The sequence below is a fragment of the Cloacibacterium sp. DMC96 genome (assembly GCF_056313765.1).
The window spans coordinates 173,014-230,684 of sequence record NZ_JBQUZQ010000001.1; the positions used below are offsets into that span (position 1 = coordinate 173,014).

Genomic DNA, 57,671 nt, shown 5'->3' on the forward strand with positions numbered 1-57,671 from the left:
CCCAAAAAATCATAAAGTTCTATATTGGCAATAGGAGTTTCAGATTTCACAAAAAAAACATCTTTTGCAGGATTGGGATAGATGGAAATTTGGTTTTCCATTTTAGAAGATTCTGATGTGGCTAGAGTTCCATTGAATAAACTGTTAACTTGTGCATCTGTTAGTGCCACGTCAAAAATTTGTAAATCATCAATCGCTGCATTAAGAGTACCTCCAGAAGATGTACTTGGAGTAGCACCTATTTTAAATAAATTATTGATTGTGTTAGATGTGTTGATTGCTAAATTTTGTGTTTTGATGAGTGTGCCATTCATATAGATTTTAATTTTAGAGCCATCATAAGTCGTTACTAAATGATACCATTGTCCGTTATTAAAAAAGACATTAGAATTTTCATTTATGGTGATTGTTACACTATAACCGGCACCCCAATTGTATTGTTCTAAACCATTATTGTAGTTCATGGTAAGGCCAAAAGCTTGTCCGTTTACAGCATTTCCATAACTAAATATGTAACTTCCACCGGTTGCATTATATTGGTTGAATTTTATCCAAGTTGCAACAGTTCTAGGGTTATTTCCTAATGGTAAATTATTGATAATTGCTTTTAAACCTCCAGCATTGGGAATATTCACTGCTTGTCCACCATTTCTACCGGTAACAAATGAAGTCGGAAAAGTGGCATTCAGTTGTCCAAGTTGTATAGTAGAATTGCTATTAGAATATGTATTATTAAATGTAAAGTGATGAATTGGTGTTTGTGCAAAAGCCAAAACAGAAATAAGCAAAGTGAAAATGAGTAGAGATTTTATTTTCATCATTTTTTGTTTTTAATGGTTAAAAAATAATTTTGAAATTCGTTTTCTATGTCTGTTATATCTATTTGTTTTGCACTTTTTTTCGGCATGTAAAAAATAATATCCCAAGAAAGTTCTTTAATGTTGAATTTCTTAAATCGGCCATTTTCTAAGAATCTTACTTGATTCGAACTATTGATTTTAATGGTTTTGATGTTTTTCTTTTTTAAGAAAATTTTGGCCTGATCTAAATAATATAAGCCATCTTCTACAATCATAGAAAACTCATCTTCACTCGCCGATTCTTTTTTCAGTTGGTTAATTTTATCGTTAGAAGGCATTACAATCACTACTGTTTTTTCTTTAATATTCAATGTTTTTTGAGCCGGTAATGCATTGAATGTGAAAAGAAGTAGAAGAGCAAAAAGGTTTAATTTGAATTTCATCATTTTTAGAAAATTTAAAGAAATTACCACGGAACTTATAGAAAAGTCCCGCAGTAATCATATGAAGAAGGTTACTTGTTTGCGTTTGCTTTAGCACAATCTATCGGGTCCATTCCAGAGTTGGCATAATCTGTAGGTGGAGTGATATAGTTTTCGGCTAAACTTCCTGGTGCAGAATAAGAATTTTGCTGTTCTATTTGCATATTCATAAATCCACAAGTTCCGTCTGGTTTTTTGAAAACCGCTACAATAGCCATAATTCTAGAAGTTAAAGTTTTCACATAAATTCCCTGATTGTTCCTTAAATCTTGATATTGTGGAGCCCATTCACTTGTTGGGTAACAATAGATTGGCGTTTCTTTCCATCCATAATCTGCTACACGTTTTTTTACTGCTGCCATCATTGCTTGTTGAGAAGGTGCTTTTGCTGGAGTTGCTTTTTTAGGAAGATTCATATTTGCAGAATAAGCTTCTTCTTTTTTCTTGTCCATATCTTTAAAGATTTGAGCAATTTTTGCAGGAGTATAATTTTTAATTTTGTCTTCCATTCCTGCTTTATAGAAGAATAAATATTGTTGTCCTTCAAATAAATTATGTCCATAAGGATCACCACCCGAAGCTGCGTAAGGTTCGTCTGAAGCGTAAAATAAACCTGGTTCTAGTTGTAGCAAACCTTTTAGTTCTCCTTTTTTTACACCTTTTGCGGGATCTTTGTCTAAATACTGTACATATGCAATATCTGGCATATAACAGTCTCTGTAATGTAAAATTCCTTTGGATTTCATTTGTTGCAATAGCATGGCTTTGTATTTTGCATTTACACCAGAGCTAATCCAAGTGGTATATTGAGCATCAATAATTGGATTTCCTTCGCTGTTTTTTTGGAAATGATATCTTGAATAAAGATTGACTTTGAAATTAGCATCATCAAATTCTAAATACACTTTTTTAAGGGCTAAAACCTTACCATTAGTAATATTTTTAATTCCTAAAGGAACTGATGCGTAATAGATTCCACTTGGTCCGTCTTTTTTAAAATTTTGTTTTTCTAAAAAAGGATCTGCAGCATCTTCTTCTAGTGCCTTTAAGTCCTTTTTGTCTGGAGTAATCGCTTTTTTGGCATCTCCTTCTGGTGTTCCTAATGTTTTTTCGGCTACTTTAGTGAGGAGTTTTCCGAATTGAGCATTTGCTTGTAGAGTAAAGCAAGTAAGAAGGAGAATAGAAATAGTTTTTCTCATAATGTTTTTATATATTAAATTATGTTTTCATCAATAAACCAATAGCGATATAATTTTTGTAAGAATTGGCTAAAGTGTTTCTTCATGTTTTTTTTGCAAAATTATTTCTAGTGATGCTTTGTTCTGGAGCATATTTAACCAAATCTGATTTTGGATTAACGTAACTAACTTTTAGATTTTCGTTAATTCAAAATGGTTTTTAGTAAACTCTGAAACGGAGTGAGAAGAATTATTGTTAATTTTGTTGATAATGATTAAGAAAGTCTTATTTTTTCTCGCGGTTTTAATAAATTTTGTAATTTCTGCGCAAAATAGTATTCCCTATTATTACCATCTCAGTAAGCAAAACGGAATGCCTACAGAAGTGGTTTATGATGTATACCAAGATAGAAAAGGCTTTATTTGGATTTCTACAGAACAAGGTCTATTCAGATATGATGGTAAAAATTATCAGAATTATGCGTTAGATGAACAGACTTCTAAATCAGGTTCTTGTATCAGCGAAGATAAATATGGAAGAATTTGGTATAGCAATTTTGATGGATATCTTTATTTTATAGAAAAAGGGCAACTGAAATTGTTCAAACCTCACATTCCTATTGGTTATCTTAAATTTGGAGTCATTAATAATTCGCTTTTTACGGTAGAAGAAGAAGGAGTAATCGTTTATGATTTGAAGACGGGAAAGAAAAATAAATCTTATCCTATATATCAAAAAAAATTGAATTTTACACATAGCGACGGAAAGAATTTTTATGTTTTCGCAGATGAATTGCTCATCATCAATGAAAAAGGAAAAACCGCAGTTCAACTTCCAGAAGCACTTAAAAATTTCAGAGCGGGAATTATGCAAAACACCAAAAATGGTTTGCTTTTTACTTCTAAGCATGAGAGTTTTGGGTATTATTTTAAAAACAATACATTTTCTAAAGTTAATCTTCCTAAAGAAATTACTTTCGTGCAAAACACGTCTTTTGATGGAAAAGAAAACTGGCTTTGTACTACTGATGGCGCTTTTAGCACGAATTTAGCACAACCTTTTTTCAAAGGATATAACATTTCTACAGTTTATAAAGATAGAAATCAGAATTATTGGTTTGCTACCATTAATAATGGAATTTTCTTAGTTCCCAATCTTCATGTGCAGTTTTTTGAAAGTAAAAATATTATCACTTCACTTTCTGCGTATAAAAACCAACTGCTCATCGGGACACAAAATGAAGAGTTATTTCTGAAAAATATTGAAAATCAAAACGAAAAGTTAATTTTTAAGGGAGAAAATAAACACGAGATTTATTTGTTGAAATCTTTCAATAATTCTCCGAATATTTTTACTTCTTCTTATGGTTTTAGAATTCTAGACCAAAATGGAAAATTAGTTTACCAAGACGAAGCAGCCATCAAAGATATTGTTCCACTAGACGAGAAAAACTTTGCTTTTGCAGCGAGCGGAACTTGCGGTTTTCTCAGTTTTGGAAATACAAAAACGGATTGGCAAAAAATCTTTCCTCCTCAGATTACTTTAGGAGCTCAGAATACTTTAATCAATAAAGTGAGAGGGAAATCTGTGGTTTTCGATGCGGAAAATTTAAGACTATATTTTGCAACCAATAAAGGTCTTTTTGTGGTTTCAAAAAATAAAGCTCAAGAAATTTTATATCGAGAAAAATCTGTGTATATCAGTAGATTGGTTCAATATGGCTCGCAGATTTTTGCACTTACTCAGAATAATAAATTGTTGCAAGTAAAAGACTTTAAAATCATTCAACCAAGTATTTTTCAGTCGCTTTCTCAGAATAAAATTCTCAATATCAGAATGATTAATGAGAGATTGTACTTGAACTCTGACAATGGAATTTTTGTCTACGATTTTAAAACTCGAAAAGAATACAAAAAACTTTCTTATAACCAAGATTTTGAATTCAGTCAAATTACAGAAATAGGCGATAAGGTTTTTATTGGTGTAAATAGGGGGATTTTATCCTTGCCGCTTTCTTATCAAGAACATCAGAATTTTCCGAGATTAATTTTAGATGAGGTGAAAGTAAATGGTAAAATCACGTCTTTTTCTGCTCAAAAATCATTTGAAAATGATGAAAACAATTTGGAATTAAAATATGCTTTGCTCAATTTTACTCCAGGAGAAAAATACAAGGTTTTTTATAAAATAAATAATGGAAATTGGCATCTCGCAGACGAAAATTCTAGAAAATTAGACTTCCCGTCACTTTCAGCAGGCGATTATCAAATCACATTGAAAACCGAAGATAAAAATGCAGCGCCTATTGTATTGAATTTTACCATAAAACAAGTTTTTTGGAAATCTTGGATTTTTATACTTTTTGTAGGAGGTTTGTTGATTTTTTTAATCATTTTTTATTATCGATATCAAATCAGAAAAATAAATTATACCAAACAGCTAGAAATTGACACCATTCGTTTAGAAAAAGAGAGCAATAGTTCGAAACTCAAAGCTTTTAAATCGCAAATGAATCCGCATTTTTTCTATAATGCACTCAATACTTTGCAGTCGTATATTCTAACCAATGAAAAAAAGCCAGCGCTTACTTATTTGTCTCAATTTTCTGGATTAACGCGCAAAATTTTAGAATTTACAGAACAAGATTACATCTCTTTAGAAGAAGAAATAGAAACCCTGAAACTGTATTTGGAATTAGAAAAAGCAAGATTTAATGGAGATTTACACTATGAAATTTCTACTAAAAATATGGACCATCTTTCTAAAATTCATATTCCTGTTTTGCTTCTGCAACCTTATGTAGAAAATGCTATTAAACATGGGCTTCTGCATTCTAGAAAAGAAAAAATATTGAACATTTCCTTTGAACAGAAAAAAGATTTTCTCTGTATTAGGATAGAAGATAATGGAATTGGTATCGAAAAAAGTAAAATTATTAATGCTCAAAAAGGCAACCAAAAACCAGCTTCTTTTGCAACTTCAGCACAAGAGAAAAGAGTAGAAATCCTTAATAAAATGTATAAAAATTCTGTTTCTATCATCATAGAAAATAAGGAAAACGAAAATGGAGTTTCTACAGGAACTTTGGTGAAAATTCAACTAAAACCCATGAATGTATTATGAAAGCACTGATTGTAGATGACGAAGAAAGAGCTAGAGTTTCTCTTAGATATTTAATTGCAGAATTTTTGCCACATTTAGAAATTGTGGCAGAATGTGATGGGATTCCTAATGCTGTAAAATCTATTCATAAACATAAGCCAGATTTGGTGTTTTTAGATATCGAAATGCCTGGACATTCTGGATTAGAAATTCTAGATTTTTTTGACGAAAAAGATTTAAATTTTGGAATAATTTTCACCACAGCTTATCAAGAATATGCCATTAAAGCGTTTAAACTTTCGGCGGTAGATTATTTGTTAAAACCCATTAATCCTACAGAATTGCTAGAAGCGGTAAATAGATTTCAGAAATTAACAAGTCAGAAAATAAAAGTGCTTCACGAAAACTTAGGAAAAGATTTTTCTGAAACCAAAAAAATAGGAATTTCTCATAGCAACGGAATAGAACTTATTTTGCCAGATGAAATTATTTATATCAAAGGAGAAGGAGCGTATTCAGAAATACATTTGACCGATGGTAAGAAGATTCTAGCAAGTAAAAACCTGAAAATGTTCGAAGGAAATTTAGCCGAAAATCCACAATTTATAAGAGTTCACAAATCTTATATCGTGAATTTTAATCATCTCATTTCTATTAATAAATCAAACGGAGGAACCATTGTTATGACTAATCAGATGGAAATTCCGTTTAATTCTGATAGTTATGAACTGATTTTAGAAAAAATAAATTTGATAAAAAAATAAAAAAAACCTTGCCCAATTTCTCAACCTTTACCTTTACCTCAATCTATCATTACACTCGTCATACTTAGACTTCCACCGATGAGTTCGTCGTTAAAAAGTGATATGTTGTCGCTTTTTTCTTTCAAACCAAGCGTATAAATCAGTGGTAAATAATGATCAGGAGTAGGAATGGCGTTTTGTAGCGCAGTTCCTTGTTTTTCAAAATGAATTAAATTCTGAAAATTTCCATCAAGAATCCATTCATTCGTTTTGGCTCTCGCTTCTATTGCCCAATCCCAACCAGCACCAACCGTATTGATGTTTTTCCAGTCAATCATTCTTAGGTTATGAACTACGTTTCCGCTTCCGATAATCAGAATGCCTTTTTCTCTTAATTTTTGTAATTTTTTAGCCAAATCAAAATGGTATTGAGCAGACTGAGTATAATCTATACTCATTTGGATCACTGGAATATTCGCAGAAGGATATAAATGTTTAATCACACTCCACGCTCCATGATCTAGTCCCCAACTATCGGTTTCTATAACTGAAGTGGGCGCCAAAAGTTCTGCTGTTTCTTTCGCCAATTCAGGATTTCCTTTGGCGGGATATTCTACCTCGAAAAGTTCTTGCGGGAATCCATAAAAATCATGAATTGTTTTCTGCATTTCTCCCGAAGTTACATAAGTTCCTTTGGTATACCAATGTGCAGAAATACACAAAATAGCATTGGGAGTAGGAATTTTTTTAGAAATTTCTCTAAATCCTCTCACAAATTGGTTTTCTTCTATTGCATTCATCGGCGAACCATGTCCTAAAAATAGAACCGGCATTTTTTCGCTTTTGGGCAATTGTTCAGAAATGTATTCTAATACGTTGATGTTCATTTTAATTAAAAATTGATGCAGAATGCTCTAAAGCATTCTGCATCTTTCATCGTTTGTGTTTGCTTTTATCCTTTTACGAATTGTAATTCTCCAGCGATTTTTACTTCATCGCTTACTAAAACACCGCCAGTTTCCAAGGCTGCATTCCAGTTTAGACCGAAATCACTTCTTTTAATTTTTCCTTCAAAAGTAAATCCAGCTTTAGTATTTCCCCAAGGATCTTGGTTGATTCCACCGAATTCAACTTCTAATTGTACTGGTTTAGTAACTCCGTTAATAGTCAAATGTCCTGTTACATTATCAGCTAAAGAAGCACTTTCAAAAGTAATCGTTGGGTTTTGTTCTGCATTGAAAAAATCTGCACTTTTCAAGTGAGTATCTCTATCTGCGTTATTTGTGTCAATAGAATCTGTTTGGATGGTCGCGCTTACTTTTGCGTTTTTGAAAGTATCATCTTCTGCTTCTACTTCTGCAGTAAAAGTGTTGAAAGCTCCTTTTACGTTAGAAATCATCATGTGTCTTACTTTGAAAGTGATTTCACTGTGCGTAGTGTCTAAGTTCCATTTTGTTGCCATAATATTTTGTATTTTAGTTATTTATTATGGTGCAAATGTACGGTGTGCAGAATCCTAGATGCATTGATGTAAGATAAGAAATGATTTTTTTAGAAGCAAGACGTTTTTACTATCTTTTGAACTTTCAGTCCGGCTTTCCATTGCAATTTTTTTCTTGCTGACTTTGCTACGCTCTGTCAAAAAGAAAAAAGATTTTCATTTCAATCCGGGCTAGGTTCTGGTTTTGGGTTTCTTTTCACTTTTTAGAAATTTAGAAGAAAAATTAGCATAATTAGCAAAATTAGCGATAGAATTATAGTTTTCATAGCTTCCTGAAAAAGTGGCGCTCCTCTGGAGCGCACCATATTGTAGTAGCAATTTTTCTACAAACCTATTGCTCCTCTGGAGCAAAAATCTCAAAAATTTTACCTTTATCTCAAGCTTTAACTTTACCTCTACCTCAAACTAAAATTTCTCCGTCAGATATTTCCAATAGCGTTTCGGAACCCACTGAATATGGAGTTTCATGTTTTTTCGTTCAGGAATTCCTGTTTTTACAAAGTAACGTTGCCAAAGTGTTTGGTATTTTTTCTCTTCCTCGTGATGGAACTGTTCAGAATTTCTGAAATTTTGCAATTGAGAAGAATCAGGCGTGAAAAAATGAACTTCTTTTAAATCATAAAAAATTCCGTAATGCCTTTTCAAATCGAAAATCATCCATTTTTGGTCAGCGTATCTTTCTTTAAAATGTTTTCTAATAAGTGGTAAAACATTAAAATCTGGTTCTATTTTGGCAAAATACACTTCATCTTGTAATAATTCAAAACGTACAAAAGCCAACATTCGGTGTCTTTCTCTGCTCACACTTCTGCAAATTTTAGAAATTTCTAGAATATCATCATTCCCGAAATCTTGTAAAATATTTTGTTTCGGATGTTTTATAGAATGCCGAACTGCGCTCAGAATTAATCTTTCTAAGTCTTTTCTCTCCGAGAAATAAACCATCATGAGTTGAGAAATGCCTTGCTTTCCTAGGTTTTCTTCCAATTTTTTCAGAACTCGGTCAGATTTGGTAAAATCAGTAATGACTTCGTGTGTTTCTGCGAAGAAATTCTCTTGACTGTAATTTTGTTGAGCCACAATTTCCACCACGTCATATTTGTATTCGAAAACTTCGAATATGGCCGTCATTAATCCTTCAAAACTTCCATCGTAGAGTAGAGTTGTCATGAATTAAAATAAAGAAAGTTGTACAGAAAACGGATTTTGCCATTTAGATTTCATGCCGTTTACAATAATTTGTCTGAAATTTTGCTCGTCAATCAGTCGGTTGAAAATATTTTGACTTTCAAATTCTATAAAATATTTGGCTCTATTGGTTGCAACTCCCATTTTTTTAAGATGTTCTAAGTTCAGTTTCTGAAATTTTCTCGCCATCAGAATTTTATTTACAGAAGTTACGCCCATTCCAGGAATTCTTAACAGCATTTCTTTCGGAGCGGTATTGATATTTACTGGGAATTTTTCTCTATTTCTCAATGCCCAAGCTAATTTTGGGTCTACTTCTAAATCTAAAAACGGATGGTTTTTGTCTAAAATTTCATTGGCGTCAAAACCGTAAAAACGCATCAACCAATCTGCTTGATACAGTCGGTTTTCTCTTTGCATCGGAACTTGCGCATGAATGGAAGGTAAATTTTTATCTTCTAAAACTGGAACGTAACCAGAATAGTATACCCGTTTCATGTTGTAGTTTTGATAAAAATGTTTGGCTACATGAATGATTTTCAGGTCAGTTTCGTTGGTTGCGCCCACAATCATTTGGGTAGATTGACCAGCTGGAGCGAATTTGGGAACTTTTCTAAAAATTTTTCTTTCTTCTTGATAAACCGTTAAAGCATTTTTAATAAAACCCATCGGTTTTATCATGTCTTGATGTGATTTTTCGGGAGCGAGAAGTTTTAAACCAGATTCTGTAGGAATTTCCAGATTGATGGAAAGCCTGTCTGCATATAAACCAGCTTCTCTAATCAGTTCATCACTTGCGCCGGGAATGGTTTTTAAGTGAATGTAGCCATTGAAGTTATGCTCTTCTCTCAATTTTTTGGCAATTCTCACCAATCGTTCCATAGTGAAATCTGCATTTTTAAAAATTCCAGAGCTTAAAAATAAGCCTTCAATATAATTTCTGCGGTAAAAATTCATCGTGAGATCTACCACTTCTTCTACCGTGAAAGCTGCCCGTTTTATGTCGTTTGATTTTCTGGAAACGCAATATAAACAATCGTAAATGCAATGATTGGTCAAGAGAATTTTGAGCAAAGAAATACATCTGCCATCTTCTGTAAAGGAGTGACAAATTCCCGCAGCATGACTGTTGCCTAATCCGCCTTTGTTTTTACGATTTCCGCCACTCGAAGAGCAGGAAACGTCGTATTTAGCAGCGTCTGCAAGGATTTCTAATTTTTCTTTTATTCTGTCGAAATTCATAATCTTCTCTGGTCAAAGATAGTACCAACAAAATAAAATTTCAATAGATTTTGTCTAAAGTTATCCGCAAAAAATGTTAAAAATTAAAGCACTTCTTTTCTGATTTTAGCAATCGCTTTTTTCATGCTTTCGTTGAAATGTTCTTTTTCTAATCGGGTTGGTGGTGCTTTTCTTACTTCGCAATCAGAGATGCTACAAGTTTCGCAGGTTACGCCTACATCTTCAGATTTAATGCTGTCGTTTTTTGCAAATTTTATTTTTTTCAAGGAATTAGAATTCAGTAAAATTCCCAAGCAATAACTTCTGTTGGTTCCGTCTGAAAATGGGTTTCTGTGTGAGGTAGAAATGACCAGATAGCTTAATCCAGAATCTTTGTAATGAGAAATTTGTGCAGAAGTTGCGGTTTCGTTTTCTTGAAGCTCTTTTAAATTTTTAATCGCAACCCAGCGTCTGCAATAATGTTCATTGGTAGCGTTTCCGTGCGGAGCTTGTTGCTGATTCAGGTGTAATTCTTTGAGGATTTGAACTTTATCTGTGTTTTTCTTTTTGACGAAACACAAATAAAATAAGTCTTTTATCCCGAATTCGGCTGAAAGTAAATTGGTTAATCGGTAATAAAAAGTCTCAGGAGAATTGGTGAAATGGGCAATTAATTCATCAAATTTTTGAGAATTAAAGTCTGGTTCGTCAAAAAATTCTTCTGTTTTCTCGATTAATTCATCTTTTGGTATCAGAATACAACCTGCAAAATATGAAGCGTAGAAATTGCTCAATAATTCTTCGAAACTTGTGAAATCTAACCAGGAATAAGTATTCGGTCTTGGGTTAAGTTCTAAAACTTGAAAGCCAATTTCTTTGGCGAGAATAAAGGTTTTTTGATTCTCGTCAAGTAAACGATTGAGGAGCAATAATTTTTTCTCAGGAACGTAAAGTGAACGAAGATGATTTAAGGTTCCATATTGTTCAAAATCTTCGGATTTTATTTCATAGTCGAAAACATCAATCAGGATTTTTTCTAAATGTTTGATGTCAATATTTTTCCCAAGCTTTAATTGATTTTCTTCGGCGAAATTTTTGGCTTTTTCTTCAATGTCTGGGAAATGATTGTCATATAATTCTTGAAAACTTCTCACCACGGCGAAGTAAAAACGCTCTTTTCCGAGATTATAGTTTTGTGAAATTTCAATCAAAGTGTTGATAAAAGCAGTTACTTTTTTTGGAGCTTCACTGATGATATTAATGAGTGTATTTTTATTGATTCCAAAAAGTTCTAATGGAATTTCTTTAAAAAAGTCGCTTTGTAAAATTTCACTAAAAGGAGCAAGGTTTTTATCCAATTTGGTAGAGACTAAATCGTCAAATTTGCAATTCAGCACATCAGCTAACTGAATGATCTTATCATGTTTAGGGTATTTTTTCCCGTTTTCTATTTCGTTAAGATACGATTTAGAAAGTTTGGTTTTGTCTGCCAAATCTTGCAGTGACCAATTTCTTTTTTGTCTCTGTTGTCTCAGTTTTAAACCAAAAACGGTTTTGATAAAATCACTTTCGCTGCTCATTATAAAATTTTTATTGAATCTAAATAAGTGGTAAAACCCTTTAAAATTCAAAGATAAGAAATATAAGCGATTTTTCGCATAATAAATTTTATTAAAAAATTAGCGAACGTTCGCTGTAAGTGAAAATATTTTCTATATTTGCAAAAGAACAAATTCAAAATCTATTCATTTCGTTTCAAATAAAACTAATAACCACATTTTTTTGAAACCCACAACAAAATATACTATGGAGTCTAATTTTAAAATAACAGCCACTCATCATTATCCAGAAATTTTCTCGGAAGAATTGGTGAAATTTTTGATTCAGTTGCATAAAAAATTTAATCAAGACAGATTAGAATTATTGTCTGCAAGAAAAATGGTGCAACAAAAAATAGATGAAGGGGTTTTTCCAAAATTTCCAGAAGAAACTGCAGGAATTAGAGAAGAAAATTGGGTGTGCAGCAGATTGCCAAAAGATTTACAAGACAGAAGAGTAGAAATTACAGGTCCTGTTGATAGAAAGATGATTATCAATGCTTTGAATTCTGGAGCGTCTACTTTTATGGCAGATTTCGAAGATTCTAATTCGCCAACTTGGGAAAATTGCATGGAAGGACAAATTAATCTTTCTGATGCGATTAATAGAACCATAGATTTCGTAAACGAAGAAGGAAAAGCCTACCAATTGGGCGAGAAATTGGCGGTGCTTTTGGTAAGACCTCGAGGTTTACATTTAGACGAAAAAAATATTACAATAAATGGAGAAAAAGCTTCTGGCTCTTTAATTGATTTCGGGATTTATTTTTTCAGAAATGCGAAAAAATTATTAGAAAACGGAAGCGGTCCTTATTTCTATTTACCAAAATTAGAGCACTATAAAGAAGCACGATGGTGGAATGAGATCTTCAATTTCTCACAAAATTATTTAGGTATTTCTCAAGGCACTATTAAGGCCACAGTTCTCATCGAAACCATTACTGCTTCTTTTCAGCTCGATGAAATTTTATACGAACTCAAAGAACATAGTTCTGGGCTCAATTGTGGAAGATGGGATTACATTTTCTCTTACATCAAAAAATTTAGAAATCACAAGGAATTTTTAGTTCCAGACAGAGATCAAGTGACCATGACTTCACCTTTTATGAGTGCCTATTCTAAACGAGTGATTCAGGTTTGTCATAAGCGTGGAGTTCATGCAATGGGAGGAATGGCAGCACAAATTCCCGTAAAAAATAATGAAGAAGAAAACGAATTAGCATACGCAAAAGTTAGAGCCGACAAAGAGCGTGAAGTGAAAAACGGTCACGATGGAACTTGGGTAGCACATCCTGGTTTGGTTCCTGTAGCGAAGCAAATTTTTGATGAATTTATGCCAACTCCAAATCAAATAGATAAAAAACACGAAGACTATCATATTTCAGAGGCAGATTTATTAGAAGTTCCAAAAGGTGAAATCACCGAAAAAGGCGTAAGAAAAAACATCAATGTAGGAATTCTTTATATAGAATCTTGGCTCATGGGAACTGGAGCAGCTGCATTGTATAATTTAATGGAAGATGCAGCCACTGCAGAAATTTCTAGAACTCAAGTTTGGCAATGGCTGAAAAATCAAGCGAAGTTGAATGATGGAAGAACATTGACCCAAGAAATAGTTCTGGAATTTGAGAAAGAAGAACTCGAAAATATCAAAAAATATGTAGGCGAAAATCGCTATAAAAAGGGAAAATTTGATTTGGCAACAAAGCTTTTTAATGAGTTGGTTTTCGATGAAAATTTCGAGGATTTCTTAACCTTAAAAGCATATCCGTTTATTTAAGAGCCAAGTAAAAAGTAAAAAGAGCCAAGAAAAAACTCTGTGTTAAAAAAAGAGGAAAAACCTTTGCGGACATTGCAAATCATCTTTGATGATTCTTTGTGAACTTAAAAATATTTTCAAGAAAAATAAAAAAATCTTTGCGCGCTTTGCGTTTAAAAAAATCAGTGTTCTCTGTGAAAAACTCTATGAACGCTGTGAATTGAAATAAACAAAACAAACCCAAAATATCATGAACAGACAAGAACAAATCCAAGCGCTCGAAAAGGAATGGAGAGAAAATCCAAGATGGAGCGGAATTACAAGGCCTTATTCGGCTGAAGAAGTTTTAAAACTCAGAGGAAAATACAAGTTAGATTATACCATCGCTACTCAAATGTCAGAGTTGCTTTGGAAAAAGCTAAACAATCAAGATTTTGTGGCGGGATTAGGAGCTTTAACAGGAAATCAAGCGGTTCAGGAAGTTGACGCAGGTTTAGAAGCGATTTATCTTTCTGGTTGGCAAGTTGCCGCAGACGCGAATCTTTCTGGAGAAATGTATCCTGACCAATCGCTTTATCCTGCGAATTCGGTTCCTGCTGTGGTGAAAAAAATCAATAATGCACTTTTGAGAGCAGACCAAATTCAGTCTGTAAATGGAGGTGGTGAAAAAGATTATTTGGTTCCAATCGTTGCCGATGCAGAAGCTGGTTTCGGAGGAAATCTGAACGCTTTTGAATTGATGAAACAAATGATAGAAGCTGGCGCAGCTGGTGTTCACTTCGAAGATCAATTGTCTTCTGCTAAAAAATGCGGTCACCTTGGTGGAAAAGTTTTGGTTCCTACTCAAGAAGCGATCAATAAATTGATTGCAGCAAGATTAGCAGCAGATGTTTGCGGAGTTCCTACCGTTTTAGTGGCAAGAACAGATGCAGATGCAGCAGATTTATTGACTTCTGATATTGATGATAGAGATAAAAAATTTGTAACTGGTGAAAGAACTTCTGAAGGTTTTTTCCAAGTGAATTGCGGAGTAGAACAAGGTATTGACAGAGGACTTTCTTACGCTCCTTATGCAGATTTAATTTGGATGGAAACTTCTAACCCAGATTTAGAATATGCGAGAAAATTTGCAGAAGGAATTCATGCAAAATTCCCTGGAAAAATGTTGGCGTACAATTGTTCTCCATCTTTCAACTGGGCAGCGAAATTAACGGTTCCTGAAATGGAAACATTCCGTGAAGAATTAGCAAAAATGGGATACAAATTCCAATTTATTACTTTGGCAGGTTTCCACGCATTGAATACAGCGATGTTCGAATTGGCATTAGCGTACAAAGAAAGAGGAATGGCTGGTTACAGCGAATTACAAGAAAGAGAATTTGCATTACAGGCTAAAGGTTTCCGTGCAGTGAAGCATCAAAGTTTCGTGGGAACAGGTTATTTTGATGCAGTTCAAACCGTAGTAACTGCAGGAAATTCTTCTACTACAGCTTTAGCTGGTTCTACTGAAGCAGAGCAATTCCATTAAACAAGAGCCAAGTAAAAGGTAAAAAGAGCCAAGTAAAAAGACTCAAGTAAAAAGTAAGAATAAAGTTTAAAAAGGATTCTGAAATTTTAGAAAATAAAAAATGATTTATTCATAATTCATTTCCATTTGTCACTCTTAACAAACAAAGAGTCCATAGTTTTTAATTTGTTGAAAAAATCGCCTCGCAATTTTGCGAGGCGATTTTGTATTATAAAGAATCTAACGTGATTTTTTTGTTCATAAAATAAAAATTCTCAATATCTGGAATTTCAACTTTGAAATTATTATTTCTTAAATCTTCTCTTAATTCCATTAATAATCTTCCCAGCGCATTAGTTCCTTCATAATATTCACCTTCTAATGTTGCGCCCCAAACTTTATCCTTTTCTGTAAATTCTACAATTGGTTTATCTCCAGTTTCCAAAAGAACTTTGGAGAAAGTTTCAAAGTTTTGAAATAATTTTAGCTGAATACAAAACTTCATTATTTTAAATCTCGTTATATTCCAGTCTTCCCGACTTTTATTTAAATAGTTTCTACTATATTTCTTTGCAAATAGTGGACTATTAAAGATTATTAATTTTTCTTGAATTTCAGGGTTGTTTGGAAATCTTAATGCTTGATATAAAATTTCTGAATTTGGAATTTCAATATTATTTATTTTCAATGGAAAACTTGGAGCCATATTAGATAATGCGCCATATTTACCTTTTGTGCTTTTAAAGGTAATACATTCATTAATGTGATATTTTCTAATACTTAATTTCATTTTAATGTTTTCTTGGAAATAAAGGAGTCCAACCATTAGTATCCCACCAAAAAACTAATGGACATGTATTTGAAATATTTCTCCATGTAAAAAAATGTGTGCCAGTTCCTAAAGTTTTATAAGAAGGATTTGTCATTCCTAATGGTCTTAAGCTATCAGCATGAATATTGTCAATTGAATCGATAATTTCTAAACCTTTTTTAAGAAGAATATTTTCATATCTAATTCTATTTTCAGGATTTGAAAAGAAAATTTCTTTTTTAGGATAATTCGGATTTCTAAAAGCAAAACTTCCTTTTGATAAAGGGTATTTTTTATTTTCTTCTAATTCAATTAAAAAATCATTTCCTGTTTTATTGTATAAAGGATAAATAAAATTAAATTTTGGATTGTTGTTAAACCAATTTATTCGAGGATTGTTTTCAATTTTAGCTATGCTATAAAATTTTAAAACCCTTTCACTTTCAATGCCCAAATCTTGGGATAATTTGAATTTCTTATTATCAACTCCCCATTGATGTATAATAAAAAATAAAGAAATTATAATAATGCTAGACTCTTTGAATTTTTCAATTCCATACTTTTTTATTTCATTCGAAATGTTATGTTCAAAAGTTCCTCCAGAAGCTAAAATATCATCTATATAGCACCAGAATTTAATTTCTTGAGTGCCACATTCCTTTATCTCAATATTATATTTTTGCTTGATTGTATCATTCATTAATTTAATTAATTCTTTTTGACTTTTACCATCATCTTGACAATCTAAAAATTTTGTAACTTTTAGAAAATCTTGTGCATTTTCAAAACCATAATGTTTAGATATTATATCAAAAGCAGAATCAAAAATTTTTAAGCAACGACTTTTGTGAAAAAAACTGTTTGGGAGCAAATGTAATAATTCTTGAATAATAAATTCTCGGTCTTCTTCATCAAATTGATTTACCCATTTCTCAATGTGTTTATAATCAATTTTTTCGAATAAATTGTCTACGTCTTCTGATCTATAGCTTTCAATAATTTGTACTATTTTATTAATATTTTCGTTCATTTTGTGGTTATAGTTTTTTTATAATTAAATGTGTTTAGACTTCTACGGAGTGACAAAATGTACTTTAATTTTCTACAACTTCACTTTCACTTTACTATCTTTCGCAGAATCCCAAACCAAATTTACTTTTATAGTTTTCTTGTCAGAATCATAAGTGTATTCTAATTTTTTACAACCTGATTTTACAGATTTTGGAGCTGTACAAACATGGTGAATAATGAGTTCTAAATTTTTAGATTTTGCTGAAAAATTTGCGCCCACTTCATTTTCTAACTCAAAAGTGATGGTTTTTCCGTTGGTTTTGGCTTCGAATTCCATCATTTCAAATTGTCCTTTTTCGTAGGCTTCGTTTTGTAAACCATCGTCATTATACAATTTCAGTTGGGTTTCTTTTATTTTTTCGTCAAAATAATAATGCAGAACCAACGTGTTTCCATCATATTCCTTAGTAGATTGCATCGGTTTTGTCATCGGAATAATACTTCCAGCTCTTACAAAAGTTGGGATTTTATCTTCTTCCGTTGCGACAGTTTGGGTAGTTCCACCAGAAATTTTTTCATCATTGTAAAAATTAAACCAATCAGAATTTTTAGGAAAATAAACACTTTGCGTTTTTTGTCCTTGCTTTAAAATCGGAGAAATTAAGAAATCTTTGCCCCAAAAATAAGCGTTATTATAGGTGTAAAGTTCTTGATTTTCTGGTTCTTCGAAAAATAAAGGTCTCATTAACGGCGTTCCGTTTTTATGATTTTCGAAAACCAAATTATAATTATAAGGAAGCAAAGCGTAGCGCAATTCAATTGCTTTTTTGGCTAAATTTTTTGCTTTTTCGCTTCTGTAAACAGGCTCGCTGGGTACATTTTCATCAGCGTGAGGTCTGTAAATTGGGTTGAAAACGCCATATTGCAACCAACGAGCGTACAATTCATCGTCTTCATTTTTTCCTGCAAAACCGCCCAAATCACTGTGCATAAAAGCTATTCCTTGCAATCCCATTTGTAAAGCAATGTCAGGCTGACTTTGCAATCCGCCCCAACTTCTAGAAACATCGCCACTCCAAGGAACGAGGCCATTTCTTTGAGCACCAGAATAACCAGCTCTCATCAAAATAAACGGACGAGCATTTGGTGAAGTTTCGGCAAAACTTTCTTTGACCAACTTCGCCCAATCCATTCCGTAAATATTATGAACTTGGTCGCCGTTTTTTCCGTTTCCATGAAGGATTGTAGAAGGATGAACTTCTGGTTCGCCCAAATCGCCCCAAATTCCTGTAACGCCTTGATTTAATAAGTCTTTGTAAATATTTTTGAACCAAGAATTTCCTTTTTGACTGTAAATATCAATCAAACCAGTGTGTCCGAAATAAAAATCGTACATAAATGCTTTTCCCTCGTTGTTTTTTGCCAAAATTTCTTTGTCAAGAGCTTCCTGATAACGCGAAGAAGTATTCACTACGAAAGGTTCAGTAATGAGAATGGTTTCTACTTGGTTTTTTCGCAAATAGTCAATCATTTGTTGAGGTTTTGGGAAATTGTCTTTGTCCCAAGCAAAATTTCCTAGCGTTCCTTGAATGGATTTTCCGAACCAATACAAATCTAAAATAATGGCGTCAACAGGAATCTTTTCGGCTCTGAATTTCTCAATCGTTTCCAAAGTTTGTTGCTGTGTATGATATCCAAATCTGCTCGAAAAATTTCCTAAACTCCATCTTGGAAGCATGGGTTGTTTTCCTGTTAAATCGGTATAATTTTTAACCAAATCTTCCCAAGAATTTCCAGAAATTACCTGATAAACTTTTCTTCCAGAAACCGTTTCGTAAGTCAATGAATTGTCTTTTTTGCTGTCTAGATCGAGGTAACCAATCGGTGCATTGTCAAAATGAATCAAATATTTTTTACTCGAAACTACGATGGGCATCGTGTAATTGAGCAATTCAGATTTGGTTTCGTAACCGTAATGAGCGCGATTATAAAGCATTAATCTGTTTCCACGACGGTTCATTCCAAGTGCTCTTGCTCCAGCTCCATATAAAACTTCGTCTGGAGAAAGATTGAAATTTAAGGTTTCAAAATTTTGCGGATGATTGTTGATTTCACCGTTTTCATAAGTTCCGTAACCGTTTTTTTCTGAAATCAAGAGTTCATCACCTTTATAATAAGAAACTTGAAAAGGGACTTTTTGAATTTTTACGGTAATTCCAGATGTTTCAATCCACGCAAAACCTCTGGTTTCTCTGAAATTGTATTTTATAGCTTTTGGAGAGAGAATTACGGAGTGAGAATCTTCTGTAAGCGTTTGATTTTTAGGGATAAAAGCCGTTTCTACCATTTCTGGAGTGTAGAATTTCACTTGATATAATCCATCATTGACAGAAATTTCGGCGGTGTTATTTTTAAATTCAATTTTTTGAAAAAATCTTTGATTGTTTTGTGCGAAAAGACTTGCTGCTAAGAAAAGCAACAAAAACTTGAAAACGTTTTTCATTTCCTAAAGCATTAAAATTTGTTAGCGTAAAGGTAAGGAAATTGAGATTTAAAAATTCATGAAATTTATCTTGAATTTTTCTCTCGCAGATTAAGCAAATTAGACTGATTTTAAATTCTAATCATCTGCTTAATTTGTAAAATCAGCGAGAGATTATATTGTAATTTCAAATTCAAAAATTCTCTATCTTTGCACCATGATACGCATTACTAAAATTTTCACCTTCGAGACGGCGCATGTTTTGTATAACTATGACGGCAAATGCAAAAATATGCACGGACATTCTTACAAACTTTTTGTGACCGTAAAAGGAACTCCAATTAATGACATCAATAACGTGAAAAACGGAATGGTGGTGGATTTTGGAGACATTAAAAAAATTGTAAAAGAGGAAATTGTAGATGTTTGGGATCATGCGGTTTTATTGAATGCATTGACGCCGCATAAAGAATTGGGCGAAGATTTGGCTCAAAAAGGACATAAAGTAATTGAGTGTAATTACCAGCCGACTTGCGAAAATATGCTCTACGAAATTGCCGAAAAAATTAAAAATAAATTGCCTTCTCATGTTCAATTGGCGTATCTGAAACTCCACGAAACCGAAAACTCTTACGGAGAATGGTTTGCGGAAGAAAACAGTTAATGTGCTAATTTGATGATGAGATAATGAGATAATTTTTTACTTTGAACCTTGAAACTCGAACCTTGAAACAAATAAAATTACAGCCTAATAAAAAAATCTACTTTGCTTCTGATCAGCATTTTGGTGCGCCAACTCCTGAGTTGAGTAAGCCAAGAGAAGCTAAATTTCTAGCTTGGTTAGATGAAATAAAACAAGATGCGCAAGTGCTTTTTTTGATGGGCGATTTATTTGATTTTTGGCACGAATGGAAATATGTAGTTCCGAAGGGTTATGTAAGAATTCTGGGAAAATTAGCAGAACTGAAAGACAGTGGAATAGATATTTATTTCTTCGTGGGTAACCATGATTTGTGGATGAAAGATTATCTGGAAGAGGAAATTGGGATTCCGGTTTTCTTTGAAAAACAATATTATGAAGTTTCTGGGAAAAATTTCCTTTTAGCTCATGGTGACGGACTTGGACCAGGTGATAAAGGTTATAAGAGAATGAAAAAACTTTTCACCAATCCTATTGCGCAATGGTTTTTTAAGTGGCTTCATCCTGATATTGCGATGAAAATTGCGATTTATTTTTCTACCAAAAATAAGATGATTAGTGGAGTAGAAGACATGAAGTTTTTGGGCGAGGACAAAGAGTTTCTTATCATTTATTCTAAAGAAAAATTGAAGTCTGAAAATTTAGATTACTTCGTTTATGGTCATCGTCATTTGCCTATGATTATAGATTTGAAAGTTGATGGAAAGGAAGCAAAACATGTGAATCTGGGTGATTGGATTTCGTATTTTACGTATGGTGTTTTTGATGGAGAGGAATTTGAAGTTCTAGAATATAAATAAGGAGTAAGTTTTGAAAAATATTTTCAATATAAAATCTGAAGCAGATTTCCAAGCGGCATGTTTGGAAACGTTTCTCTATCAGTACGAAAATGTAGAAGTTTACCAAAAATTTGTAGATTTTTTAGGTAAAAAACCTTCGGAAATTAAACAAATACTAGATATTCCGTTTTTGCCCATTGAAATGTTTAAAAATCATTTGGTATTAGACAAAGTCTTCGGCTCCGCTCAGACTGACAAACCTTTAAGTTATTTTCAAAGTTCGGGAACTACGCAAATTCAGACTCGTTCTAAACATTATATTGCAGATTTTAATCTTTACGAAGAAAGTATTTATAAGAGTTTTGAACAGTTTATTGGTAATCCAGAAGATTATATTTTCTTAGGATTATTGCCTAATTATTCAGAAAATCCGAATTCTTCATTGATTTATATGGTAGATTTTTTGATGAAAAAATCAGCAAAACCAGAAAACGGATATTTTCTCTATAATCACCAAGAATTGTTTGAACTTTTACAGAAATTAGGTCAAGAAAATAAAAAAGTAATTCTTTTCGGTGTTTCTTTTGCTTTGTTGGATTTTTTAGATTCTAAAAACGATTTTACGACTTTACAAATCAACGATTTTACAGTCATAGAAACGGGCGGAATGAAAGGTAGAAAAGAGGAAATGACCAAAGATGAACTTTTGAAAATTCTACAAAAAGGCTTCGGAACAGATAAAATTTTCTCTGAATATTCTATGACAGAATTGCTTTCTCAGGCATACTCTCTAGGAGAAAATATATACGAAACGCCCAACTGGATGCGTGTTCTCATCAGAAATACCGAAGATCCATTTTCTTATATGGAAGCAGGCAGAACTGGCGCTATCAATATTATAGACTTGGCGAATAGACATTCTTGCAGCTTTATTGCGACACAAGATTTGGGCAAAATTGTAAATGATTTTGAGGTTCTTCGCTATGCTCAGAATGACAAACATGCGTTTCAGGTTTTGGGAAGAATTGACCATTCTGATATTCGCGGTTGCAGTTTATTGGTTTCATAAAATACTGCTATGATTAAAGTAGAGGAACTTACTTTTGCCTATATTCAAAAATTTTGCGATTTTGAAAAAGATATTGTCTTGACCAATCATTTTCATACCGATTGGGAAGCTGATATTTTGGTGATTAATCAGGAAGGTTTTTCTCATGAAATTGAAATTAAGTTGTCGAAGAGCGATTTCAAAAATGATTTCAAAAAATTTTATCAAAATCAAAATAGCGGAGAAAAATTTCTGAAGCATGACAAAATTGTTTGTGGTGATTATGTCTGTAATCATTTCAGCTTTCTATTGCCAATGGGAATGATTGCATTGGGAGAAATTCCCCAGCATTGTGGCGTGATAGAATTTTATCACAATGAAGATACTTGGAAAACAGATTTCTATATCCGAAGATTGCCTCAAAAAATTCATGAAGATCTTTATTGGAATCTAGTAGACCAAAAAGATTTTTTAAGAAAATTATCTAGAAATTATTACTTCAAAAAACTAGAATTAAAAGGAAAAACTGAAGAATTTATTTTCAGAAATGAATTGGGAAATAAAAAATAATATTCCTTTTTTTAAGATTTGTGTTAAAAAAATGACATTTTTTTCTAGAAAAATTACAAAAGTCATAAAAAAATGCCTCTTAAAAAGATTTCTTTTATATATCTTTACTTTCTGAAATACGAACAAAATGAAACATAGATTTACTTTATTGCTGGTACTCTTATTATCTGTAATTTCCGTAAAAGGACAAGATTATTTAGATGATATTATGTTCCAGTCTTTTGGTTGGGATGAATACTCTCAGTCAAGACACACCAGTGAAGGTGGCTTTTACGAATATTATAACTCAAGAGCCGGAAATTTAAAGGCGATGGGTTTTGATATGATTTGGTTGCCACCACCAAGTGCTTCTACAGGAGGTGTGGGTTATTTTCCTACAGAATTGTATAATTTTTCTCAAACTTCTTGGGGTTCTGAAGCTCAATTAAAAAAAATGCTTGCTAATATGAATGCAAGAGGTCTTTATCCTATTGCAGATGTAGTGGCAAATCATAGAAGTGGAACTACTGGTTGGGTAGATTTTACAAATCCAGCATGGGGTTGTGAAACAATTTGTAGTAATGATGATGCAGCGAGTGCTTCTTATGTAGGTTGTAGACCTTCTGGTGCTCCAGACACAGGAATGCAATTTGACGGCTCAAGAGACATGGATCATACCAATTTAACCGTTCAGAATGGATACAAAGAATTTTTGACCAGATTAAAAGTTCTAGGTTTTAAAGGATGGAGATGGGATGTAGCAAAAGGTTTTTCAGCTTCATATTTTGGGAACTATATCAATGACAGTAAGCCATATTACTCTGTAGGTGAATTTTGGGATGGAGATGTAAATGCTCTTAAAACTTGGATTAACGGGACTTATTCTGGTGGTGCAACTATTTCTGGAGCTTTTGATTTCTCTTTATACTATGCAATGTCTGCAATTATGGTAACGAGTACTTCTCAAACCGCAACGAACAATTATAGCGGTTTGAACTGGTCAGGAAATATGGCAGGATTAGCTGGTCAATATGGATTTAGTGAAAAAGCGGTAACCTTTGTAGATAATCACGATACCTTTGTTCATGGTTCGGCTTTTTTAGGGTCAAACATTCCTAAAGCTTACGCTTATATTCTTACTCACCCTGGAATTCCATGTGTTTTTGCGCCACATTATTATGGAGGAACTTATGCTAAAGATGGCGTAACAAGAAATTATGGTGCAGGTTATGCTTCTGCAATTAATAAATTAATGGCCATAAGAAAAGCTACGGGAATTAATGCGTATAGCAATGTTACTATAGATAAATCAGAGTCTGGTTTATATGCTGCATATATTAAAAAAAATGCATCAGATACAGAACCAGTAGTTGCTGTTAAAATCGGACCTTATTCTTGGACACCTTCATTAGGAACAGGTTGGATTCTTTCTGCTTCTGGTACTGATTATGCGGTTTGGACTAAAACAGCAATAAATGTTGCTCCAATTATTACTATAACTCCTTCTAGTAGCAAAAATGTTTCTGGAACAAATGTTACAGTTACTATTTCTGCAAGTGATGATAGTGGAAACGCTCCTACTATTAGATATACCTTAGATGGTTCAGAGCCTACAGTTTCATCACCACTTTATAGTTCTTCTTTTACAGTAAATTCTAATACTACTGTAAAAGCGGTAGCTTTTGATAATTTAGGTTTAAGTTCAGGAGTTGTAGAAAGAGCTTATGCTTTTGAAACACCAAGAAATATTGTAGTAAGATTTAAACCACCTACAACTATTCCAAATTGGCCATTGCCAAAAATCCATTATTGGAATTATTCTCCAACTAATGCTCTCCCTGCTGCTAATTGGAATACTCCAATTGATATGACTGCAGATGTGGATAATCCAGGTTGGTTTAAGTACACTTTTCCAAGCATTATTCAAGTGAGTTTCTTGTTTAGAGATGGAAATGCTACTGGTACTTTAGGACAGACTAAAACTGGAGATATTATAAATGTAACTCAAGATACATGGTATGAATGGGACCCTACGAATTCTTTATTCGTAAAACAAGTGAGTTTGTCTACAGATGATCTAGCGGTGAATGCTAAAAAAGTAACCTTAGACATTTTACAAAATCCTGCTTTAAACGGAGTAATTCGTGTAAGATATTCTAATGCAAAAGGTGGTAATCTTTATCTTTATGATTTAAGTGGTAAAATGCTTAAAACTCAAAAAGTTTCTGCCAATTCTGGAGATGATACCATTTCTGTGAGCAATTTACAAAGTGGTAATTATTTACTGATGCTGAAATCAGATCAAGGAATGTCTGTATCAAAAGTAATTATCAAATAAGATTACAATATAAAATCAAATAAAAAGCCATTCGAAAGAATGGCTTTTCTATTTTTGAAAATAGAGCAAATGGTTTTTTTTATTTTCGAAAAATATGGACATGAAAAAACCTTCAGAAATATTCCGAAGGTTTTTATGTTTGATATTATTTCTTGCTAATTATAAAGAAGCAGAGTGTAATAATAAATCTGTTAACTTGTTAGAGTAACCAGTTTCGTTGTCATACCAAGAAACTAATTTTACGAAGTTTGGTGATAACATGATACCAGCATCTTTGTCAAAGATAGAAGTTCTCTTATCTCCTACGAAATCTTGAGAAACTACTAAATCTTCAGTGTAACCTAGGATTCCTTTTAATTCACCTTCAGAAGCAGCTTTCATAGCAGCGCAAATTTCTTCGTAAGAAGTAGCTTTTTCTAATCTTACCGTTAAATCTACTACAGAAACGTCAGCAGTTGGTACTCTGAAAGACATACCTGTTAATTTTCCGTTTAATGAAGGAATTACTTTACCTACCGCTTTAGCAGCACCAGTAGAAGAAGGGATAATGTTTAATAATGCACTTCTACCACCTCTCCAGTCTTTCATAGATGGACCATCTACGGTTCTTTGAGTAGCTGTAGTAGCGTGAACAGTTGTCATAAGACCTTCTACGATTCCGAAGTTTTCGTGAACTACTTTTGCTAAAGGAGCAAGACAGTTAGTAGTACAAGAAGCGTTAGAGAAAATTTGTAAATCAGCAGGTAATTCTTTGTGGTTTACTCCCATTACAAACATTGGAGTATCATCTTTAGATGGAGCAGAAAGAACTACTTTTTTAGCACCTGCATTAATGTGAGCAGAAGCTGTACCTTTATCTAAGAAAAGTCCTGTAGATTCTACGATGTAATCTGCACCTACTTCGTTCCATTTTAAATTATTAGGGTCTCTTTCAGAAGTGATTCTGATTGTTTTTCCGTTTACTACTAAATTATTTCCTTCTACTCTTACTTCGCCATTAAATTTGCCGTGAACAGAATCATACTTCATCATGTAAGCCATGTATTCTGCGTTGATAAGGTCATTAATCCCTACGATTTCAATGTTATCTCTTTCTAACATTGCATTGAAAACTAGACTTCCAATTCTACCGAATCCGTTGATTCCTACTTTAATTGTTGACATATTTTTTGTTTTTAGTTGTTTAAATTAATTTACATTGCCAAGATTTCTGCAATCTGGAGTAAATCTTGATTGATTTCATTATGCTTTTTAATCGCATCTTCTATTGGCGTAAAAACTAAATCGTTTGATCTAATTCCTGCCATTACATTCGTTAATCCTTTCATAAGTCCTACTACAGCTCCATATCCCATTCTACTTGCCAAAACTCTGTCTGCACAACTTGGTGCACCACCTCTTTGGATGTGTCCTAGAATGGAAACTCTAATATCATAATCTGGGAATCTTTCTTTAGTTTGTTCGGCTAACTCATAAGTAGAAGCTAATCTCTCGCCTTCAGCTACAATAACAATACTAGATGTTTTTCCTCTTTTTTGTGCTTTTTCGAAAGTTTCGAACAAATCTTCTAAGCTATCCTTCTTCTCAGGAATAAGAATAGCTAATGCTCCAGAAGCAATACCACTATTCAAAGCGATAAAACCAGCATCTCTTCCCATTACTTCGATGAAAAATACTCTATTATGAGAAGTAGCAGTATCTCTAATTTTGTCAATGGCTTCCATTGCAGTATTCAGTGCAGTATCATAACCGATAGTAAAGTCTGTACCGAAGATATCATTATCAATCGTTCCTGGAACACCAATTACTTTTACACCAAATTCTTCTGCGAAAATTTTAGCTCCTGTAAATGTACCATCTCCACCAATACATACTAAAGCGTCAATACCATTTTTCTGGCATTGCTCGAAAGCTTTTTGTCTACCTTCCTCGGTTCTGAATTCTTTAGAACGAGCCGAACGAAGGATAGTTCCTCCTAAATTGATGATATTGCTTACAGAACGAGGTCCCATTTTGGTAAAATTACCTTCGATAAGACCAGTGTAGCCTCCTCTTACTCCTACACATTCTATTTTATGGTAGTTAGCAGTTCTTACCACTGCTCTGATTGCTGCATTCATTCCCGGTGCGTCTCCACCCGAAGTAAGCACCGCGATTTTTTTCAAACTTGCGTTACCCATAGTGTTTTAATTTGACATGCAAATTTACAAAATAATACAAAACGGGATACCATGTTTTTGGTCATATTTGATTTTTTGGCTATTAATAAAATATTGCTATTTTTGCAGGAATGAACAAAAAATTACATTCAAACAGAAGATTTCTGGCATCACTTTTTGCAAGTGTATATCTGTTTGCTGTAGTATTTTCGGGCTTTTTCCATACGCATACCAATAATTTCAAAGAAGATTTACTGTCTTTTAGCAAGAAACCTGTTTCTGAAAAAATTGTAAATTTTGGTGGAGTAGATGATTGTTTCTCTTCACACTTTTTTAATGCTGGGATAGGAATTTTAGATACCGAGGCAAATTTTCTGTTCATTATTTCTAAAAAATTTTCGCTTAAAAATTTCCAATATTACTTTACTGTACCTACAGAAAAAGTAGTATTCATCTCATTACGGGCGCCACCAGTTTTCATTTAGATTTTTTACGACTTGCGATGCTATTTTTAGAAGTTCGCAAATTCCTTTATTATTTCAATTTTAACAAAATTAATCTAAATGTTAATCAAAAAAATATATTTTTTTGTTGCAATGTTTCTTGCAACACAATTGGTAATGGCTCAATATAAATTAAGTGGAAAAATCACTGATTTTGATACTCAAGAGCCTGTAAAAAATGCTTCGGTTTATCTGGTAGACCTTAAAAAAAGTACAGTTTCAGACCAAAATGGTAATTACACTTTCCAAAACTTAAAATCTGGAAAATATTTCGTAGAAATTACAGGTGACAACTATACTTCGTTATTGGTTTCCATAGAAGTGAATCAAGATGCGGTTTCTGATTTCACTCTTCAAAAATCCGCCAAAGAAATAGATGAGGTAGTGGTAACTGCAGTAACCAGAGCTTCGGAACTGAAAAAGATTCCAGTAGTCATTAAATCTGTAGATAAAAATATCATCAACCAAAATGCTTCCACCAACTTAATTGATGGATTGAAAAATATTCCGGGAGTGAACCAAATTACTTCTGGAGCTGCTATTTCTAAACCTGTAATCAGAGGTTTAGGTTACAATAGAGTAATCACTTTGGTAGATGGAATCAAGCAAGAAGGTCAACAATGGGGTGGCGAACACGGAATAGAAATCGATGAATTTTCTGTTGGGAAAGTAGAAATTGTAAAAGGTCCGGGAAGTTTAATGTACGGTTCAGACGGAATTGCGGGTGTACTGAATTTTATTTCTCCAAAAGTTGCAGCAAATGGTAAAATCGAAAATCAATTGATTACCAATTATCAAACGAATAACAACTTAATTGCGACTTCTTTTTCGAATAAAGGAAACAAAAACGGTTTCGTTTGGGAAGGAAGATTGACCAACAAGTTGGCTGGTAACTACGAAAATAAATATGACGGAAAAGTCTTGAACTCTGGTTTCAAAGAATTTGATGGCAACTTAATGTTAGGAATCAATAAAAACTGGGGACATTCTTATTTCAACGTGAGTTCTTATAACACCACTTTGAATATTGTGGAAGGAGAAAGAGATGCTGATGGAAAATTCACGTTCATCAATAGTAATGGAGACGACATTACTGCTACTGACGAAGATTACAAAGGCTATAAAGTAGGATTTCCACATCAGAAAATCAATCACTTGAGATTAACTTCAAATAATTATTTCTTATTGAAAAACGGAACGATCAATGCTGATTTTGCTTTTCAAAATAATAAAAGAAAAGAATTTGCAGACGCAACCAATCCTGATGAAAAAGAATTGTTCTTCGATTTAAATACTTTCAATTATAACGTAAGATATAACTTGAAAGAAACCAATAATTGGGAAACTTCTTTCGGAATTGGAGGTATGCAGCAATCGAATACCAATAAAGGAGTAGAAGCGCTTATTCCTGATTATCAATTTTTCGATGCGGGAGCGTTTGTTTTCACTCAAAAAACTTTTAATAAAAATCTGACTTTAGCGGGAGGATTGAGATTCGACAATAGAAATGTAGATGCTCAAGAAATGCTGGAAGATACCGATGTGAAATTTGCTAAATTTAATAAAAATTACAGCGGAATTTCTGGAAGTTTAGGTTTGTCTTATCAATTAGACAAGCAATCTACTTTAAAATTAAATCTTTCTAGAGGTTTCAGAGCACCGAATATTGCAGAACTTTCTTCTAACGGAATTCACGAAGGAACTTTCAGATACGAAATTGGTGATATTAACTTAAAATCTGAAATCAGTCACCAAATTGATGCGGCTTATTTCTTGAATTCAGACCATATTAGTTTTGAATTTACGCCATTTGTCAACTTTATATCTAATTATATTTATACCGAAAAAATGCAAGATGCAAACGGAAATGATGTAATTATTGACCCAAATGATCCAGTTCCTGCATTTAGATTTACTCAAGGAAACGCTCAGCTTTTCGGTGGAGAGATTTTCTTAGATTTTCATCCGCATCCATTTGATTGGTTGCATGTAGAAAATTCATTTTCTTATGTAAGAGCTACGCAGAATAATCGTCCAGAAAATGAAAAGTTTTTACCATTTATTCCTGCACCAAAATATCGTGGAGAGATTAAAACCAATTTCGAGAAAGTGAATAATACTTTTTCTGATTTTTATGCTAAATTTTCGGTAGACCATTATTTCAAACAAAATAATATTTATAGCGCTTTTGATACAGAAACAGCTACTCCTAGTTACACACTTTTGAGTGTAGGAATTGGCGCAGACATTAAGGCATTTGGTAAAAAAGACTTTTTCAATGTTTTCATTAGCGGAGAAAATTTAACAGATGTGGCGTATCAAAACCATTTGAGCAGATTAAAATATGCTCCAGAAAACCCAGCAACAGGTAGGATGGGCGTTTTTAACATGGGCAGAAATTTCAGTGTGAAACTGATGATGAATTTCTAAAAATCTAAGAAAATTACTTTCTAGAGATGATGAAATTCTCGGTAAAGCGAATGGACTTTTTATAAGGAAAATTTACCTATAAAAAATGCTTTCTGTTTTCATAAAAAAACACTATTTTTGCAACTCAAAATTTTTAACAAGATGAATGTTACAAGAACCAATCATGACGAAGTAAGTGCTTTGCTTACAGTAACTTTAAATAAATCTGATTACAAAGATAAAGTTGAAAAACAACTGATCAATTATGCTAAAAATGCTACTGTTCCTGGTTTTAGAAAAGGAAAAGTTCCATTGAGCATGGTGAGAAAACAATTTGAAGCGGGTATTGCTTTTGAAGAAATTAACAAACAAATTTCTGAAGCGTTGAACAACTATGTAAACGAAAACAATTTAAGATTAGTTGGTCAGCCAGTCCCAGTTCCTATGAACGAACTAGATTATAATGCAGAAGAAGTTTCTGTAGGTTTCGAAGTTGGTTTTGAGCCAGATTTTAATATTGATTTATCTTCTTACGAAGCTCCTCACTACAAAGTAGAAGCTACTGATAAAGAAATCAACCAAAGCATCGAAAACATGCAAAAAAGATTTGCGGATAAAGATGCTCAAGATAAAGCGACTAAAGATTCTTATGTAGCACTTTCTATTGCACAAGTAGTAGAATCTGATGCAGAAGGAGAGCACAATCATCCACCGAAAAATGTAGTAGTTTCTGCTGAGCAAAAAGAAGCTTTCGGTTTGGTAAAATCTCACAAAGTAGGTGATGTAGTGAAGTTAACTAAAACTCAGTTAACGGAAAACGAAACTTTGGCTAAAGATTTAAATTACAACGAGCATGAACTAGGTCACATTCATCATGAAGATTTAGAAGCTACTGTTACAGAAATCTATAAATTAAACTTAGCACCACTAGATCAAGAATTATTTGATAAAGTATATGGTGAAGGAAACATTAATTCTGAAGAAGAATTAAAAGCAAGAGTAAAAACTGAATTAGATGAATATTTCCAACAAAATGCTGATATTCACTTTGTGAATAAAGTATTAGAAAGCGTTTCTGAAAAAACTGAAGTTCAGTTACCAGAAGCATTCTTAGTAAAATGGTTACTATTCTCTAATCCAAACATCACTTCTGAAGATCAAGCTAAAGAAATTCTAGAAGCAGAAAAATCTATCATCAAAAATCAAATCATCGAAGGAAAATTATTCCAAGATTATGACGTAAAAGTAGATTATGCAGATGTTTTAGCTCAAGCTGAAGTTTTAGTAAACAACCAATTAGCAATGTACGGAATCCACAATCTTCCACAAGAAGAAGTGCAGAAATATGCGGTAGAAATGCTAAAACAAGAAGAGCAAGTAAGACAAATTTCTCAAGAAGTTGCAATGGGTAAACTAAAAGATGTTATCCTAGAAAAAGCAAGCAAAAAAGAAACTAAAATTACACACGAAGAATTTTTAGCAGAATTACAAAAATAATTTTCTAGAAATTTCTTAGAAATATAAATCCGTCTCGAATTTCGAGACGGATTTTTTTATTGTTTTTATCTTTAACTAGATTTTTTTTTAAGGCTAAAAACAAACTATTGTACCCACTCATTCGCTTCTGAATCCTCAAAAACATCATCAAGTCGTCTATATTTTTACAAAATTTTAGGACTAATTTCATTTCTATTTTTTTTGAGTCTCCCGTTTTCTATTTTAGAGATTTTATTATTTTTTATTTAATTCTAAACGAAATAGGAAGTAAAAATTTTTCTACAAATTTGTCTCAAGTTTTTGCAAAAACAAAAAAGAAACTAAAAAAAATATTAACTTTAAATTTCAAAGTCAAATAAAATAAATAGAAATTTCGTAAATGGAAAATTTGAATAGTACTAGCTGTAAAAGCCTAAGATTATTTGGTTGGGGGTATCATTGGGAAAGTGATGCTGGGGAAGGTGAGCCTATTTGGGTATCAACTGGATTAGATATTAATACAGGACAAGAAACAGGTATTGGCAGGAAAGTCCAAACACGTGTGGACAAGGTTGGTGTTAATACATATATTTTTTTTAGGTTGCATTAATTACAACCTTTTCAAATAATAATAAATCATGAAATTAATTTTAACATTTTTATTGACTGTTTTCTATACTTTTTTGACAGGCCAAGAAATAAAGATTCTAGATTCCAAATCACATAAGACGATAGATAGTGTAAGATTATATAATAAAAATAATTTTATAGGTTATGATATTAAAAATATAATTTTAAAAGATTCTGATACATTAGTTCTAATAAAACAAGGTTATGAGGATGTCTTTTTACCGGCTACCTTTTTTAATACAAAAAAAAACATATACCTTAGAAAAAATAACGTATATGAAATACCAGAGGTCGAAATAAAATATTTAAATCCTAAAAATATAGTTACACAAATAATTAATAATGCTAAAATTTCGAGTAGAAAAAATGATAAAAATTTTTATCACTTTTTTTATGAATTTAAAACTGATAATGCAACACTACAATATTTTAATGGAAGAGTTTGTGAACAAGGATTTAAGTATAGAGTAGAAAAACAATTAGACTTTTTCTCAAAAATAAAATATACTTCTGTAATGGATGAAAAAGGCAAAGAAGAATATTTTCTACAAAAAACAAATTATAGTCATTTTTTAGATCATCAGATGTATCCAATTTTATGGAGTGTTTTCCTTAAAAATAAAAAATTCGAAAATTATATTTTTAAATTTCAAGGAAAATCAAATAATATGTTAAAAATAACCTTTGCTCCTAAAATAAATAAAGGATGGGATTATAATGGTTATATAATTTTTGATATTAACGATTATGGAGTATATGAGTTTTCAGCAAACTTAATACAAAATCCCAATAACCAAATTGAAAATTTACTGCAAAATAAAATTAGCATTTTTATTAAAAATAATAAAGTGGAAGATAAATATTATGTATTAGAAAATGCAAATTTTAAAGATGAATTTATGATTTTTAAAGGAAAAGGAAAAGGAAAAGAATTTAAGGCAAATTCATACCAAGAAAAGACGTTAAAGTTTAATGATAATGAATTTGAGGATTTTGATTTCATAAAATTTCAATTGAAATGAAAAAAGATTAATAATCACAATCTTCCACAAGAAGAAGTGCAGAAATATGCGGTAGAAATGCTAAAACAAGAAGAGCAAGTAAGACAAATTTCTCAAGAAGTTGCAATGGGTAAACTAAAAGATGTTATCCTAGAAAAAGCAAGCAAAAAAGAAACTAAAATTACACACGAAGAATTTTTAGCAGAATTACAAAAATAATTTTCTAGAAATTTCTTAGAAATATAAATCCGTCTCGAATTTCGAGACGGATTTTTTCTGTCAGAATATACGAACTTTTTCGTATTTATCGGTAGAAGTTTAAACTCCAAATTTGTAAAAATCATTATTCATAAATTTTTATAAATTTAGACTTAGAAAAGTCTCTGCATGAAATCAATTTTATCTTTTGTATTCATTTTTACACTGAGTTTGACTTTTGGGCAAAAATCAAACCATAAAAAAATAGATTCTATTAATAATCTTCCGTTTGAAGTAAGGTTAAAAGATGCCGCTATTTTAGACAAAGTTTATCTGAAAAATGCAGAGGAATCTGCCAAAATCCATTACGACTTAGGTGAAGCTAAATCTTACAGCAATCTCAGTTTGGTCTATTATTATCAAGGAAAATATGAGAAAGATTTGGCGTATTCTCTGAAAGCGATTCATATTTTCGAGAAATTAAACGACTTAGAGAATCTTTCTTTAGAATGGGGAGAATTGGGGTATAGAATGAAGAAAAGAAATCTAGAGAAAGCGATTCAGTACATGCAGAAATCTAAACAAATTGCAGAAAAGAATAACCTTCAGAAACCCTTATTGAGCATTTATAACAATTATGGCGTGCTCAAAGAAATGAAAGTAGAATATGACAGCGCACTTTTCTACTACGAAAAAGGTCTCGCCTTGAAACAAAAAATTAATGACCAAGTCGGCATTCCGTATAGTTTGAATAATATTGCAGGGGTTTTTGTGCTCAGAAAACAATTTGACAAAGCGGAGGAAAACTATCAAAAAGCCCTTGAAATCAGAAAAAAAATAAATGATACGGTAGGAATTGCAGAAAATTACTCTTACCTAGGAGATTTGCATTTGATGCAAAAAGACTTCAAAAAAGCGATTGGTTTTTATCAAAAATCAACAGAAATTACAGATAAACACAAGTATTTAGGACTTTCGCAAGATTCTTATCGCAAGATTTCAGAATGTTATGAAAATTTAGGTGAACATCAAAAGGCTTTGCAGAATTTCAAGAAATTTTCGGCACTCAAAGACAGCCTCATCAATCAGGAAACCAATTCTAAAATTGCCGAATTAGAGGTGAAATTTGATACCAATGAAAAAGAAAAACAACTGCTTCAGAAACAAGCCGAAGTAGAAACTTCTAGAATCAAATTTTCGGTGGCGATTGTATTTGCGATTTTAGCGTCTATTATTGGTTTTCTTTTTTATCGTCAACAAAGATTGAAAAACAAGCAACAGCATCAGGAATTTGAATTGAAATCTGCAATGGCGCAAATCGAAAGTCAAAATAAATTGCAAGAACAACGCCTCTCTATTTCACGAGATTTGCATGATAATATTGGCGCACAATTAACCTTCATTATTTCGTCTTTAGAAAATACAAAATTTGGAATTCCAAATTTAGAAACTGCGGTAGAAAAGCGTTTAGACAAAATCAGTGATTTTACCAGAAATACCATTTTAGAACTTCGAGACACGATTTGGGCAATGAATAAAGCAGATTTTACGATGGAAGATTTGAGTTCTAGAATTTTCAATTTTATAGAACATGCACAATCTGCCAACCATAATATTCAGTTTAACTTTAGTATTGATGAAAAGCTCAAAAATAAGAAATTTTCGTCTGTAGTAGGTGTAAATTTATACAGAATGATTCAAGAATCTGTGAATAATGCGATGAAATATGCTAATGCCAGTCATATCGTCATCAATGCAGAAAAATTTCAGGAAGGTTTAAAAATTGAAATCAAGGACGATGGAAAAGGTTTTGACACCGAAAATGTAGATGTAGGGAACGGATTGCTCAATATGAAAAAACGAATGGAGGAAATCGGTGGGAACTTTGTAATTCATTCAGAAATAGGGAAAGGAACTAGTATAAATGTAGAATTAGAAAAACTGTAATCATGATAAAAGTAGCGATAGTAGACGATAATCTTTTTTTGCAAAAAACGGTTCAAGAGAAACTGTCTTTTTTTGAAGATATAGAAATCAAATCAAAATCTCTGAACGGAAAAGAATTGCTCCAAAAATTAGAAAAAAATTCTAACTTAGATTTGATTTTGATGGATATAGAAATGCCAGAAATGAACGGAGTAGAAGCTACTTCCGAAGTGAAAAAGCGCTATCCTCACATCAAAATTTTAATGCTTACGGTTTTTGATAATGATGAAAAAATTTTTAAATCCATTAAAGCTGGAGCTGATGGTTATTTACTGAAAGAAATTAATCCTCAAGAATTATACAATTCCATCAAGGAAACGCTTTCTGGTGGTGCTGCAATGACGCCATCTATTGCACTGAAAACACTGAAATTGCTCAGAGAACCACAAGTTTTCGAAACGGAAGAAGAAAAAGAAAAAATTACCCTTACCGCAAGAGAAATTCAGGTTTTGGAACAATTGAGCAAAGGATTAAAATATGATGCTATTGCAGAAAATCTTATCCTTTCTAAAGGAACTATTAGAAAACATGTTGAAAATATTTACGCTAAATTACAGGTTCATAATAAGTTAGAAGCAGTGCAGATTGCGAAAAAAAATAATTTAATTTAAAAGATACGATTTTATTCGTATTTACTGACGTGTTTCTTAAACATAATTTTACCACTATTAAAACATTAAATTATGAGAAGAAACATTTTATTGACCGCAGTTTTTACGATTCTGTTATCAGGATTTTCTACTTTTTCTTTTGCTCAAGGCAAAACTTCATTTAAATTTAATTTCGGGACTTCATTTTCTAAACCAGAAGATGAATTGGGTACAGTAGCTCGAAAAGGCAAATCTATGCAACCTACAGTAAGTGTAGAATTGGGCAGATTAATCAATTATGGTTCGTCTGATTACGGAATGAGAGCAGCAGCAGTAGGTGGATTAGATTACGCTAATTTTTTATCAAATGACGCTACTACTGTTCTCAAAACCAATATTACCAGCATTAAAGGTAGGGTTTATCCCATTTCTTATAAAGGTTCAATGGAAGATGCGATGGATAAAGCAAAATCTACGAATAGTTTTGTAGGAGATATGGTTTGGGGCTTGTTGATTTACTCTTTTGTAAACAGTTTTCATGTGGATTATGGAGTAGGTTTTGGGAAAATTACAGAAAGTTCTAATATAGATGATCCTAATTTTCCAGAGGAAACGGTGAAGAGAAACATGACCTATTTTGGATGGGGATTTCAGCCACAAATTTACACTTCAGATAGTGGAAAATGGAATGCCAATGCATTTTTTGATTTTGGAAAATTTAAATGGGAAAATGCTAATGGAAATACTTCTTCTATCAAAGCCAGTTCGCTTGGTTTCGGATTTCAATATAATTTTTAAAACGATTGAGCATGAAAAAACGTCTGTTTTCTTTGATTCTTGGATTGGTTTTTACGCTAAATTTTGCCCAAGAAAAAACATTGAATGATATTTTAGCAGGACCTTGGAAAGGTTTTTCGAGTGAACAAATTCCAAACATGGGAGAAGTGAATACTGGCGTTTACATGAAATTAGTTTTTAATGAAAAAATCGATGGCAGCAAAACCGAATATCCTTTTTATGGAACCAATCAGGTGGAATTTATTTATACGAATAATTTTGGAACCAAAACATATTTCGCAACAGTAAATGTGAGTGGAGTTTTTAATGTAAAAGACAAAACACTCTATGTGAATGATGACAGTTTTGCTTCTTATGATGCTTTACCAGACGGAATGAATTGGGAGTTGGGGAAATTTAAAGTCACGGTTTATAGAGACCAAGATCATACAGGATTTTTCTTGCTAAAAGGAGTGACCTTAGACAATCAAGGTTATGCAAAATCTGGTAGTAAAGTGTATTACACCACAGATATGAATTATAATCCTTGGAAACAAAAATATTAAAACACTTATACAATGAAAAAATCTCTATTCATCACGCTATTTCTCATTTGCATTACCCTTTTTTCTCAAGAAAAATACAAGGCGTCAGATTATTCACTTCCAAATAATGTAAAAACCTATAACACCTTTGTTTACAGATATGATATAGATTTAGGAAAATATTTTGTAGTAGAAAAACACATCAGAATTTTTGAAAAAGGATTACTTACCTATGATTATGTTTTAGAGAACTATTTAGATAGAGTTTCTCAATTAAAAAAATTTGAATATAATGCTAAAAATCAATTGGTTTCAATAAAGGAAGCCGAAGATTTTAATGATGCGCTCTATCCTTATCAAGAATTTTATTATGAAAACGGAAGATTAATCAAAGCAGAAGAAATTTCGGGTAATAAAAGAGTTTTTACAGATTATTCTTATGACAATTCTGGGAAAATCACAAAAACCAAAACTTATCAAGATGATAAAGTGGTTCTGAAAGAAGCAGAATATAAATATACTTCACCATCAGATTATACTATTTATACCAAAGGCTTTCGAGATGGAAAAGTGGTTTCTGAAATGAGAGAAAAATACCAAAAAAATCTTTTAGTAGAGAAATTCATCAATAACAGTTTAGGAGAAAATACTTATGAGTTTAAATATGACGAAAAAAACAATAGGATTCTTCTAGTTGATGGCAGTGATAATTTTGATACGAGTTATTTTTATGGCAAAACTGGAGCTATTCTTAAATCTAAAAAAACAGAATACGATGATTTTGTTTTTGATCTTGTCAATTATTTTGAATTTTCGGAAATTACCTACGAAGATGGTACGAAAGAAGGAAGCAGAACTTTTGATAAAGACTATGCTAAATCATTTAATATGAGTGTTTTATCTTATGATTTTGTAGATGATTTAAAGTAATTGTTTTATATTTGGAATAAACACATACCATGATGAAAAAAATAATTCAACTTTTAGTGCTATTGTTCGTGCAATTTTCTTTTGCCCAAAAAGATAATGTGATAAAATTTCTCTCCGAAAACTGGGGCGTCAATAAAGATGTAGCAAAAATAGAAGAAGTGAAGTATTCTCAAGGCTTTACTTCTGGGAAATTTGAACCAAGAGAAACCAAAATTTATACCTTCAAAAACGGAAAAGTAATTTCTATAGAAACACAATATTCTAAAGATAAAGTCATCGAAACTTTCGAATACAATGCGAAAGGAAAGCCTGTAAAATTTTCATATATTTCTACAGGAACAGACAAAGCCAGTGAAAACATTTCTACATTTAGCTATGACAAAAACGGAAAACTTACAGAAATTAAACCTTCTAATCCTAGATTTCATTGGCAATATAAATATCAATATAAATCTGATGGAACACCTTCTGTAATTGAGATTTTTGATAATGGGAAGCTTTCTAACAAAAACATCATTACTTCTTATCAAGACGAAAAAAATTACACTTATACCTACGAAAATTATTCTACAACTGATGGTAAAAAGGTTTTTGAACTAAAAGAAAGTTTAGTAAACGGACAAAGACCTATGAGAAAGGAAGCATGGTTAGAAGGAAAAGATCCAAACGGAAATGTTTTTAAAATTAGAGAAAACAACGCGGTTTTCGGGAAATATTATTTTTTTAGAAAATTGACTTATACTAACGGAGAAACCACTGGAAGTACAGAATATAATCCCTATTTCACAGAAGGGATTAATGGAGATATTTCTCAACTTCCAGAAAATAAAAACCCTAAATCGAGTTACAAAATTAGATTAGGAGAAGACGGAAAATTTAAAATGGAGAATCAAGCAAATCAGCCTATTCCAGATTTAAGTAAAGGTTTTATCAGTCCCAACAAAACAGATTTCATTTATTTTGACCCTAATAATGGAGAAGTTGCATTGGTGGAAGATATGAAACCTAGTGAAGATTTCGTGACGATGAAGCCTTATAATGTGCCTTCTAAAAGATATATTGTCATCAATAATGATTACCAATTCATCATTTTTGATAACGGAAAACAAATCGATACTACTAGTATGAAATTGGCTCAAGATATGGGAAATTTAGTCATTCAAGAAAATGGTGTGCCGAAATATTTTGTTCCGAATTTGGACAAACTTACTTTCTTGAAGTTTTATCCGCTTTATATTTTGGCGCTTTAGAAGTTTATTAAAAGTTTTTTTTTCGACATCAGTTTCGTAGGCGTTAAGAAATTGAAAATGAAATTCGTTAAGAAATTCCTGCTGTTTGAGAAAGCGTTGGCAAATGTTTTGGATCGAGTTTCAGGGATTTTAGAATTTTAGTTTCAATTTTAGCCGAAGAAAGTGAAGTCTTGATTTTTGGTTCTTTTCATCAAGGAAAAGAACATTTTAAATAAAAAAATAAAATTATATATACATGAAACAAATAACATTTTTCACCATCATTATTTCCATTTTCGGATTTTCTCAAGAAAAACTTACGACTCAAGATTTTGGCTTGCATAAAAACACAGAAACTGTGATTTCTAAACAATATTGGGAAGATGACCAATCGAATATAGTTTTTACAGAAGAATTGAAATTCTATAACACGTTTTTAGAAGAGCAAAAAACCAAAGATGGAGATTATGTTACCGTGAAAAAATATTACTACAATATTGATAATTTATTGGTAAAAATAGAAACAGAGCATGTTCATTCTGGCGAGAAGGAAAAAGAGGTTTTTCACTATAAAAATCTTCAGTTGCAGAATTCTGAACTTTGGATGCATGGTAAAATGTTTTCTAAAACTCAATATTTCTTTGACAAGAATAATAGATTGACAAAAGAAATAGAAAAAGATGCTAAAAATAAAGTGAGCAGAATAGTAGAATACAAAAACTACAAAAATGAAGATTCTTTCACCAAATTGATAAAGGATTTTCAAAATGGAAAAGTGGTAGAAACCACCGAAGAAATCTATGAAAATAAATTATTGGTAGAAGCCAATTATGAAATGTACAACCTGAAAACCAATGTTAAAAATACGTATAATAAAGAAGGTTGGATTGTAAAAGAAGTCATCAGCAATAGTGAAGTGGTAGAAAATACCTTTACTTATGAAGTAGATGAGAAGGGAAATCCTATAAAAGTTACCAAAACCAATTCCCAGAACCAAGGAAATTATGTTTTGGTAATCAATAATACATATTCTACTTTTCCTACGAATTAAATTCGCGTTCCCATTCTTCTGCAGCTTCGCAAAGGGTTTTGTAAAAATCTTCGCCATACTTTCTAATCAGTGGCGTTTTCAGAAATTTATAAACAGGAACTTGCAATTCTTTACCTAAGGTACAAGCGTCGCTACATACGTCCCATTCATGATAATTGATGGCTGAAAAATTTCTGTATTCCGTTACTCTAATCGGATAAAGATGACAAGAAATAGGTTTTTGCCAATCTACAACACCATCTTCGTAAGCTTTTTCGATTCCACATTTGGTGATGCCTTTTTCATCAAAAATTACATAAGCGCATTCTCCACCATTTACGAGTGGCGTTACCAAATCTCCATCAATATCGGTAACATGTGTTCCTTGCTCTTCGATGGCAGCAATTCCTTCTGGTCTAAGATAACTTTTGATTTTTGGATAAATTCTTTCCAAAATTTCAGTCTCATTTTTGTCAAGCGGAGCTCCCGCATCACCTTCTACACAGCAGATTCCCTTGCATTTGCTGAGGTTACATACAAATTCTTCAGAAAAAATATCTTCAGAAATTAATTTATCATCTATTTGAATCATATCTATATCAATTCACCTATGTTTACATAAGTGCTAAGTTTAAAAAGTAATAAAGTGAGAATAATTATCCATAACCCGAATTCTTTCATCCAATATTTTTTCAAAAATCTCAAGGCTCTAGAAAGGATAATCACATTCGGTAAAACCAATAAAAGTAAATATTCATAGTTTTTGCCCATGTAAAGAAATACAGTCACCAATTGTGCCAAGAAAAATAAAAGCATAAACGTATACTTAAATTTACTTGAAGGACTTTTTTTATTAAAATTGGCAAAATGGTCCATTACAGCATACAACACATATAAAGCAACTGGCGAAAGAAAGTATAATGGATAGTAATCTTGCATGAAAGAATCTTCTACATAAGGAATGTAACTTTCGTCAAAATTATGATAACCAATAAGATACATCACGCCAAAATAAGTTCCAAAAACCAATGCATTCCCAAAAAATAATCTGAAAATATTCAGCGAAATATGATCCGAAGTAGAAATAAGGTGAATCAATACGAAAATAAACATAGGCCATGTTGTAGGCAAAAACAAGAAATTCACCGCCAAAATTGCTCCAATAATCAGGTATGAATTTTTCCTTACTTCATCTTGATTGCTGGTCAATAAAACCATTACAAAAGAATTGGTAAAGAGTGACATCGCAATTCCTATATCTAAACTTCCCGGATATAATGCAAACACAAAAAAGGTATACAAAAAAAGAGGAAGATGAGTATTGTAATTAAGGCCAATAGCGTTAAAAAGAAAATATCCTAAAGCAAATCCGCAAAACGTAATAATGCTAGAAAAAACGCCTAATGTTTTGAAATCCAATATATTAAATGATATGATCAAAAGAAATAAAAAAAATATATAGACAGGAATCGAAAAAATATTGCTTTCTTTTGATAGTAATCTGAACATTTTTATTAATTTTGTGCAAAGTTAATTTAAAATAAGAAAAAAATGACGTCTTTTTGGTTATTCTTAAGTGATTTGTTCAAATGGTCTTTCGGATTCTATGATTTCGCAGGAAACGTATTGAACTGGATTCTATTTATTGTAGCTAGTACTTTATTTTGCTATTGGTGTTATGTTTTAGTAACCACATTAGGGAATAATAAAGATAAAGAATATTATTCACCTACAGAAGGTAAATTCCCATACTACAATCCAGAATTACACACTAAAGAAGATTAATCAGATTTCTTAACAATATAAAATCCCGAAATTCTAAAATTTCGGGATTTTTTTATTCTATTTGTTAAAATTAATTGTGACAAGGAACAACTAAAACAGGAATAGGAGATTTTTTCGTGATATCTTTGGTAAGACTTCCTACGAAAACATCGTAAATGCCGCTTCTTCCATGACTTCCCATGACGATGTAGTTGGCTTTTTTGTCTTTAGCATAATCTAAAATAATTTCAGCAGCGATGCCTTGTTTAAGCAAATGTTCACAAGCTACACCTTTTGCTTTTATTCTTTTTTCAATTTCATTCAACTCGGCGAGTTCTTCAGAAATTTCAGATTTTTCAATCTCTGGGAAATATTGAAATCCCATATCTCCTATGGCAAAACCTATATCTGCAGGAGCTACGTGTATTAAATAAATTTTTCCGGCTATTTCTTTTGCAAAATCTACAGCGCCTTCTACAAGAGTATCTGTAGTGTCAGAAAAATCGATAGGTAAAATAATATTTTTCATGGCGTGTGTTTATAACAGTACTAATCTACAATTTTTTAGCGGGAAATAAAAGCTTTTCGGCATGATTTATTGTATGCGCAGACTATAAACCTTTTCGCCTTCTAAAAACATTTCTAGTTCATCCTTCTCTGATACCTTTCCTACACCTTTTGGCGTCCCTGTGAAAATTAAATCTCCCACTCTTAGAGTGAAATATTGAGAAACAAAAGCAATAATATCATCTGGCGAAAACATCATCAGATTGGTATTGCCATCTTGCACGATTTCTTTATTTTTTTGAAGTTGAAAATTCAAATTTTTTAAATCAAAATTCTCTTTTGGGAAAAAATCAGAAACTACAGCGCTTCCGTCAAAACCTTTCGCCAGTTCCCAAGGAAGACCTTTTCCTTTGAGTTGAGACTGTAAATCTCTAGCGGTAAAATCTATTCCGAGTGCAATTTCGTCATAATGTTTAGATGCATTTTCTTTTTGGATGTATTTTCCTCCTTTAGAAATTTTGAGCACCACTTCTAATTCATAATGCACGTCATCAGAAAATTCTGGAATGTAAAAATCACTGCCTTTTTTCAATACAGCAGTGTCTGGTTTCATGAAAATAACTGGATTTTCTGGAATTTCGTTTCCTAATTCTTTCGCGTGTTCTGCGTAATTTCTTCCTATGCAAATGATTTTCATTTTGTTAGATTTTTATTTGTGAAAGTTCTAAATCACTAATGAAATTTATTTTTTTAAAATTCTACTATCAGCAAGTATTTTTTTGAAAAAATTATAAATAATTTTTAATAAAAAATAAATCGGAACTACAATTATAGAAACAAGAAAAATATTTAAAAAAATATAATCATATTGAATTCTGCACTGAAATATCTTTGATTCTCGCTGATAATCTGTTGTGATTGCACTGAATGGATAACCAAATTTGTATCTCTCCCAAACTTTTATATCTTCAATATTTCCTCCAATTTTGAAGCATATTCCTCCGAATTTATCATTGTTTCTATCAATTTTACCTTCAGTTGTAAATAACATATCCTGATAACAGTTATCACAATAAGTATATTTAGGATAAAAAATAATAAACAAGAAATAAATTATCAGAAATATTTTTTTCATCTTCAAATTTCAATTTTAAAACTTACTTCTCAACTGAATTTTTGTCAAAACTTTCTTGGTATAAAGCGGGAAATCAGCATTCTGAATCCAACCGAAATATCCTACATCTTTCGTGAAAACATCTTTCACTTTTTGACCTTTGTATTTTCCAAAAGTGAAAATTTCTTCATCTTTATCATCAAAAGCGATAAATCCTGCCAAATCTGCAAATTTATTATGGAAAGAAAACTCACTCAGAGCAGCAATATCATTCGGTAAATCTGCATATTTTTCGATTTGAGCATCCAGAACTTCGAAGGTTGCCAAAGTATCTGCTTCCGCAGAATGGGCATTTTCTAGAGATTTTCCGCAATAAAATTGATAAGCTGCGCTTAAATTTCTAGGTTCCATTTTGTGGAAAATGGTTTGAGCATCAATTGGTCTGTGTTTAGATAAATCAAAATCATAACCAGCTCTCAACAATTCCTCTGCTAAAAGTGGAATATCAAATCTATTCGAATTAAAACCTCCTAAATCAGAATCCTTAATCATGTCAATGATTTTCGGAGCCAATTCTTTAAAAGTAGGAGAATCTTTTACGTCTTCATCAGAAATTCCGTGAACTGCGGTCGCTTCTGCAGGAATAGGCATTTCTGGATTTACATACCAAGTTTTACTTTCTCTAGAAGCATCTGGAAAAACTTTCAGAATGCAGATTTCTACAATTCTGTCTTTAGAAATATTGATTCCGGTAGTTTCTAAATCAAAGATACAGAGCGGTTTATGGAGTTTTAGATTCATAAAATTTATTTTGGTAGGGACAAGTCGCGACTTGTCCTTACATTTGTTTTTGAAAAATTAGGGAAACGATTATATAAAAAACGATAACCATCGGGATTCCTGCCAATCCTAAAATAGAAATCAGTAGAATTCCGCCCAAAAGTAAGATGAGTTTTGGGTAATTATCTTTCAGTTTCATCGATTTAAATTTAAGCGCAATCATTTTGATGGGACTGATAAGTAACCAACAGCTAGCTGCGATGAGACCTATTAAAAATACAGGATTTTCAAACGTTCGCCAGAACATTCCTGTTTCTTGAAAAGCATAATACATTCCGAAAAGTAAAACCGTATTACTCGGTGTGTTGAGTCCTTTAAAATAATAGCTTTGCTCTTCATCTAAATTAAAAATAGCCAATCTGAGACATGAAAATAAAGCCACGAAAAGCCCTAAATATTTTAGCTGAAATGGCAGTTCAAAATCCATAAACTGATTGCCGAAACCTTCCAGTGCTTTAAACATGGTTACACCAGGCAAAAGTCCGAAACTTACCATGTCTGCAAGAGAATCTAATTGTGCGCCGAGATTAGAATTGGCTTTGAGCGCTCTTGCAACAAATCCGTCTAAAAAGTCTAAAACCAAAGAAATAATGATGCAAATTGCGGCAACTTTATAATTTCCATCTACTAAATTGATAACACCGATGCTTCCCGAAAATAAATTCCCGAGAGTGAAAGCATTGGCTAAATTATTTTTTATAAAATTCATGGCGTTTCAGTAAGTTTCAAATTTAACTTTCTTATTTGAAATATCACTCCAAAAAGTGAAAAAAATGCTGTAATCATTGTAAAAAGTAAAGACGCAGAAACCGAAATCTCTGGCTGAAAACTGAACCACTTAGACGCTTGTAGAAAAAGCATTTCTCTCACCCCAATTCCTGCAAAAGAAATTAAACTGAGTACCGAACTTGCCAAAAATACTACTGCGTAAATGGTGAAATTGTCAGTTACATCTAAACTTTTTAATAAAAATATAAAACTGATGACTTGTAAAATTTGGACTAAAAATGAGTAGGAAAAAGCTTTAAAAAAAACTTTGGTATAGCTAGAAAAAAGCTTATTAGTCAAAAAATAAGTGAAGAAAAATCCTACCACTAAAAGCACAAATAAGATGGGGAAGAATTTGGCTTCCAGTAAATTGAACGAAAATACTAAAATCAATACGCAAATCGCCAAAAGTCCGCTTAATCGGTCATTAAAAAGTGATGAGGTGATTTTTTTGGCACTCCAACCGAAATTTTTATGCAAAAGATAGACTTTGTAAGCGTCTCCACCAATTCCACCAGGAATGAAAAAATTATAGAACATTCCCAAAAAATAGAGTTCTAAATTGCTTCTGAAACTCAAATGGAAATCATTGGCTTTGAAATAGAGTTCAAGTCTTTTGGTAGAAATAATTTGAGATGCCAAAAAGAGAATAGCTGCGATCACGAGATGAAAAACATTCGTTTTTGTCCATAAAACGGTTACTTCCCGAAAAGGAATTTTCTGAAAAACGAAATACAACAAAGCAATGCTAATGAAAATTTTAGCAAAGTTGATGAGTAGTTTTTTAAGATTGACTTTCTCCAAATGTTGTGATATTTCTGATGTTAAAAGGTCTTTTTTCTTGAGATTCGTAGTAAGTTTTCATCAGCATATCTACAATAATTCCTGTGGTAAAAAACTGAATGCCAATGAAAATAAGTAAAACACCTAGGATTAGTAATGGTCTTCCGCCAATGTCATTTCCTAAAATTTTGAGCGCCAATAAATAAATATTAACCAAAACTCCCAATGTAAAAGTGATTAAACCGATATTTCCGAAAAGATAAATCGGTTTAGAAAGGTATTTTTTATTAAATAAAACCAAAAGCAAGTCATTAATCACCTTGAAAGTTCTGTTCATTCCGTATTTGGAAACGCCATGTTGTCTTGGGTGATGCTTTACGGGAATTTCTGTAATTTTAGCACCATTTAAATGCGCCATTAAACTAATAAATCTATGGTTTTCGCCGTATAGATTCAGTTCTTTTGCAGTTTCATTGGTGAAAACTTTCAGCGCACAACCTTGGTCAGAAATATTGAGTTTTGTAGATTTTTTGATGATGAAATTCGCAATTTTTGAAGGAATGGTTCTGATGGAAGAATCTTTTCTTTTTTGACGTTTCCCTACCACCAAATCGAAATTTCCGTTTTCTAATAGCTCTACCATTGCTGGGATATCTGAAGGATCATTTTGCAAATCACCATCAAGTGTAATTACATAATCACCAGTTGCATAATCGAAACCAGCCATCATCGCAGAACTTTGTCCGTAATTTTTTTTGAGTTCAATCAACACTACATTTGGATGTTTTTTTTCTTTGATTTCTTGTATGGTTTTATCCGTAGAATTGTCGTCTATTAAGATGAGTTCGTAGTGATATCCATTCATAGCATCAGAAATTCTGTCGATTAAAATTCCTGCATTTCCTTCTTCGTTATACATAGGAATAACGAGAGAGTAGAATTTATTTTTATCCATTGTAGCGCTTGATTTGTTACCTTTGCAAAGCAAATTTTTGCAAAAATACTAAAAAACCTGATTTTTATAATGAATCCAAATCAATTACTTTCTAGAAATCAAATCTTTTTTCTTTTTGTAGGCTTTGTTTTGGTGTACTTAGTAGGGCTTTTTATTCCATTGATGGAAAATGATTCTGCTCAACATGCTACAATGGCGATGAGAATGGCCCATTCTGGCAATTTTCTAGAAATTTATAAAGGTGATAATCCTTATCTAGACAAACCGCACTTGCATTTTTGGCTCGCAGCTTTATCGATGAAGATTTTTGGAATTAGTCATATTGCTTATAGAATTCCAGCAATTTTATGCTTGTTTTTAGCAGCTTTTTCTGTAAAAAAGATAGCTGATTTATTGTATAAAAATGAAAATCTAAGTTATACAGCTTCACTGATATTTTTAGCGTCTCAAACGATTATTCTTTCTGCACACGATGTAAGAACAGATGCTGTTTTGACGGGTTTTATTGCACTTTCTATCTGGCAGTTTTTAGCTTTTATCAAAACACAAAAAATCAGCAATGTTGTTTTAGCAGGTTTTTTTACAGCATTGGCTTTTTCTTCAAAAGGTTTGATGTCGATTGTGATTATAGGATTTTCGGTATTTTCTTATTTGCTGTATTCTAGAGAATGGCTGAAATTTTTTAATGTGAAAATCATTTTTGCCGCGCTCAGTTTCGGAGTGGGGATTTTACCGATTTTGTACGCATATTATCATCAGTTTGGAAACGAAGGCGTAGAATTTATCCTTTTTAATCAAAGTGTAAATCGTTTACAGGCCAAAGGTTTTGAGCAGAATAGTCCTGATTATTCTTTCTTTTTTCATACTTTACTTTGGGCGTTTTTACCTTTTTCTGTAGCATTTTACACGGGTGTTTTCGAAAGAACTAAAAATTTGATTAAAGAAAGATTTAAAAAAGTAGAAGGCGTAGAATTTTTAACTTTAGGCGGTTTTTGGTTGGTAATGTTGGTATTTAGTTTTTCTAAATTTAAGTTGCCTCATTATTTAAACGGATTAATTCCCATCCTTTCTGTTTTTACCGCTTCTTATATTTTTGAAATTTTCGAAAAAAATCAATGGAAAAAAGCCAAAGTTTTTTGGGTGATTCAGTTGGTGGTTATTTCGGTAAGTTTAGTAGGCGTTTTATTGCTCACGTATTATTTTACAGGAATTCATGAAGTGGTTTTATTTGTGGTAGGCTTGTTTTTTGTGGGAACTTTACTGCTTTACATTTTCAAAAAAGAAAATATGGTGAGAAAATGGGTTTTGGTTTCTCTGCTTTTTGCAATTACCATTAATGTTTTTCTCAATTCACAGTTTTATCCTGTTTTGACGCAATATCAAGGTGGTTTAAAAATGGCAAATTATTTTGAGAAAAATCAACTTTCAACCCAAAATCTTTTCATGCCGAAAGATTATGAAATTTGGTCTTTTGATTTTTATACCCAACAAAACACACCTAGAAAAGACGTTTCTCTGTTGAAAAAAGGGGATAGAGTTCTGGTATACGAAAATGATTTACAAAATATTACACAACCGTATAAAATTCTTCATCAGGAAACTCATTTTAAAATTACTAAACTTTCCCTAAAATTTCTGAATCCTAAAACCAGAAATGAAAAGTTGAAAAAGCTTTATTTATTAGAGATATTAAACTAGTGTTTAATTTTCTGAATTTTGGCACCTGCTTTGTTATTAGTATGATAAGAATAACAATAAATTTGTTGTTTAATAAAAAATATTTACTTTTAGCAAAAATTTAAAATTAGAAACATGAAAAAATTAGCATTCGCATTTTTCGCTTTATTCTTCAGTGTTCTTTCATATGCTCAAATAGAAGGGAAATGGAAAACAATTGATGATGAAACAGGGAAGCCTAAATCTATCGTAGAAATTTTCAAAAAATCAGACGGTAAATATTATGGCAAAATTGTACAATTATTACAAAAACCAGAAAATAACAATTGTGTAAAATGTACAGATGACAGAAAAAATAAGCCATTAGTTGGTTTAGAAATCATCAGAGGTTTAAAGAAAGATGGTTCAGAATTTACTGATGGAACCATTACAGATCCTAAAAAAGGAAAAACGTACAACTGTACAGTGACCAGAAGTGGTGATAAACTGAATGTAAGAGGTTACGTAGGAATCTCATTAATCGGTAGAAACCAAACTTGGCATAGAGTAGATTAATCTATTTTAGAGATAAAAACAAACAAGACACGTCCTAAAAGATGTGTCTTTTTTATTTGTTGACTAAAGTAATAATTGATACATAATAGTTTGATAAAAATTCCTTAAATTTGCAACTCAACAAATTAATCAAAATGAAAGAAGTACAATTTCGTGAGGCTATCTGTGAAGCAATGAGCGAAGAAATGCGTAAAGACGAATCGATATATCTCATTGGCGAAGAAGTAGCAGAATATAACGGAGCTTATAAAGCTTCAAAAGGAATGTTAGCAGAATTTGGTCCAAAAAGAGTAATAGATGCACCAATTGCAGAATTAGGTTTTGCTGGGATTTCTGTAGGAGCTGCAATGAACGGAAATAGACCAATTGTAGAGTTTATGACTTTTAACTTCTCTATGGTGGCTATTGACCAAATTATTTCTAATGCAGCGAAAATGTATCAAATGAGTGGTGGACAATGGAATGTGCCAATCGTTTTTAGAGGGCCTACTGCTTCTGCAGGTCAGTTAGGAGCTACTCACTCTCAAGCTTTTGAAAGTTGGTATGCAAACTGCCCTGGTCTTAAAGTAATTGTTCCTTCTAATCCATATGATGCAAAAGGATTACTGAAATCAGCAATTAGAGATAATGACCCTGTAATTTTCATGGAATCTGAACAGATGTACGGAGATAAAATGGAAATTCCAGAAGAAGAATACTATATCCCAATTGGTAAAGCTGATATCAAAAAAGAAGGTAAAGATGTGACTTTGGTTTCTTTTGGTAAAATCTTAAAATTAGCAATGCAAGCAGCAGCTGATTTAGAGCAAGAAGGAATTTCTGTAGAAGTAATAGACTTAAGAACAATTCGTCCGCTAGATTATGAGACAGTTCTTAATTCTGTGAAGAAAACCAATAGATTAGTAGTTTTAGAAGAAGCATGGCCATTTGGTTCTGTAGCTTCAGAAATTACTTACATGGTTCAGCAAAAAGCATTTGATTATTTAGATGCGCCAATTAAGAGAATTACAACTCCAGATGCTCCTGCTCCATATTCGGCAGCATTATTTGCAGAGTGGTTCCCGAAATTAGAAAAAGTAAAACAAGAGATTAAAAACGTTTTATACGTAAAATCTTAAAACTTTAATCATATTTTAAAAAAGCGTAATCATTTTTGGTTGCGCTTTTTTAATTTCATGTGAAATTTTCTTAGGAAAAAGTATTTCCTTTAGAAATTAGATTAAATTTGCATTTATTTTTAAACTTGAAAAATGTCAGACGTTTTAGCTGGAGGTCATCATTTTGACACCAAAAAATTAACTTTCATAGGAGTTTTAGTTTCATTAGGAATTGTTTTCGGAGATATTGGTACCTCACCACTTTATGTAATGAGTGCCATCATTAAATCTGGAAAAGAAGCTAAAATGATTTCTGAAGAATATATAGAAGGAGCACTTTCTTGTATTATTTGGACGCTCACGCTGCAAACCACCATTAAGTATGTTCTTATTTCCCTTAGAGCGGATAACAAAGGGGAAGGTGGGATTTTAGCATTGTTTTCTTTGGTTAAAAAAATGAAAACAAAATGGTTGTATCTCGTTGCAATTATAGGAGCGTCTGCGTTAATTGCAGATGGAGTAATCACACCTTCTCTTACGGTAATGGCTTCTATAGAAGGTCTTAAACAAATCAAAGGATTAGATTTAGGAATCAATTCTATTCTAGCAATGACTTCTGTAATTCTGGTCATTATCTTCGTTGTTCAGCAATTTGGAACCAGTTTTATTGGGAAGTTTTTCGGACCAGTGATGGTGATTTGGTTCTTGTTTTTAGGAGGATTCGGTGTGGTGAATTTAATGGAACATCCAGAAATTGTAAAATCATTTAATCCTTATTACGCCTATAAATTAATCGTAACTTCTCCGAGTGCGATTCTGATTTTAGGAGCGGTATTTCTTTGTACTACAGGAGCAGAAGCTTTGTATTCAGATTTAGGACACTGCGGTTATAAAAATATCAGAGTAAGTTGGGTTTTTGTAAAAGCTATGTTGATTTTAAATTATTTAGGTCAAGGTGCGTGGTTACTAAATAACTACGGAATGGTTTTCACAGGAACAAATCCTTTCTTCGGAATGTTACCACATTATTTAATTATTCCAGCCGTAATTTTGGCAACAGCAGCGGCAATTATTGCTTCTCAAGCATTGATTACAGGTTCGTTTACTATTTTTTCAGAAGCAATGTCTCTTAATTTTTGGCCGTTCCAACAGATTCAATATCCTTCTGGTTTAAAAGGTCAAATGTATATTCCAAGAATCAATTGGGGGTTACTTATTTTCTGTCTAATTGTAGTATTCTATTTCAAAGAATCTGTACATATGGAAGCAGCGTATGGTTTATCTATTACGGTAACCATGATGATGACTACCATTTTATTGATTGCATGGTTGTGGAGAAATAGAGTGAATAAACTTTTTATAGGAATTTTTGCCTTGGTTTATTTGTCTATAGAAATAGGATTTTTCAGTGCCAACATCATTAAATTCTTCGAAGGTGGTTGGATTACCGTTTTCTTAGCAGGTTTTGTGGCAGTTTGTATGTACGCTTGGTTTAATGGTAGAATGATTAAGCAAAATTTTATCAAGTTTGTAAAACTGAAAGATTATGTTTCTACAATTAAAGATATTAAACTAGATGAGTCTATTCCTAAATACGCGACCAATTTAGCGTTTTTGAGTAGAGCGAAGAAAGAAGATGAGGTAGAATCTAAAATTATTTATTCTATTATGCGTTCTCAGCCAAAAAGAGCAGACCATTATTTTATTTTAAATATCATCAATCAAGAAGATCCTTTTACCTATAAATATTCTATTGATGAGGTAATGCCAGGAACGGTTTATAAGGTGAATTTCCTTTTAGGATTCAAAATTGATAGAAAAATCAATGATTATTTCAATCAAGTGTTGTTTGATATGATGAAAGAAGGCATTATTCCTGATAGAAGTAGCCATCCTTCTCTTAGAAATCATAATATTCCGCCAGATTTAAAATATGTGATTATTGATAACGTTTATATCAATGACTTCTTATTGACGGTAAAAGAAAAAATCACCTTGAATATCTATAATTTTGTGAAATATATCGGTAGTAGTGATTTCAAAGCGTACGGTTTAGCACCGCATAATGTTTTGGTAGAATCTGTACCACTCATCAATAACCCGATTAGAGAGAAAAAAATTATTTTAGAAGAGTTTAAACGTTACGATTCTTAATTTAAAATGAAAACCTCAAGCAATTGAGGTTTTTAGATTTTGTCTCTCATTAAAATTTACCTTTTATTAGTTAAAAATTAATAAATTTGCTTTTCAATTAAAACAATGGAAGCTACTCAAAAAGAAAAAAATATAGGCGTAATAAAAGATGTTCTGAAGCAATATTTACAAGATAAAGCCTACAGAAACACTCCAGAAAGATATGCCATTTTAGAAGAGATTTATAATATGGATCATCACTTTAATGTAGATGATTTATATCTCATCATGATTAATAAAAAATATCATGTTTCTAAGGCAACCATCTATAATACTATAGAAATTTTTCTAGATGCAGGCTTGATTCGTAAACACCAATTCGGCGAAAAGACACTCTCTTCATCTTCTTACGAAAAATCTTATTTTGATAAGCAACATGACCATTTAGTGATTTACAAAGATGGCTCAGACAAAGAGATTGAAGAAATTATAGAATTTTGCGACCCTAGAATTCAGGGCATCAAACAATCTATCGAAGAAGCGTTTGGCGTGAAAATTGACAATCATTCATTATATTTTTACGGCCACAAAAAAAAATAATGAAAAAAATCCTTTTCGTACTCTTCATTTTTATTTATGCTTTAGGTTTTTCGCAGATTGATAAACTCAATTCCAAAGAACCTTTAGTAAAAGATCCTTATTTCAAAAAAGAAACCAATGTAGCGGTTCAGCCTGGTCAAAAAGTACGTTTCATTCACTCAGATTTATTCGAAAGAAAACCAGACATGTACGGAGGAAATCCTTTCTTCACAGGAAATGTGCAATTCGAGCATCAAGGTGCAATGTTGACGGCAGACCGAGTGATTTTCTACGAAAAAGAAAATTTCGCTAAAGCCATTGGAAACGTTTTGCTTGTTACTTCAGACGGAAACAGAATTACCTCAAACGAAATGGAGTATGATGGAAATACTCAACGAGGAATTGCCCGTGGAAAAGTGGTGCTTACTGATGCGAAACAAACCATTTCTACAGATGTTTTGTATTATGACAGAGTAAAAAATACCGCTTATTTCAATTCTGGCGGGACCATTAATGATGGCAGAAATACCATGTGGACTCAGTCTGCTACTTATTTCATTGATTCTAAAACCAATGAATTTACCAATAATTACACTATTGATAATGCCCAATATAGAGTAGAAGGAAAAAACATCAAACATTATCAAAATACCAATATTGCAGAATTTTTCGGGCCTACAACCATTATCAATAAAGAAAAACCTTCTAATTACGTCTACACGGAAAATGGAAAGTATCTCATGAACGAAAAACAAGTGTATCTCAATAAAAATTCTAGAATTTATTACAATGGTAAAATTCTGAAAGGAGATAAAATGTTTTTTAATCAACTCACAGGTTTTGGTAAAGCAGAAGGAAACGTAAGATTAGACGACCCGAAGGAAAATCGTTACATCATCGGTGGTTATGGAGAAATCTACGAAAAAATAGATTCGGCGATGATTACCCAAAAACCTTATGCGGTAAAAATCATGAATCAAGATACAGCTTATATTGCTGCGGAAAGATTTTTAAGTTACCAAAAATTAGATTCTACCCAAAAGAAAAAAAGTTTCCTTCGTGGATATAAAAAAGTGAGATTGTTCATGACCAAAGCACAAGGTAGAGCAGATTCTTTGAGTTTTAATGAAACGGATGGAATTCTTCATTTAAACGTGAAACCTCTTTTCTGGAGCGGAGAAAAACAGATTTCTGGAGATAAAATTGAAGCATATTTTAACACAACGGAACAAAATATAGACTCTTTGAAAGTCATCGGAAATTCTTTTGCAATTTCTAAAGCAGATTCTCTCACGTTGAAAGACGAGTTCAATCAAGTGAAAGGAAATTTAATGACCGTTTTTTATCAAAACAACGAAATTAAAATTGCCAAAGTAACAGGAAATGCTCAAGCCATTACTTACGCAGATTCTGAAGATGCGCAGACCAAAAAATTAGATAGAATTGGCATTGCACTTTCTACTTGTGGACAAATTGAAGCACTTTTTGAAGAAAGAAAAATTCAGATTCTCTCTTGTAATATTGGAGCCAATTCTGATATTTACCCGATGAGTATGATTGCTCCAGAGAAAAGAAAATTCACAGATTTTAATTGGAATACCAAAGACCGACCAAGGAAATGGGAAGATATTTTCTTAGACACACCTAATTACGAAGAAGTGAAATACGAAACAGATGATACGCTGTTCCAAAAAGCGGAAGAACTTCGTAAAAAAGAAGAAGCCAAGAAAAAGCCTAAAACCATCAAAAGAGATAGAAAATTATAAATTGAAAAGTCGGAATCTTTATTCCGACTTTTTCTTTGAAATTTTTTTTAAAAACTTCCATCTTCCAACTTTTATCTTCTTTATCTTTGCAAAATGAAACAAGAATTTTTCAAATATCAAGCACAAACTACACCTTATGCAGCAGGTTTCGAAGTAGAAAAAGCAGAAGGAAGTTATATTTATGGAAAAGATGGTAGAGCTTATTTAGATTTTGTAGCGGGAGTTTCTGCCAATACTTTGGGGCATTCTCATCCTAAAGTGGTGAATGCAATTAAAGAACAGGCAGATAAATATCTTCACGTAATGGTTTACGGAGAATATGCTCAGGAAAAACCGGTGGAACTATGCAGACTTTTAGCAGAAGCGACTCCAGAACCTTTAGAAGTTACCTATTTGGTAAATTCCGGTGCAGAAGCGATTGATGGAGCACTGAAATTAGCAAAAAGATACACAGGACGAGAAGAAATCATCTCCATGAAAAATTCTTACCATGGCAATACTCATGGTGCTTTGTCGGTTTCTGGGAATGAGTTTCACAAGAGGGAATTTCGTCCATTATTGCCGATGATTTCTTTCATAGAATTTAATAACGAAGAAGAATTTTCTAAAATTACCGAAAAAACAGCTTGTGTAATCGCAGAAACGATTCAAGGAGCGGCTGGTTTTTTGACACCTTCTCAAAATTATTTCAAAAATTTGAAAAAAAGATGTGAGGAAGTTGGCGCATTATTAATCCTTGACGAAATTCAGCCAGGGTTTGGGAGAACAGGAAAATTATTTTCTTTTGAACATTATGATATGGTTCCAGATATTCTTGTGATGGGAAAAGGAATGGGAGGCGGAGTTCCAGTTGGCGCATTTATGAGTTCTGCAAAAATAATGAAATCACTTCAGCATTCTCCTAAATTGGGACACATTACTACTTTTGGAGGAAATCCTTTGATTGCAGCGGCGAGTTATGCAACTTTAAAAGAAGTTTTAGAGAGTGGCTTAATGAATGAAGTAGAAGAAAAAGAAAAACTGTTCAGAGAATTATTGGTTCACCCAAAAATTAAAAAAGTAAACGGAAGAGGTTTAATGCTCGCTGTAGAATTAGAATCTCCAGAATATACATTAGACGTAGCGAAGCGTTGTATGGAAAAAGGGCTCGTAGTTTTTTGGCAACTCTATCGAAATGAATTTATGAGGATTTCTCCACCGTTAACCATTAGTAAAGAAGAGATTAAAAAAGGCTGCGAAATTATTTTAGAAGCTTTAAATGAAGAATAAACAAAAAAAGGGGTTTTAAATTTTTAAAACTCTTTTTTTTATGCGAAAACTCATATAAAAATTATTGATTTTATCGAAAAATAGTTGCAGATATATAAAATTAATTTATATATTGCGACACCAAAAATGGTAAAAATATGACGAAACATAAGGTACAGTTTGAATATACAATGCATTGTCTTTCAGAGATTTTGTATGAATATATGGCAACTGCAGAAGGCCTTTCAGAATGGTTTGCAGATGAAGCAGTAGAAAGAGGTGATGACTTTTATTTCAGTTGGAATGGTGGTCCCGCAGAAAAAGCGACATTAATCAGATATAAACCTGAATCTTTTGTGCGTTTCCGTTGGGAAGAAGACGAAGGAACAAAATATTTCTTCGAAATGACAATCATCATTGATGAAATTACCAATGATCTTTCTCTTAATATTACCGATTTCTGCGAAAAAGGAGATGAAGAGGAAACCAGATTATATTGGGATAATCTCATCGAAAATCTACAAATCAAACTAGGCGCAGCTTAATCTTTCAACCCAAGTAAAAAGATTGATAATTGAAATTTCAGTTATCATTTTTTTTGCAATTTTCATAACTAAAAATCATTACAACATGATTTACCTAAACGGACAAAAAACACAGGAAATAGTACTTCAGAATAATGCATTTTTAAATGGCGATGCCGTAAAAGTTCATTTTTTTGTTAAGAATCATCAGTTGATTATGGCAGAAGAATGCTACTTTTTTTTGATGGCTTCTATGCGAAAAATGAGAATGAATATTCCGCTTTCTTTTACGCTTGAATTTTTTACAGAAACCTTTAATAAAGCCATTTCTGAAAATAATTTAGAACTGGGAGTGATTACTTTTATGGCGTTTAGAAACAGAGAAGATGTGCTTTCTTCTAGAACGCCAGTGCAATATTATTTTGAGTTGAATGCTGATTTAAATGTACTGTCTATTCATAAAAATATTGAAATAGATTTGCTTAAAGAAATTTCTGTAAATACCAATATTTTGAGCAATATCAGAACGCATTCTCCAGAAAATATCTATGCAGGAATTTATGCTGCAGAAAATGATTTAGACGATGTAATTTTGCTCAATCCAGATAAAAGAGTAGCGAGAACCATCTCTGGAAACCTCTTGTTGCTGGAAGAAAATACCATTAAAATCCCGAAACAATCAGAAGGTGCTTATATTTCTCCGTTAATGGAAAATTTCGTGACTTTCCTTCATAAAAATGCTTTTGTCATCATCGAAGAAGCAGAATTAAGTGCTTTCGAAACACAAAAAGCAGAAGAAATTCTCGTAATTTCTGATGAAAAAGGAGTTTTTTCGGTATCAAAAATTAGAAATAAAGAATTTGGCAACGAAAGATTCTCTGCAATGGTAGAATCTTGGAGCAATAGTTTCGCATAAAATTGACGAACTCGGCAATCAACCTTTTTTGGAGTCAATTACCGAGTTCTTTTATTGAGAGTTTAGATAAAAACTCAGTTTAAGCGATAATTATTTATAAAAGAAATGCTAAACTTTTGTTAAAACTTTTTTCTGTTAATTCAAACTCACATCTTCTGGAGAATTGGCCCAAAGCAAATAATCT

54 protein-coding genes and 1 pseudogene (2 of these 55 only partly in view) are annotated in these 57,671 nt (G+C 32.3%); 32 read left to right on the top strand and 23 right to left on the bottom strand.

Going from position 1 to position 57,671, the window contains the following annotated elements; all coding sequences use genetic code 11:
- The 3 genes from ACT53I_RS00775 to ACT53I_RS00785 all read right to left on the bottom strand — a co-directional run.
- On the bottom strand, positions 1–821 hold the 5' portion of the coding sequence (locus tag ACT53I_RS00775) for a LamG-like jellyroll fold domain-containing protein (RefSeq protein WP_476078000.1). The gene continues 124 nt to the left of window position 1, outside the view; only the first 821 of its 945 coding nucleotides appear in the window; the start codon lies at positions 819–821; its stop codon lies beyond the left edge, outside the window.
- Positions 818–1,246 carry a hypothetical protein gene (locus ACT53I_RS00780; RefSeq protein WP_476078001.1) on the bottom strand — a complete coding sequence of 143 codons (429 nt, stop codon included), beginning with the start codon at positions 1,244–1,246 and terminating at the stop codon, positions 818–820. Before ACT53I_RS00780 ends, ACT53I_RS00775 begins: the two co-directional genes overlap by 4 nt.
- Positions 1,247–1,314: 68 nt before the next feature.
- The gene (locus ACT53I_RS00785) at positions 1,315–2,481 is read right to left on the bottom strand and encodes a hypothetical protein (RefSeq protein ID WP_476078002.1); all 1,167 of its coding nucleotides are present in this window, start codon (positions 2,479–2,481) and stop codon (positions 1,315–1,317) included.
- 250 nt (positions 2,482–2,731) lie between these two features.
- Between ACT53I_RS00785 and ACT53I_RS00790 the strand changes: the two genes are divergently transcribed.
- Both ACT53I_RS00790 and ACT53I_RS00795 read left to right on the top strand, forming a co-directional pair.
- Complete coding sequence (locus tag ACT53I_RS00790; protein ID WP_476078003.1) at positions 2,732–5,584, top strand: sensor histidine kinase; 2,853 nt, start codon at positions 2,732–2,734, stop codon at positions 5,582–5,584.
- The gene (locus ACT53I_RS00795; protein ID WP_476078004.1) at positions 5,581–6,327 is read left to right on the top strand and encodes a LytR/AlgR family response regulator transcription factor; all 747 of its coding nucleotides are present in this window, start codon (positions 5,581–5,583) and stop codon (positions 6,325–6,327) included. Before ACT53I_RS00790 ends, ACT53I_RS00795 begins: the two co-directional genes overlap by 4 nt.
- 38 nt (positions 6,328–6,365) lie before the next feature.
- Here ACT53I_RS00795 and ygiD read toward each other — a convergent pair whose 3' ends face one another.
- From ygiD to ACT53I_RS00820, 5 genes are all read right to left on the bottom strand, one after another.
- Positions 6,366–7,193, bottom strand: coding sequence for a 4,5-DOPA-extradiol-dioxygenase (gene ygiD, locus ACT53I_RS00800; protein ID WP_476078005.1), 828 nt, complete (start codon positions 7,191–7,193; stop codon positions 6,366–6,368).
- A gap of 65 nt (positions 7,194–7,258) precedes the next feature.
- Positions 7,259–7,768, bottom strand: coding sequence for a YceI family protein (locus tag ACT53I_RS00805; protein WP_476078006.1), 510 nt, complete (start codon positions 7,766–7,768; stop codon positions 7,259–7,261).
- Positions 7,769–8,212: 444 nt separating this feature from the next.
- The gene (locus ACT53I_RS00810; RefSeq protein WP_476078007.1) at positions 8,213–8,977 is read right to left on the bottom strand and encodes a TIGR03915 family putative DNA repair protein; all 765 of its coding nucleotides are present in this window, start codon (positions 8,975–8,977) and stop codon (positions 8,213–8,215) included.
- 3 nt (positions 8,978–8,980) lie between these two features.
- Positions 8,981–10,237, bottom strand: a complete 1,257-nt coding sequence (locus tag ACT53I_RS00815; RefSeq protein WP_476078008.1) for a putative DNA modification/repair radical SAM protein — start codon at positions 10,235–10,237, stop codon at positions 8,981–8,983.
- 83 nt (positions 10,238–10,320) lie between these two features.
- Positions 10,321–11,796, bottom strand: coding sequence for a helix-turn-helix domain-containing protein (locus tag ACT53I_RS00820; RefSeq protein WP_476078009.1), 1,476 nt, complete (start codon positions 11,794–11,796; stop codon positions 10,321–10,323).
- Between the two features lie 226 nt (positions 11,797–12,022).
- On the opposite strand from ACT53I_RS00820, the gene aceB reads away from it, so the two are divergent.
- Positions 12,023–13,594, top strand: coding sequence for a malate synthase A (gene aceB / locus ACT53I_RS00825; RefSeq protein ID WP_476078010.1), 1,572 nt, complete (start codon positions 12,023–12,025; stop codon positions 13,592–13,594).
- Positions 13,595–13,823: 229 nt separating this feature from the next.
- Positions 13,824–15,101: an isocitrate lyase gene (gene aceA / locus ACT53I_RS00830; protein WP_461377439.1), complete on the top strand. Its 1,278-nt coding sequence runs from the start codon at positions 13,824–13,826 to the stop codon at positions 15,099–15,101.
- Between the two features lie 208 nt (positions 15,102–15,309).
- On the opposite strand, the gene ACT53I_RS00835 is transcribed toward aceA, so the two are convergent.
- The 3 genes from ACT53I_RS00835 to ACT53I_RS00845 form a co-directional block, all read right to left on the bottom strand.
- Positions 15,310–15,870: an NADAR family protein gene (locus ACT53I_RS00835; protein WP_476078011.1), complete on the bottom strand. Its 561-nt coding sequence runs from the start codon at positions 15,868–15,870 to the stop codon at positions 15,310–15,312.
- A gap of 1 nt (position 15,871) precedes the next feature.
- On the bottom strand, positions 15,872–16,921 hold the full coding sequence (locus ACT53I_RS00840; protein WP_476078012.1) for a phosphoribosyltransferase-like protein: 1,050 nt from the start codon (positions 16,919–16,921) through the stop codon (positions 15,872–15,874).
- A gap of 72 nt (positions 16,922–16,993) precedes the next feature.
- Entirely contained in the window at positions 16,994–19,405 is a 2,412-nt protein-coding gene (locus ACT53I_RS00845) for a glycoside hydrolase family 31 protein (protein ID WP_476078013.1), read from the bottom strand.
- A gap of 196 nt (positions 19,406–19,601) precedes the next feature.
- Here ACT53I_RS00845 and queD point away from each other — a divergent pair, with 196 nt between their 5' ends.
- From queD to ACT53I_RS00870, 5 genes are all read left to right on the top strand, one after another.
- A complete protein-coding gene (gene queD / locus ACT53I_RS00850; RefSeq protein WP_104794264.1) occupies positions 19,602–20,048 on the top strand; it encodes a 6-carboxytetrahydropterin synthase QueD in 447 nt (148 codons plus the stop codon).
- A gap of 62 nt (positions 20,049–20,110) precedes the next feature.
- Positions 20,111–20,884: a UDP-2,3-diacylglucosamine diphosphatase gene (locus ACT53I_RS00855; RefSeq protein WP_476078014.1), complete on the top strand. Its 774-nt coding sequence runs from the start codon at positions 20,111–20,113 to the stop codon at positions 20,882–20,884.
- Positions 20,885–20,894: 10 nt separating this feature from the next.
- Positions 20,895–21,932, top strand: coding sequence for a LuxE/PaaK family acyltransferase (locus tag ACT53I_RS00860; protein WP_476078015.1), 1,038 nt, complete (start codon positions 20,895–20,897; stop codon positions 21,930–21,932).
- Between the two features lie 9 nt (positions 21,933–21,941).
- Positions 21,942–22,481: a hypothetical protein gene (locus ACT53I_RS00865; protein WP_476078016.1), complete on the top strand. Its 540-nt coding sequence runs from the start codon at positions 21,942–21,944 to the stop codon at positions 22,479–22,481.
- A gap of 127 nt (positions 22,482–22,608) precedes the next feature.
- Positions 22,609–24,798, top strand: a complete 2,190-nt coding sequence (locus tag ACT53I_RS00870) for a chitobiase/beta-hexosaminidase C-terminal domain-containing protein (RefSeq protein WP_476078017.1) — start codon at positions 22,609–22,611, stop codon at positions 24,796–24,798.
- 159 nt (positions 24,799–24,957) lie between these two features.
- On the opposite strand, the gene gap is transcribed toward ACT53I_RS00870, so the two are convergent.
- Entirely contained in the window at positions 24,958–25,962 is a 1,005-nt protein-coding gene (gap, locus tag ACT53I_RS00875; RefSeq protein WP_104794269.1) for a type I glyceraldehyde-3-phosphate dehydrogenase, read from the bottom strand.
- A 29-nt stretch (positions 25,963–25,991) separates the two neighbouring features.
- Positions 25,992–26,978, bottom strand: a complete 987-nt coding sequence (gene pfkA, locus ACT53I_RS00880; RefSeq protein ID WP_476078018.1) for a 6-phosphofructokinase — start codon at positions 26,976–26,978, stop codon at positions 25,992–25,994.
- A 110-nt stretch (positions 26,979–27,088) separates the two neighbouring features.
- Here pfkA and ACT53I_RS00885 point away from each other — a divergent pair, with 110 nt between their 5' ends.
- The 13 genes and pseudogenes from ACT53I_RS00885 to ACT53I_RS00945 all read left to right on the top strand — a co-directional run bounded on the left by ACT53I_RS00885 (position 27,089) and on the right by ACT53I_RS00945 (position 40,282).
- Positions 27,089–27,442: a hypothetical protein gene (locus tag ACT53I_RS00885; RefSeq protein WP_476078019.1), complete on the top strand. Its 354-nt coding sequence runs from the start codon at positions 27,089–27,091 to the stop codon at positions 27,440–27,442.
- Between the two features lie 78 nt (positions 27,443–27,520).
- Positions 27,521–29,890 carry a TonB-dependent receptor gene (locus tag ACT53I_RS00890; protein WP_476078020.1) on the top strand — a complete coding sequence of 790 codons (2,370 nt, stop codon included), beginning with the start codon at positions 27,521–27,523 and terminating at the stop codon, positions 29,888–29,890.
- 141 nt (positions 29,891–30,031) lie between these two features.
- Positions 30,032–31,366 carry a trigger factor gene (locus ACT53I_RS00895; RefSeq protein WP_476078021.1) on the top strand — a complete coding sequence of 445 codons (1,335 nt, stop codon included), beginning with the start codon at positions 30,032–30,034 and terminating at the stop codon, positions 31,364–31,366.
- Between the two features lie 379 nt (positions 31,367–31,745).
- Entirely contained in the window at positions 31,746–31,955 is a 210-nt protein-coding gene (locus tag ACT53I_RS00900) for a hypothetical protein (protein WP_476078022.1), read from the top strand.
- 28 nt (positions 31,956–31,983) lie between these two features.
- Positions 31,984–32,997: a hypothetical protein gene (locus tag ACT53I_RS00905; protein WP_476078023.1), complete on the top strand. Its 1,014-nt coding sequence runs from the start codon at positions 31,984–31,986 to the stop codon at positions 32,995–32,997.
- Positions 32,998–33,012: 15 nt separating this feature from the next.
- Positions 33,013–33,195, top strand: a pseudogene (locus tag ACT53I_RS00910) (trigger factor); the annotation flags it as partial.
- Between the two features lie 168 nt (positions 33,196–33,363).
- The gene (locus ACT53I_RS00915; protein WP_476078024.1) at positions 33,364–35,121 is read left to right on the top strand and encodes a tetratricopeptide repeat-containing sensor histidine kinase; all 1,758 of its coding nucleotides are present in this window, start codon (positions 33,364–33,366) and stop codon (positions 35,119–35,121) included.
- A complete protein-coding gene (locus tag ACT53I_RS00920) occupies positions 35,121–35,771 on the top strand; it encodes a response regulator (RefSeq protein ID WP_476079359.1) in 651 nt (216 codons plus the stop codon). The genes ACT53I_RS00915 and ACT53I_RS00920 overlap by 1 nt, the downstream gene beginning before the upstream one ends.
- 72 nt (positions 35,772–35,843) lie before the next feature.
- Positions 35,844–36,548, top strand: coding sequence for a hypothetical protein (locus ACT53I_RS00925; protein WP_476078025.1), 705 nt, complete (start codon positions 35,844–35,846; stop codon positions 36,546–36,548).
- A gap of 11 nt (positions 36,549–36,559) precedes the next feature.
- Positions 36,560–37,093: a hypothetical protein gene (locus ACT53I_RS00930; RefSeq protein ID WP_476078026.1), complete on the top strand. Its 534-nt coding sequence runs from the start codon at positions 36,560–36,562 to the stop codon at positions 37,091–37,093.
- Between the two features lie 12 nt (positions 37,094–37,105).
- Positions 37,106–38,002 (top strand): hypothetical protein, encoded by an 897-nt coding sequence (locus tag ACT53I_RS00935; RefSeq protein ID WP_476078027.1) that lies wholly within the window; start codon positions 37,106–37,108, stop codon positions 38,000–38,002.
- Between the two features lie 32 nt (positions 38,003–38,034).
- Positions 38,035–39,252, top strand: coding sequence for a hypothetical protein (locus ACT53I_RS00940; RefSeq protein WP_476078028.1), 1,218 nt, complete (start codon positions 38,035–38,037; stop codon positions 39,250–39,252).
- A gap of 235 nt (positions 39,253–39,487) precedes the next feature.
- Positions 39,488–40,282 (top strand): hypothetical protein, encoded by a 795-nt coding sequence (locus tag ACT53I_RS00945; protein ID WP_476078029.1) that lies wholly within the window; start codon positions 39,488–39,490, stop codon positions 40,280–40,282.
- On the opposite strand, the gene ACT53I_RS00950 is transcribed toward ACT53I_RS00945, so the two are convergent.
- Entirely contained in the window at positions 40,272–40,853 is a 582-nt protein-coding gene (locus tag ACT53I_RS00950; protein WP_374450266.1) for a DUF3109 family protein, read from the bottom strand. The two genes, ACT53I_RS00945 and ACT53I_RS00950, sit on opposite strands and share 11 nt — an antisense overlap.
- Before the next feature lie 2 nt (positions 40,854–40,855).
- On the bottom strand, positions 40,856–41,770 hold the full coding sequence (locus tag ACT53I_RS00955) for a DUF6427 family protein (protein WP_476078030.1): 915 nt from the start codon (positions 41,768–41,770) through the stop codon (positions 40,856–40,858).
- A 42-nt stretch (positions 41,771–41,812) separates the two neighbouring features.
- Here ACT53I_RS00955 and ACT53I_RS00960 point away from each other — a divergent pair, with 42 nt between their 5' ends.
- Positions 41,813–42,046 (top strand): DUF6341 family protein, encoded by a 234-nt coding sequence (locus tag ACT53I_RS00960; protein WP_274779907.1) that lies wholly within the window; start codon positions 41,813–41,815, stop codon positions 42,044–42,046.
- Positions 42,047–42,116: 70 nt separating this feature from the next.
- Here ACT53I_RS00960 and ACT53I_RS00965 read toward each other — a convergent pair whose 3' ends face one another.
- From ACT53I_RS00965 to ACT53I_RS00995, 7 genes are all read right to left on the bottom strand, one after another.
- Entirely contained in the window at positions 42,117–42,554 is a 438-nt protein-coding gene (locus tag ACT53I_RS00965) for a universal stress protein (RefSeq protein ID WP_476078031.1), read from the bottom strand.
- Between the two features lie 66 nt (positions 42,555–42,620).
- Complete coding sequence (locus ACT53I_RS00970) at positions 42,621–43,229, bottom strand: fumarylacetoacetate hydrolase family protein (protein WP_476078032.1); 609 nt, start codon at positions 43,227–43,229, stop codon at positions 42,621–42,623.
- Positions 43,230–43,274: 45 nt separating this feature from the next.
- A complete protein-coding gene (locus tag ACT53I_RS00975) occupies positions 43,275–43,667 on the bottom strand; it encodes a hypothetical protein (protein WP_476078033.1) in 393 nt (130 codons plus the stop codon).
- A gap of 15 nt (positions 43,668–43,682) precedes the next feature.
- Positions 43,683–44,447 carry a 3'-5' exonuclease gene (locus tag ACT53I_RS00980; RefSeq protein WP_213190626.1) on the bottom strand — a complete coding sequence of 255 codons (765 nt, stop codon included), beginning with the start codon at positions 44,445–44,447 and terminating at the stop codon, positions 43,683–43,685.
- Between the two features lie 37 nt (positions 44,448–44,484).
- Positions 44,485–45,195, bottom strand: a complete 711-nt coding sequence (locus ACT53I_RS00985; protein WP_476078034.1) for a CDP-alcohol phosphatidyltransferase family protein — start codon at positions 45,193–45,195, stop codon at positions 44,485–44,487.
- Positions 45,192–46,058, bottom strand: coding sequence for a lysylphosphatidylglycerol synthase transmembrane domain-containing protein (locus ACT53I_RS00990; RefSeq protein ID WP_476078035.1), 867 nt, complete (start codon positions 46,056–46,058; stop codon positions 45,192–45,194). Before ACT53I_RS00990 ends, ACT53I_RS00985 begins: the two co-directional genes overlap by 4 nt.
- Positions 46,039–46,992 (bottom strand): glycosyltransferase family 2 protein, encoded by a 954-nt coding sequence (locus tag ACT53I_RS00995; protein WP_476078036.1) that lies wholly within the window; start codon positions 46,990–46,992, stop codon positions 46,039–46,041. Before ACT53I_RS00995 ends, ACT53I_RS00990 begins: the two co-directional genes overlap by 20 nt.
- Before the next feature lie 69 nt (positions 46,993–47,061).
- On the opposite strand from ACT53I_RS00995, the gene ACT53I_RS01000 reads away from it, so the two are divergent.
- The 9 genes from ACT53I_RS01000 to ACT53I_RS01040 all read left to right on the top strand — a co-directional run bounded on the left by ACT53I_RS01000 (position 47,062) and on the right by ACT53I_RS01040 (position 57,487).
- Positions 47,062–48,690, top strand: coding sequence for an ArnT family glycosyltransferase (locus ACT53I_RS01000; RefSeq protein ID WP_476078037.1), 1,629 nt, complete (start codon positions 47,062–47,064; stop codon positions 48,688–48,690).
- A gap of 114 nt (positions 48,691–48,804) precedes the next feature.
- Positions 48,805–49,224: a DUF2147 domain-containing protein gene (locus ACT53I_RS01005; protein ID WP_104794291.1), complete on the top strand. Its 420-nt coding sequence runs from the start codon at positions 48,805–48,807 to the stop codon at positions 49,222–49,224.
- Between the two features lie 110 nt (positions 49,225–49,334).
- Positions 49,335–50,342: a pyruvate dehydrogenase complex E1 component subunit beta gene (locus ACT53I_RS01010; protein ID WP_374450282.1), complete on the top strand. Its 1,008-nt coding sequence runs from the start codon at positions 49,335–49,337 to the stop codon at positions 50,340–50,342.
- A gap of 132 nt (positions 50,343–50,474) precedes the next feature.
- Positions 50,475–52,475: a KUP/HAK/KT family potassium transporter gene (locus ACT53I_RS01015; RefSeq protein ID WP_476078038.1), complete on the top strand. Its 2,001-nt coding sequence runs from the start codon at positions 50,475–50,477 to the stop codon at positions 52,473–52,475.
- 105 nt (positions 52,476–52,580) lie between these two features.
- Positions 52,581–53,054, top strand: coding sequence for a Fur family transcriptional regulator (locus ACT53I_RS01020; protein WP_069798615.1), 474 nt, complete (start codon positions 52,581–52,583; stop codon positions 53,052–53,054).
- Complete coding sequence (locus ACT53I_RS01025) at positions 53,054–54,799, top strand: OstA-like protein (RefSeq protein ID WP_476078039.1); 1,746 nt, start codon at positions 53,054–53,056, stop codon at positions 54,797–54,799. Before ACT53I_RS01020 ends, ACT53I_RS01025 begins: the two co-directional genes overlap by 1 nt.
- A gap of 93 nt (positions 54,800–54,892) precedes the next feature.
- Positions 54,893–56,068 (top strand): aspartate aminotransferase family protein, encoded by a 1,176-nt coding sequence (locus ACT53I_RS01030; protein ID WP_476078040.1) that lies wholly within the window; start codon positions 54,893–54,895, stop codon positions 56,066–56,068.
- Positions 56,069–56,205: 137 nt separating this feature from the next.
- Positions 56,206–56,592 carry an START-like domain-containing protein gene (locus ACT53I_RS01035; protein ID WP_104794296.1) on the top strand — a complete coding sequence of 129 codons (387 nt, stop codon included), beginning with the start codon at positions 56,206–56,208 and terminating at the stop codon, positions 56,590–56,592.
- 85 nt (positions 56,593–56,677) lie between these two features.
- Complete coding sequence (locus tag ACT53I_RS01040; RefSeq protein ID WP_476078041.1) at positions 56,678–57,487, top strand: aminotransferase class IV; 810 nt, start codon at positions 56,678–56,680, stop codon at positions 57,485–57,487.
- Positions 57,488–57,622: 135 nt separating this feature from the next.
- Here the strand turns inward: ACT53I_RS01040 and ACT53I_RS01045 are convergent, their stop codons facing one another.
- On the bottom strand, positions 57,623–57,671 hold the final stretch of the coding sequence (locus ACT53I_RS01045) for a YqgE/AlgH family protein (protein ID WP_476078042.1). 500 nt of this gene lie beyond the right edge of the window; the window shows 49 of its 549 coding nt (coding positions 501–549); the start codon falls outside the window, past its right edge; it ends in the stop codon at positions 57,623–57,625.

Coding starts and splice junctions, on each gene's coding strand:
- ACT53I_RS00780 (WP_476078001.1), bottom strand. CDS start 1,246: ATGATGAAATTCAAATTAAACCTTTTTGCTCTTCTACTTCTTTTCACA.
- ACT53I_RS00785 (WP_476078002.1), bottom strand. CDS start 2,481: ATGAGAAAAACTATTTCTATTCTCCTTCTTACTTGCTTTACTCTACAA.
- ACT53I_RS00790 (WP_476078003.1), top strand. CDS start 2,732: ATGATTAAGAAAGTCTTATTTTTTCTCGCGGTTTTAATAAATTTTGTA.
- ACT53I_RS00795 (WP_476078004.1), top strand. CDS start 5,581: ATGAAAGCACTGATTGTAGATGACGAAGAAAGAGCTAGAGTTTCTCTT.
- ygiD (WP_476078005.1), bottom strand. CDS start 7,193: ATGAACATCAACGTATTAGAATACATTTCTGAACAATTGCCCAAAAGC.
- ACT53I_RS00805 (WP_476078006.1), bottom strand. CDS start 7,768: ATGGCAACAAAATGGAACTTAGACACTACGCACAGTGAAATCACTTTC.
- ACT53I_RS00810 (WP_476078007.1), bottom strand. CDS start 8,977: ATGACAACTCTACTCTACGATGGAAGTTTTGAAGGATTAATGACGGCC.
- ACT53I_RS00815 (WP_476078008.1), bottom strand. CDS start 10,237: ATGAATTTCGACAGAATAAAAGAAAAATTAGAAATCCTTGCAGACGCT.
- ACT53I_RS00820 (WP_476078009.1), bottom strand. CDS start 11,796: ATGAGCAGCGAAAGTGATTTTATCAAAACCGTTTTTGGTTTAAAACTG.
- aceB (WP_476078010.1), top strand. CDS start 12,023: ATGGAGTCTAATTTTAAAATAACAGCCACTCATCATTATCCAGAAATT.
- aceA (WP_461377439.1), top strand. CDS start 13,824: ATGAACAGACAAGAACAAATCCAAGCGCTCGAAAAGGAATGGAGAGAA.
- ACT53I_RS00835 (WP_476078011.1), bottom strand. CDS start 15,870: ATGAAATTAAGTATTAGAAAATATCACATTAATGAATGTATTACCTTT.
- ACT53I_RS00840 (WP_476078012.1), bottom strand. CDS start 16,921: ATGAACGAAAATATTAATAAAATAGTACAAATTATTGAAAGCTATAGA.
- ACT53I_RS00845 (WP_476078013.1), bottom strand. CDS start 19,405: ATGAAAAACGTTTTCAAGTTTTTGTTGCTTTTCTTAGCAGCAAGTCTT.
- queD (WP_104794264.1), top strand. CDS start 19,602: ATGATACGCATTACTAAAATTTTCACCTTCGAGACGGCGCATGTTTTG.
- ACT53I_RS00865 (WP_476078016.1), top strand. CDS start 21,942: ATGATTAAAGTAGAGGAACTTACTTTTGCCTATATTCAAAAATTTTGC.
- ACT53I_RS00870 (WP_476078017.1), top strand. CDS start 22,609: ATGAAACATAGATTTACTTTATTGCTGGTACTCTTATTATCTGTAATT.
- gap (WP_104794269.1), bottom strand. CDS start 25,962: ATGTCAACAATTAAAGTAGGAATCAACGGATTCGGTAGAATTGGAAGT.
- pfkA (WP_476078018.1), bottom strand. CDS start 26,978: ATGGGTAACGCAAGTTTGAAAAAAATCGCGGTGCTTACTTCGGGTGGA.
- ACT53I_RS00885 (WP_476078019.1), top strand. CDS start 27,089: ATGAACAAAAAATTACATTCAAACAGAAGATTTCTGGCATCACTTTTT.
- ACT53I_RS00890 (WP_476078020.1), top strand. CDS start 27,521: ATGTTAATCAAAAAAATATATTTTTTTGTTGCAATGTTTCTTGCAACA.
- ACT53I_RS00895 (WP_476078021.1), top strand. CDS start 30,032: ATGAATGTTACAAGAACCAATCATGACGAAGTAAGTGCTTTGCTTACA.
- ACT53I_RS00900 (WP_476078022.1), top strand. CDS start 31,746: ATGGAAAATTTGAATAGTACTAGCTGTAAAAGCCTAAGATTATTTGGT.
- ACT53I_RS00905 (WP_476078023.1), top strand. CDS start 31,984: ATGAAATTAATTTTAACATTTTTATTGACTGTTTTCTATACTTTTTTG.
- ACT53I_RS00915 (WP_476078024.1), top strand. CDS start 33,364: ATGAAATCAATTTTATCTTTTGTATTCATTTTTACACTGAGTTTGACT.
- ACT53I_RS00925 (WP_476078025.1), top strand. CDS start 35,844: ATGAGAAGAAACATTTTATTGACCGCAGTTTTTACGATTCTGTTATCA.
- ACT53I_RS00930 (WP_476078026.1), top strand. CDS start 36,560: ATGAAAAAACGTCTGTTTTCTTTGATTCTTGGATTGGTTTTTACGCTA.
- ACT53I_RS00935 (WP_476078027.1), top strand. CDS start 37,106: ATGAAAAAATCTCTATTCATCACGCTATTTCTCATTTGCATTACCCTT.
- ACT53I_RS00940 (WP_476078028.1), top strand. CDS start 38,035: ATGAAAAAAATAATTCAACTTTTAGTGCTATTGTTCGTGCAATTTTCT.
- ACT53I_RS00945 (WP_476078029.1), top strand. CDS start 39,488: ATGAAACAAATAACATTTTTCACCATCATTATTTCCATTTTCGGATTT.
- ACT53I_RS00950 (WP_374450266.1), bottom strand. CDS start 40,853: ATGATTCAAATAGATGATAAATTAATTTCTGAAGATATTTTTTCTGAA.
- ACT53I_RS00955 (WP_476078030.1), bottom strand. CDS start 41,770: ATGTTCAGATTACTATCAAAAGAAAGCAATATTTTTTCGATTCCTGTC.
- ACT53I_RS00960 (WP_274779907.1), top strand. CDS start 41,813: ATGACGTCTTTTTGGTTATTCTTAAGTGATTTGTTCAAATGGTCTTTC.
- ACT53I_RS00965 (WP_476078031.1), bottom strand. CDS start 42,554: ATGAAAAATATTATTTTACCTATCGATTTTTCTGACACTACAGATACT.
- ACT53I_RS00970 (WP_476078032.1), bottom strand. CDS start 43,229: ATGAAAATCATTTGCATAGGAAGAAATTACGCAGAACACGCGAAAGAA.
- ACT53I_RS00975 (WP_476078033.1), bottom strand. CDS start 43,667: ATGAAAAAAATATTTCTGATAATTTATTTCTTGTTTATTATTTTTTAT.
- ACT53I_RS00980 (WP_213190626.1), bottom strand. CDS start 44,447: ATGAATCTAAAACTCCATAAACCGCTCTGTATCTTTGATTTAGAAACT.
- ACT53I_RS00985 (WP_476078034.1), bottom strand. CDS start 45,195: ATGAATTTTATAAAAAATAATTTAGCCAATGCTTTCACTCTCGGGAAT.
- ACT53I_RS00995 (WP_476078036.1), bottom strand. CDS start 46,992: ATGGATAAAAATAAATTCTACTCTCTCGTTATTCCTATGTATAACGAA.
- ACT53I_RS01000 (WP_476078037.1), top strand. CDS start 47,062: ATGAATCCAAATCAATTACTTTCTAGAAATCAAATCTTTTTTCTTTTT.
- ACT53I_RS01005 (WP_104794291.1), top strand. CDS start 48,805: ATGAAAAAATTAGCATTCGCATTTTTCGCTTTATTCTTCAGTGTTCTT.
- ACT53I_RS01015 (WP_476078038.1), top strand. CDS start 50,475: ATGTCAGACGTTTTAGCTGGAGGTCATCATTTTGACACCAAAAAATTA.
- ACT53I_RS01020 (WP_069798615.1), top strand. CDS start 52,581: ATGGAAGCTACTCAAAAAGAAAAAAATATAGGCGTAATAAAAGATGTT.
- ACT53I_RS01025 (WP_476078039.1), top strand. CDS start 53,054: ATGAAAAAAATCCTTTTCGTACTCTTCATTTTTATTTATGCTTTAGGT.
- ACT53I_RS01030 (WP_476078040.1), top strand. CDS start 54,893: ATGAAACAAGAATTTTTCAAATATCAAGCACAAACTACACCTTATGCA.
- ACT53I_RS01035 (WP_104794296.1), top strand. CDS start 56,206: ATGACGAAACATAAGGTACAGTTTGAATATACAATGCATTGTCTTTCA.
- ACT53I_RS01040 (WP_476078041.1), top strand. CDS start 56,678: ATGATTTACCTAAACGGACAAAAAACACAGGAAATAGTACTTCAGAAT.